This window comes from Micromonospora sp. NPDC049523 (assembly GCF_040676775.1).
Lineage (GTDB): Bacteria > Actinomycetota > Actinomycetes > Mycobacteriales > Micromonosporaceae > Micromonospora_G.
This window is the reverse complement of the sequence record NZ_JBFAPP010000010.1, coordinates 1-57,671: the sequence shown is the minus strand read 5'-3', so window position 1 is coordinate 57,671 and position 57,671 is coordinate 1. Positions and strand designations below refer to the sequence as shown.

Annotated in this window: 47 protein-coding genes and 1 tRNA gene; 32 read left to right on the top strand and 16 right to left on the bottom strand. The window is 72.1% G+C overall.

What is annotated here, in order from left to right; all coding sequences use genetic code 11:
- Positions 1-12 precede the first annotated feature (12 nt).
- The gene (locus AB0J90_RS17475) at positions 13-1,161 is read right to left on the bottom strand and encodes a hypothetical protein (RefSeq protein WP_363596946.1); all 1,149 of its coding nucleotides are present in this window, start codon (positions 1,159-1,161) and stop codon (positions 13-15) included.
- A 95-nt stretch (positions 1,162-1,256) separates the two neighbouring features.
- On the opposite strand from AB0J90_RS17475, the gene AB0J90_RS17470 reads away from it, so the two are divergent.
- Positions 1,257-1,913, top strand: a complete 657-nt coding sequence (locus AB0J90_RS17470; RefSeq protein WP_363596944.1) for a response regulator transcription factor — start codon at positions 1,257-1,259, stop codon at positions 1,911-1,913.
- A gap of 101 nt (positions 1,914-2,014) precedes the next feature.
- The gene (locus AB0J90_RS17465; RefSeq protein ID WP_363596942.1) at positions 2,015-3,394 is read left to right on the top strand and encodes an ATP-binding protein; all 1,380 of its coding nucleotides are present in this window, start codon (positions 2,015-2,017) and stop codon (positions 3,392-3,394) included.
- Between the two features lie 16 nt (positions 3,395-3,410).
- Here the strand turns inward: AB0J90_RS17465 and AB0J90_RS17460 are convergent, their stop codons facing one another.
- Both AB0J90_RS17460 and AB0J90_RS17455 read right to left on the bottom strand, forming a co-directional pair.
- The gene (locus AB0J90_RS17460; RefSeq protein WP_363596940.1) at positions 3,411-5,453 is read right to left on the bottom strand and encodes a tetratricopeptide repeat protein; all 2,043 of its coding nucleotides are present in this window, start codon (positions 5,451-5,453) and stop codon (positions 3,411-3,413) included.
- A gap of 58 nt (positions 5,454-5,511) precedes the next feature.
- Positions 5,512-5,976, bottom strand: a complete 465-nt coding sequence (locus AB0J90_RS17455) for a MarR family transcriptional regulator (protein ID WP_363596938.1) — start codon at positions 5,974-5,976, stop codon at positions 5,512-5,514.
- A gap of 58 nt (positions 5,977-6,034) precedes the next feature.
- On the opposite strand from AB0J90_RS17455, the gene AB0J90_RS17450 reads away from it, so the two are divergent.
- Complete coding sequence (locus AB0J90_RS17450) at positions 6,035-6,556, top strand: VOC family protein (protein WP_363596936.1); 522 nt, start codon at positions 6,035-6,037, stop codon at positions 6,554-6,556.
- A gap of 69 nt (positions 6,557-6,625) precedes the next feature.
- Positions 6,626-7,561 (top strand): hypothetical protein, encoded by a 936-nt coding sequence (locus AB0J90_RS17445; protein WP_363596934.1) that lies wholly within the window; start codon positions 6,626-6,628, stop codon positions 7,559-7,561.
- Between the two features lie 97 nt (positions 7,562-7,658).
- Here AB0J90_RS17445 and AB0J90_RS17440 read toward each other — a convergent pair whose 3' ends face one another.
- Entirely contained in the window at positions 7,659-7,832 is a 174-nt protein-coding gene (locus tag AB0J90_RS17440) for a DUF4236 domain-containing protein (RefSeq protein ID WP_326559866.1), read from the bottom strand.
- 535 nt (positions 7,833-8,367) lie between these two features.
- On the opposite strand from AB0J90_RS17440, the gene AB0J90_RS17435 reads away from it, so the two are divergent.
- Positions 8,368-8,889: an NAD(P)H-dependent oxidoreductase gene (locus AB0J90_RS17435; RefSeq protein WP_363596932.1), complete on the top strand. Its 522-nt coding sequence runs from the start codon at positions 8,368-8,370 to the stop codon at positions 8,887-8,889.
- A gap of 280 nt (positions 8,890-9,169) precedes the next feature.
- Here the strand turns inward: AB0J90_RS17435 and AB0J90_RS17430 are convergent, their stop codons facing one another.
- On the bottom strand, positions 9,170-10,723 hold the full coding sequence (locus tag AB0J90_RS17430) for a VCBS repeat-containing protein (protein ID WP_363596930.1): 1,554 nt from the start codon (positions 10,721-10,723) through the stop codon (positions 9,170-9,172).
- A 405-nt stretch (positions 10,724-11,128) separates the two neighbouring features.
- On the opposite strand from AB0J90_RS17430, the gene AB0J90_RS17425 reads away from it, so the two are divergent.
- Both AB0J90_RS17425 and AB0J90_RS17420 read left to right on the top strand, forming a co-directional pair.
- Positions 11,129-14,284 (top strand): BTAD domain-containing putative transcriptional regulator, encoded by a 3,156-nt coding sequence (locus AB0J90_RS17425; RefSeq protein WP_363596928.1) that lies wholly within the window; start codon positions 11,129-11,131, stop codon positions 14,282-14,284.
- A 119-nt stretch (positions 14,285-14,403) separates the two neighbouring features.
- Complete coding sequence (locus tag AB0J90_RS17420) at positions 14,404-15,015, top strand: hypothetical protein (protein WP_363596926.1); 612 nt, start codon at positions 14,404-14,406, stop codon at positions 15,013-15,015.
- A gap of 127 nt (positions 15,016-15,142) precedes the next feature.
- On the opposite strand, the gene AB0J90_RS17415 is transcribed toward AB0J90_RS17420, so the two are convergent.
- The 3 genes from AB0J90_RS17415 to AB0J90_RS17405 form a co-directional block, all read right to left on the bottom strand.
- The gene (locus tag AB0J90_RS17415; protein WP_363596924.1) at positions 15,143-15,598 is read right to left on the bottom strand and encodes an Rrf2 family transcriptional regulator; all 456 of its coding nucleotides are present in this window, start codon (positions 15,596-15,598) and stop codon (positions 15,143-15,145) included.
- A gap of 47 nt (positions 15,599-15,645) precedes the next feature.
- Positions 15,646-16,800 (bottom strand): AraC family transcriptional regulator, encoded by a 1,155-nt coding sequence (locus AB0J90_RS17410; protein WP_363596922.1) that lies wholly within the window; start codon positions 16,798-16,800, stop codon positions 15,646-15,648.
- Between the two features lie 155 nt (positions 16,801-16,955).
- The gene (locus AB0J90_RS17405) at positions 16,956-17,426 is read right to left on the bottom strand and encodes a hemerythrin domain-containing protein (RefSeq protein WP_363596920.1); all 471 of its coding nucleotides are present in this window, start codon (positions 17,424-17,426) and stop codon (positions 16,956-16,958) included.
- Positions 17,427-17,667: 241 nt separating this feature from the next.
- Here AB0J90_RS17405 and AB0J90_RS17400 point away from each other — a divergent pair, with 241 nt between their 5' ends.
- Positions 17,668-19,902: a glycoside hydrolase family 44 protein gene (locus AB0J90_RS17400; protein WP_363596918.1), complete on the top strand. Its 2,235-nt coding sequence runs from the start codon at positions 17,668-17,670 to the stop codon at positions 19,900-19,902.
- Positions 19,903-20,133: 231 nt separating this feature from the next.
- Positions 20,134-20,910 (top strand): SDR family oxidoreductase, encoded by a 777-nt coding sequence (locus tag AB0J90_RS17395; protein WP_363596916.1) that lies wholly within the window; start codon positions 20,134-20,136, stop codon positions 20,908-20,910.
- Positions 20,911-20,997: 87 nt separating this feature from the next.
- Here the strand turns inward: AB0J90_RS17395 and AB0J90_RS17390 are convergent, their stop codons facing one another.
- A complete protein-coding gene (locus tag AB0J90_RS17390; protein ID WP_121159322.1) occupies positions 20,998-21,429 on the bottom strand; it encodes an SsgA family sporulation/cell division regulator in 432 nt (143 codons plus the stop codon).
- Positions 21,430-21,756: 327 nt separating this feature from the next.
- On the opposite strand from AB0J90_RS17390, the gene AB0J90_RS17385 reads away from it, so the two are divergent.
- The 8 genes from AB0J90_RS17385 to AB0J90_RS17350 all read left to right on the top strand — a co-directional run bounded on the left by AB0J90_RS17385 (position 21,757) and on the right by AB0J90_RS17350 (position 27,400).
- Entirely contained in the window at positions 21,757-22,293 is a 537-nt protein-coding gene (locus AB0J90_RS17385) for a TIGR02611 family protein (protein WP_363596914.1), read from the top strand.
- A 50-nt stretch (positions 22,294-22,343) separates the two neighbouring features.
- Positions 22,344-22,418 (top strand) — tRNA-Val (locus AB0J90_RS17380).
- 703 nt (positions 22,419-23,121) lie between these two features.
- Complete coding sequence (locus tag AB0J90_RS17375; protein ID WP_363596912.1) at positions 23,122-23,784, top strand: GPP34 family phosphoprotein; 663 nt, start codon at positions 23,122-23,124, stop codon at positions 23,782-23,784.
- A gap of 91 nt (positions 23,785-23,875) precedes the next feature.
- Entirely contained in the window at positions 23,876-24,151 is a 276-nt protein-coding gene (locus AB0J90_RS17370; protein ID WP_363596910.1) for a hypothetical protein, read from the top strand.
- On the top strand, positions 24,148-24,471 hold the full coding sequence (locus tag AB0J90_RS17365; protein ID WP_363596908.1) for a hypothetical protein: 324 nt from the start codon (positions 24,148-24,150) through the stop codon (positions 24,469-24,471). Before AB0J90_RS17370 ends, AB0J90_RS17365 begins: the two co-directional genes overlap by 4 nt.
- 109 nt (positions 24,472-24,580) lie before the next feature.
- Entirely contained in the window at positions 24,581-25,048 is a 468-nt protein-coding gene (locus tag AB0J90_RS17360) for a DUF5709 domain-containing protein (protein ID WP_363596906.1), read from the top strand.
- A 133-nt stretch (positions 25,049-25,181) separates the two neighbouring features.
- Positions 25,182-25,373 carry a hypothetical protein gene (locus AB0J90_RS17355; protein ID WP_363596904.1) on the top strand — a complete coding sequence of 64 codons (192 nt, stop codon included), beginning with the start codon at positions 25,182-25,184 and terminating at the stop codon, positions 25,371-25,373.
- Positions 25,370-27,400 carry a cytochrome c oxidase assembly protein gene (locus AB0J90_RS17350; RefSeq protein WP_363596902.1) on the top strand — a complete coding sequence of 677 codons (2,031 nt, stop codon included), beginning with the start codon at positions 25,370-25,372 and terminating at the stop codon, positions 27,398-27,400. Before AB0J90_RS17355 ends, AB0J90_RS17350 begins: the two co-directional genes overlap by 4 nt.
- 43 nt (positions 27,401-27,443) lie before the next feature.
- On the opposite strand, the gene AB0J90_RS17345 is transcribed toward AB0J90_RS17350, so the two are convergent.
- Positions 27,444-28,208 carry a zf-HC2 domain-containing protein gene (locus AB0J90_RS17345; RefSeq protein WP_363596900.1) on the bottom strand — a complete coding sequence of 255 codons (765 nt, stop codon included), beginning with the start codon at positions 28,206-28,208 and terminating at the stop codon, positions 27,444-27,446.
- A 79-nt stretch (positions 28,209-28,287) separates the two neighbouring features.
- Between AB0J90_RS17345 and AB0J90_RS17340 the strand changes: the two genes are divergently transcribed.
- Positions 28,288-28,872, top strand: coding sequence for a sigma-70 family RNA polymerase sigma factor (locus AB0J90_RS17340; RefSeq protein ID WP_363596898.1), 585 nt, complete (start codon positions 28,288-28,290; stop codon positions 28,870-28,872).
- A 178-nt stretch (positions 28,873-29,050) separates the two neighbouring features.
- On the top strand, positions 29,051-30,652 hold the full coding sequence (locus AB0J90_RS17335; RefSeq protein WP_363596896.1) for an FAD-dependent oxidoreductase: 1,602 nt from the start codon (positions 29,051-29,053) through the stop codon (positions 30,650-30,652).
- Between the two features lie 100 nt (positions 30,653-30,752).
- Here the strand turns inward: AB0J90_RS17335 and AB0J90_RS17330 are convergent, their stop codons facing one another.
- Together AB0J90_RS17330 and AB0J90_RS17325 are read right to left on the bottom strand one after the other, a co-directional pair.
- Positions 30,753-31,448 (bottom strand): GntR family transcriptional regulator, encoded by a 696-nt coding sequence (locus tag AB0J90_RS17330; RefSeq protein WP_363596894.1) that lies wholly within the window; start codon positions 31,446-31,448, stop codon positions 30,753-30,755.
- 123 nt (positions 31,449-31,571) lie between these two features.
- A complete protein-coding gene (locus AB0J90_RS17325; RefSeq protein ID WP_363596892.1) occupies positions 31,572-32,249 on the bottom strand; it encodes a GntR family transcriptional regulator in 678 nt (225 codons plus the stop codon).
- A 155-nt stretch (positions 32,250-32,404) separates the two neighbouring features.
- On the opposite strand from AB0J90_RS17325, the gene AB0J90_RS17320 reads away from it, so the two are divergent.
- From AB0J90_RS17320 to AB0J90_RS17270, 11 genes are all read left to right on the top strand, one after another.
- Complete coding sequence (locus AB0J90_RS17320; RefSeq protein ID WP_363596890.1) at positions 32,405-33,460, top strand: sugar ABC transporter substrate-binding protein; 1,056 nt, start codon at positions 32,405-32,407, stop codon at positions 33,458-33,460.
- Positions 33,461-33,557: 97 nt separating this feature from the next.
- On the top strand, positions 33,558-34,643 hold the full coding sequence (locus AB0J90_RS17315) for a mandelate racemase/muconate lactonizing enzyme family protein (protein ID WP_363596888.1): 1,086 nt from the start codon (positions 33,558-33,560) through the stop codon (positions 34,641-34,643).
- Positions 34,640-35,716: an ABC transporter permease gene (locus AB0J90_RS17310; protein WP_363596886.1), complete on the top strand. Its 1,077-nt coding sequence runs from the start codon at positions 34,640-34,642 to the stop codon at positions 35,714-35,716. The genes AB0J90_RS17315 and AB0J90_RS17310 overlap by 4 nt, the downstream gene beginning before the upstream one ends.
- The gene (locus AB0J90_RS17305) at positions 35,713-36,696 is read left to right on the top strand and encodes an ABC transporter permease (protein ID WP_363596884.1); all 984 of its coding nucleotides are present in this window, start codon (positions 35,713-35,715) and stop codon (positions 36,694-36,696) included. The genes AB0J90_RS17310 and AB0J90_RS17305 overlap by 4 nt, the downstream gene beginning before the upstream one ends.
- Positions 36,696-38,252 carry a sugar ABC transporter ATP-binding protein gene (locus AB0J90_RS17300; RefSeq protein ID WP_363596882.1) on the top strand — a complete coding sequence of 519 codons (1,557 nt, stop codon included), beginning with the start codon at positions 36,696-36,698 and terminating at the stop codon, positions 38,250-38,252. Before AB0J90_RS17305 ends, AB0J90_RS17300 begins: the two co-directional genes overlap by 1 nt.
- The gene (locus AB0J90_RS17295) at positions 38,249-39,271 is read left to right on the top strand and encodes an aldo/keto reductase (protein ID WP_363596880.1); all 1,023 of its coding nucleotides are present in this window, start codon (positions 38,249-38,251) and stop codon (positions 39,269-39,271) included. The genes AB0J90_RS17300 and AB0J90_RS17295 overlap by 4 nt, the downstream gene beginning before the upstream one ends.
- Complete coding sequence (locus AB0J90_RS17290; protein ID WP_363596878.1) at positions 39,268-40,104, top strand: amidohydrolase family protein; 837 nt, start codon at positions 39,268-39,270, stop codon at positions 40,102-40,104. Before AB0J90_RS17295 ends, AB0J90_RS17290 begins: the two co-directional genes overlap by 4 nt.
- Complete coding sequence (locus AB0J90_RS17285) at positions 40,101-40,934, top strand: fumarylacetoacetate hydrolase family protein (protein ID WP_363596876.1); 834 nt, start codon at positions 40,101-40,103, stop codon at positions 40,932-40,934. The genes AB0J90_RS17290 and AB0J90_RS17285 overlap by 4 nt, the downstream gene beginning before the upstream one ends.
- Complete coding sequence (locus AB0J90_RS17280; protein ID WP_363596874.1) at positions 40,931-42,226, top strand: L-fuconate dehydratase; 1,296 nt, start codon at positions 40,931-40,933, stop codon at positions 42,224-42,226. Before AB0J90_RS17285 ends, AB0J90_RS17280 begins: the two co-directional genes overlap by 4 nt.
- Complete coding sequence (locus AB0J90_RS17275) at positions 42,217-43,848, top strand: aldehyde ferredoxin oxidoreductase N-terminal domain-containing protein (RefSeq protein WP_363596872.1); 1,632 nt, start codon at positions 42,217-42,219, stop codon at positions 43,846-43,848. The genes AB0J90_RS17280 and AB0J90_RS17275 overlap by 10 nt, the downstream gene beginning before the upstream one ends.
- 36 nt (positions 43,849-43,884) lie before the next feature.
- Complete coding sequence (locus AB0J90_RS17270; protein WP_363596870.1) at positions 43,885-44,637, top strand: SDR family oxidoreductase; 753 nt, start codon at positions 43,885-43,887, stop codon at positions 44,635-44,637.
- Positions 44,638-44,682: 45 nt separating this feature from the next.
- Here the strand turns inward: AB0J90_RS17270 and AB0J90_RS17265 are convergent, their stop codons facing one another.
- Entirely contained in the window at positions 44,683-47,691 is a 3,009-nt protein-coding gene (locus AB0J90_RS17265; RefSeq protein ID WP_363596868.1) for an AAA family ATPase, read from the bottom strand.
- A 233-nt stretch (positions 47,692-47,924) separates the two neighbouring features.
- Between AB0J90_RS17265 and AB0J90_RS17260 the strand changes: the two genes are divergently transcribed.
- Positions 47,925-52,310 (top strand): S8 family serine peptidase, encoded by a 4,386-nt coding sequence (locus AB0J90_RS17260; protein ID WP_363596866.1) that lies wholly within the window; start codon positions 47,925-47,927, stop codon positions 52,308-52,310.
- Positions 52,307-55,267, top strand: a complete 2,961-nt coding sequence (locus AB0J90_RS17255) for a carboxypeptidase regulatory-like domain-containing protein (RefSeq protein ID WP_363596864.1) — start codon at positions 52,307-52,309, stop codon at positions 55,265-55,267. The genes AB0J90_RS17260 and AB0J90_RS17255 overlap by 4 nt, the downstream gene beginning before the upstream one ends.
- 76 nt (positions 55,268-55,343) lie before the next feature.
- On the opposite strand, the gene AB0J90_RS17250 is transcribed toward AB0J90_RS17255, so the two are convergent.
- The 3 genes from AB0J90_RS17250 to AB0J90_RS17240 all read right to left on the bottom strand — a co-directional run.
- Positions 55,344-56,153: a GNAT family N-acetyltransferase gene (locus AB0J90_RS17250; RefSeq protein WP_363596862.1), complete on the bottom strand. Its 810-nt coding sequence runs from the start codon at positions 56,151-56,153 to the stop codon at positions 55,344-55,346.
- A gap of 63 nt (positions 56,154-56,216) precedes the next feature.
- The gene (locus AB0J90_RS17245) at positions 56,217-57,320 is read right to left on the bottom strand and encodes an L-dopachrome tautomerase-related protein (RefSeq protein WP_363596860.1); all 1,104 of its coding nucleotides are present in this window, start codon (positions 57,318-57,320) and stop codon (positions 56,217-56,219) included.
- 144 nt (positions 57,321-57,464) lie between these two features.
- Positions 57,465-57,671, bottom strand: a 207-nt coding sequence (locus AB0J90_RS17240) for a CsbD family protein (RefSeq protein WP_363596858.1), incomplete at its 5' end; no start/stop codon positions are given.

Below are 57,671 nucleotides of genomic sequence, written 5' to 3'. Positions count from 1 at the left end.
CCACGGCTCCGGTCAGCGCAGGCCCCCGGCCACCTCGTACAGCCGTTGCGGGGTGACCGCGCCGGCCAGCACCCGGCCGTCGTCCAGCAGCAGTACGTTGACCAGCTTGGTGCTGAACAGCCGGCCGCTGCCCCAGTCGCCGCTCTGCTTCGGGAACGCGTCGAGCAGGTTGCCCAGCAGGTCCGCCGAATCGAACGACTGCGCACCACCGGCCGGCGTGCCGGCCGGCAGCTTCCCCGCGGCCAGTTCGGCCGGCACCTTGCCGACCACGACCGTGGTCCAGCCCTTGCCGACCGTGGTCGGCGCGTTCGCCGCGTCGGCGTCGGTGCCGGTGGCGGCTCCGTGCGGCTTCTGCGCGGTGTGCTTGTCGCCGCTGCTCTCGGTCACCTTGGCGCCCGGCGGCGGGTTGAAGCTGAACTGGCTGTCGCTCGGCCGATTGAAGTCGACCTGGGTGAACGCCAGCTCGAACGCGGCTTCCTCGCTGCCCTCCGCGAACAGCTCGAACCGCAGCGGCACGTGCTCCTTGGCGTCGATGGCGATCCGCACCTGGTCGACCAGGGACGTCTCGTCCCGCGGCTGCAGGACCAACTCGTACGCGTCCCGACCGGCGATGGTCGCGGAACGCCCCACCGTCACCCGGGTGCTCGGGTCGATCGCCGCCAACGCCTGGTCGGCCGCCTCCTGCGGAGTCGACGGCAGCCCGGTCGGCGCGGCCTCGTCGGTCGTCGCCGAAGCCGGCAGCCGGTAGTGGGTGGCCTCGTTGCCCTGACTGCGCCAGTTCCACACGTCGGCGCCGTTGCGGATGAGGTCGCTCTCACCGAGGGTGCCGAGCAACGCCACCCTGGTCTTGTCGGGACCGGCGTACCAGACCCGCAGGGTGTGCGTACCCGAGGCGAGCGCGGTCAGGTCGGAGCTGCCGGATCCGCCGATGCCCGGCAGCGCGGGCAGGCCCAGGTCGGCCCGCTGCACCACCGTGCCGGAGAACCCGTCCACCTGGGCGGTCTGCAGGTCGACCAGAAGCTGGGCGGCGCTGCGTGGCGGCAGCGCCGGCTCGGCGTTCGCACTGAGCGTGCCGATCGCGGCACCGCCGCCGACGACCACCGCCGCGGCGGCGACCGGTACCACCCAGCGCAGCGCCGGGCGGTTCGTGAAAACTGACATCTGTAGCACCTCCTGCTCCCATGGTGCCCTGTCGGTGCTGTGGTCCAGCTGAGAAGTGGTGTGGTCCGCCCCGGTCACGGTGGCACCCTTGGCGGGTGCGGTTGCTGGTGGTGGAGGACGAGGCGCGGCTCGCCGCCGCCTTGCAGCGCGGTTTGCAGGCCGAGGGGTTCGCGGTCGACGTGGCCGGCGACGGCCGTACCGGTCTCGACCTCGCCCGGCACGGCGGCTACGACGCCATGATCCTCGACGTGATGCTGCCCGGACTCTCCGGCTACCGGGTGGTACGCCAACTGCGGGCCGAGGAGCAGTGGCTGCCGGTGCTGATGCTCTCCGCCAAGGACGGCGAGTACGACCAAGCAGACGGGCTGGACTGCGGGGCGGACGACTACCTGACGAAACCCTTCTCGTACGTGGTGCTGCTGGCCCGGCTGCGGGCGCTGCTGCGCCGGGGTGCGCCGCAGCGCCCGGCGGTGCTGACCGCCGGAGACCTCAGCCTCGATCCGGCCCGGCGGCGGGTGACCCGCGACGGCGTGGAGGTCGACCTGACCGCCCGGGAGTACGGGCTGCTGGAGTACCTGCTGCGTCGGGTCGGGCAGGTGGTCTCCAAGACCGAACTGCTGGACCACGTCTGGGACGCCAGCCTGGAGACCGCGCCGAACGCGGTCGAGGTCTACGTCGGTTACCTGCGCCGCAAGATCGGCCGTGACCGCCTGCAGACCATCCGCGGCGCCGGCTACCGGCTGAACGCATGAGTCTCCGCGTCACCCCGCGCCCCCGATCGGCAAGAGCCCCCTCCGCTACGGAAAGCGACCGGAAGGGGATCTTCCTTCGGCTGAGTCTGCGTACGCGGCTGATGGTGATCGGGGTGGCCGGGCTGGCCGCTGGCCTGTTCGTGGGCGGGGTGCTGCTGGTCGGGGCGCTCGGCTGGGCGCTGCAACGCACCGTCGACACCGAGGCGTTCAAGACCGCCGACGCGGTCGCCATGCTGGCCGCCGAGAACGCCCTGCCCGATCCGCTTCCGGTCGCCGGGGCGGAGGTACGCGTACAGGTGATCGACCAGTGGGCCCGGATCCGGGCGGCCAGCATCGACGCCGATCGCCTGGTGCCGATGCTCAACCGGGAGCAGCTCAGCCGTACCCACGACCGGTCCGGGGTCTACATCCCCGGCCGGCAGATCGGCCTGACCGGGCCGGTACGCGTGGTCGCGGTGCCCGCGGGGCCGCCCGAGGACCCGCAGACCGTGCTCGTGGCGAAGTCGATGACCGACGTCGCGCACAGCGTGAAGATGGTGCGCACCATCCTCATGGTCGGGTTCCCGCTGCTGCTGGTCCTGCTCGCGGTGGTCGCCTGGCGGGTGATCAGCGCCACCCTCCGGCCGGTGGAGGCGCTGCGGGCCGGGGCGGAGGAGATCACCGGCGGTGCCCGTCCGGGGCAGTTGCCCGTACCGGCGTCACGCGACGAGATCCACCGGTTGGCGGTCACCCTCAACGGCATGCTCGACCGGATGGAGTCGGCCCGGGTACGCCAGCGGGCCTTCGTCGCCGACGCCGCCCACGAGCTGCGCAGTCCGCTGACGAACATGCGTACGCAGTTGGAGGTCGCCCAGCACCTCGGCGATCGTACGGACTGGCCGGCGGTCGCCGACGACCTGCTCGCCGACACCAAGCGGCTCAGCCGGCTCGTCGACGACCTGCTGCTGCTGGCCCGGGCCGACGACGGCATACCCCGACCGCGCCGGTCGAGTGGGCCGATCGAGCTGGTGGAACTGGTCGGCGGCGTGGCCCAGCGGTATCCCTCGCCGCCGGTACGCGTGGTGCCGGTGGCTGGGGACGTGTGGTCGGAGGGGGAGCCGGACGCGTTGGACCGGGTTCTGGCCAACCTGCTCGACAACGCCGTACGGCACGCGGCGAGCGAGGTGGTGGTGGCCGTGGTGCCGCAGCAGGACGACGATCCGGGCTGGCATCTGGTGACCGTCAGCGACGACGGTCCGGGCATCCCGGCGGCGGACCGGGACCGGGTTTTCGACCGGTTCACCCGGCTGGACGACGCCCGCGCCCGCGACGGCGGCGGTGCCGGCCTGGGTCTGGCCATCGTCCGTGAGCTGGTACGCCGCCAGGGCGGCACGGTGCGGCTGGCCGACGCGGAGCCGGACGTCGCCGGAACCCGTCCCGGCTCCGGCCCCGGTCTGCGGGTCGAGGTACGGCTGCCGGCAGCGGCCCGGTTGCCGGACTGACAACACCGGGGCCGAGTCAGCTTGACCGGTTGGTGCAGACCGGCTTGGTCCGGCCGACCAGGTCGACCGAGTAGACGACGGCGACGGTGAAGCAGTAGTCCGTGTTCCGGTTGAGCGAGTAGACGATGAAACTGGTGGTGCCCGGCGCCAACTCGTAGATCGCCCGCGGATCCTGGCCGGTCCGTCCGGCCGACACCACCACCGGGCCCTCGGCACCCGGTGGATAGATCCAGCTCAGGTTGACGCTGTCCCGGCTGTCGCGGATCGCCAGGGCGGTGGGCGGGGCACCGGGGGAGGCCTGTGGTGCCGCGACCGGGCCGGGCGCGGGGGCCTCGGCTGTGCTGCTCGCGGCCGGGCCGCTCGGCGTCGGCCCGGTGGGGCCGGTCGGTTCCGGGTCGGAGTCGCCGGTCAACGCGAACCCGGCGACCACCGCCACCGTGCCGAGCAGCACCACCACCAGACCGGCGAGGATGACCGGCAGGGTCCGCCGCAGCGGCCGGCGCGGTGGCTGGTAGATCCGGACCGGCAGTTTGGCCTGCGGCCGGCGTTCCGGCAGGTGTCTGGTCCCGGTGCCCCCACCGGGCTCGCGGAACGGATCCCGGCTCCCACCGGGGTCGGCCGTCATGCCGGGGACGGCCGGCGGCAGCGGGGACGATCCGCCACCGGGCGTGCCGTGGTTCCAGGCGGCGTCGGTCGGTGCGTGGTCCCAACCGGAGCCGGCCGGTGCGTGGTCCCAGTCGGTGCCGGTCGGTTCCCGGGCCCAGGAGTCGTTGTCCTGGTCGGCCGGGTGTTCGGCCCGCCAGCCGGTCCGACCGGTGGACGTCCAACCCGCCCGCGGGTCGTCCGGGTCGCCGACGGGCTCGTCCGCCGGGTCGGACTCGGCCCGGTCCGGCGGCCACCACTGGTTGTCCCGGTCTGCCGTACGGTCGTCGGCGGCGGGGTAGACGGTGTCGGCCGAGGACGCGCCGGGGCCGAACGGACCATGGTCGACCGGCAGCCGGGGCGGCGGTACGCGCGGTGGCGGCATCCGGGGCGGGGGGAGCGTGGGCGGCGGCTCGGCGTGCACCGAGTGGCTGTCGCCCGCTGCCTGGTACGCGTCCGCGGACGAGGGGGCCGCCAGGTACGTGTCCGAGGGAGAGGAGGTCGCCGGGTACGTGTCCGAGCGGGAGGGATACGTGTCAGCGGATGAGACGTCCACCCGGGCCGGATAGGTGTCGGCGCCCGTCGGATAGTCGTCGGCGGGGGGCGGGTAGGTGTCGGCGGCCGGGGCATATCCGCTGGTCGGCGTCGGGTAGCCGTCGTTTGGTCCGGCCGCCCGGTCGACCGGCTCGTCCGGGTCGGCGGACTCGGTCGTCCGGCCGTCGTGGCAGCTGTGGTCGGGATTCGCGGCGGCTCGGGCGAGTGCCGACACTTGGGCGGCGAGCGGATGGTCGGCGGGCAGGTGCTCGCGACACAGCTCACGGGCCAGGGCCAGGTGCTCGTGTGCCTCGGTGAAGTGCCCGCAGTCGCGCTGCATCGAGCCGAGCCGGGCGAGCATCCTGATCCCGCTGAGGTGGCCGTCGCCGTACACCTCGCGGTGCAGCTCCCAGGCGTCCTCCAGCCGGTTGCGCGCGAGCTGGCACTCCCCCTGGGCGTACTCCACTGTGGCCAGGTCGGCGTGGGCGGCGAGCACCCGCAGGGATTCCGGGCCGTCGTTGGCGGTCAGCTCGATGATCACGTCGCGGTAGAGCCGGGCCGCCCGCTCGTGGCTGCCGACCCGGTGCAGCACCGCCGCCAGGGTCGCCCCGCTGGCGACCGTACGCTGGTCGGAGGGGCCGTAGAGCCGGTTGGCGGCGGCGTACGCGAACGAGGCCCAGCCTCGTGCCGAGTGCGGTTCGCCGAGGGCGACCAGCACTCTTGCCTGGAGCCCGGCTGCCTCGGCCAGTTCCGGCGAGGCGTTCGCCGGGCTGGGATCGGCGCTGTTGAGGGCGGCACCGAGCAGTTCCTGCGCGCCGGCCAGATCGCCGGAGGCGACGAGCTGTTGCGCCTGGGGGGTGAGATCGCCGAAGCCGGGAGACACGTCCCATCGTGCTGGTCCAGCAACGTTCAGTACAAGGGGCCGATGGGGGGCAGTTTGGTCATGATGCCGGACGTTTCGGGTCGAGATGGTCGACCAATGCTTCGCTGATCCGCCGCAGTTGGTCGATCTGTGCTGGGCTGAGCGGGTCGAACAGGTGCCGGCGTACGCCCTCGACGTGGCCGGGTGCGGCCGCGGCCAGTGCCGCGAAACCCTGGTCGGTGAGGACGGCGAGCTGGCCGCGCCGATCGGTGGGGCAGTCCTCGCGGCGTACCCAGCCGAACTGTTCGAGCCGCCCGACGGCGTGCGACAGCCGGCTGCGCGACGAGCCGGCCGCCTCGGCGAGTTCGCTCATCCGCAGCCGCCGATCGGGTGCCTCGGACAGGTGCACCAGGATGACGTAGTAGGCGTGCGGCATGTCGGCGTCGCGCTGCAGTTCCCGGTCGAGCGTCTCCATCAGCGCCTGGGTGGCGGCGAGGAAGGTCCGCCAGGTGCGCTGTTCTTCGGGATCGAGCCACCGGGTCATGGTGCGAGCATAACCCCGGTGGTTGAACGCTCAACTATCTCGCGCTACCGTTGGCCGCATGGGTATCCACCGGCTCAACCACGCCGTACTCTTCGTCAGCGATCTTGCCCGGAGCGTCGCCTTCTACCGCGACGTGCTCGGCTTCCGGCAGGTCGCGATGACCCCGGACAACTTCGCCGGAGCCGCGTTCCTCCAGGCACCGGGCTCCACCAACGACCACGACCTCGGTCTGTTCGAGCTGGGCGCCGCTGCCGGCCCGTCCGCCGCCGGTCGGAGCACGGTCGGGCTGTACCACCTCGCCTGGGAGGTCGACACCCTGGACGAACTCTCGGCCACCGCGCTGCGGCTGAGCGAGGCGGGCGCGCTCTCCGGCAGTTCCGACCACGGCACCACCAAGAGCCTCTACGCCCACGATCCCGACGGGCTGGAGTTCGAGGTGGTCTGGCTGGTCCCGGCCGACCAGCTCGACGACGCGGCGATCGCCGCGCGCAAGCGCATCGGGCGGCTCGACCTCGACCGAGAGAAGCAGCGGTACGGCGGGCAGACGCGTGGCGGCGTCGGGATCTCCGTACCGGCCTGACGGATCCGGCGGCTCGCCCGGGGCGGGGCGGATGTGACACCGCCGCGGGCGGCACGGTAGAACCGCAGCATGGTTCCCGATCCGATCGCCGACGTCATCCGTGAGCTGCTCGTTCGTCAGGTCGCCGAGTGGGCGCCGGTCGCCCTGCAACGGGGCCGCCGGGCGACCCTGGTGTACGCCTACACCGGCGCGGACACCGGCTCGGTCGAGTCGGTCCTGCGGGTCTTCACCGGCCTGCCCGACGCGCTGCGCGGACGTCGACTCGCGGCGGTGGTGCTCGCCGCGTCACCGGGCGACCTGGGGCTCGGTGTCGACCAGAGCGGGCTGCCCGCCGAGGTGAGCGTGTACGCCGTACCCGGTGGGCTGGACCGGCTGGCGGTGGTGCTCAAGGCGGCCGGCGCGGCCGGTGCCCCGGTGCTGGCGGTGCTGGACGCGAGTCACGGCCCGGCGCCGTCTCCGGCCACCCTCGCGGCGCTGGCAGCCGGGCGTCCGGCCGAGCTGTTGCTGGTGCTCGGTGCCGACGCCCGCGCCGGGTCCGAACACCGCGCGACGGTGCCGGAGGCCGGGTTCGACCTGGTCACCGAGGTGGAGCTGGTCGGTGGGCCGGAGCACGAGCCACGGCTGGTGGTGTTCGCGACCTCGTCCGGCAAGCGGCTGGAGGCGTTCAAGGACGGCATCTGGACGGTGGGTCACGGCATCGGGGTGCGCTACGACGATCCGTACGATCCGGGCCCGCCGGTGGCGGTCACACCGGACCCGTCCGTGGATCCGCTCGGGTCGCGGCTGCTGACCCGGCTCACCACGTCCGGCCCCGGTACGGTCGGCGAGCTGCGCCTGTTCACGATGACGCGGAGCATCTACCGGGCGGAGGACGCCAACCGGGCGCTGCTGGGACTGCTCGCCGCCGGTCTGGTCAGCCGTGCGCCCTCGTCCGGGCGGCTCGGCGGTGACGTGCTGGTCGAGGCGGTCGTGCCCGTACCGGACCAACCGTCCGTGGATGGTTGACCGCGCCTACTCGCAGCGGTGATCGACGGCTGGGAACCTGTGCTCCGATACAGATGCGGGGCCGGCTGGTCGGCCGGCCCCCCATCCGGGTCCTCGGTCAGCGCTTGTCCTGCTTCCAGGACAGTGGCCCGGGCAGGTCGACGCGGTGTGCGCGGGCCTTGGAGTTCCACGACCAGCGGCCGATCTTGATGCTCCAGGAGGAAAAGCCGTTCTCGGTGAAGTTCAGGATCAGGGGGCCGAACTTCTTGCGCTTACGGAACATCAGACCCATGGCCGTGCTCCCTTCGTAGAAACAGTCGGTGTCGGGGGGACGGATCGAAGGTTCCCCCGGCGTCGGTCCGGCAAACCTCCGTCGGTCCTCATCGGACCGAGCGGAGGCAGCCCCGGGACCCGCTTCACCATGAAGGATATCGATGAATAATCCTATCTATCACATGGGAATTGAGGAGTTGTTCCCGCCATGATGCCGCAGGTCGATCAGGTAGCCGGGCAAAAGTCCCGAATGGTGGATGGGGGTTGACCGGCTCCTACCGCAGCGGCAGCATGGGGGTAGGCAAGGGTGGGCCGAGCCTGTCAATCCCATTCCCACGGTCATGTCCGCTTGCCGGATCACACAATTCGTCCGGCAGTCACCGCCCGTTGTCGAGCCGCTTCGAAGCATGCGCCGCACAGCCACCGGTGACGGTCGCTCCCGCCCCGGGTCGCCGGCCACCGATGTCCGACCGACCCACTCCATGATCTGTTGTGGATTTCCAGCCGCCACCCGTCGCCGGGTGAGCCGCCCAGCTGCGCCGAGGAGTGACACCATGATCGTCACCGTGTCCGGCGATCCGCGTCCCCACTCATCCACCCTGGACCTGGCCGAACGGGTCAGCGCCGCGATCGCGGCCCATCTCGCCGCACCGGCACCCGTCACCGTCGACCTCGCCTGGCTGGCCCCGCACCTGCTCGACCCGGAAAGTGCCGAGGTCACCCGGGCCGTCGACCTCGTCAGCCGGGCCAGCCTGCTGGTCGTGGCGACCCCCACCCGACAGGGTGGCTATGCCGGCGTACTCAAGCTGCTCGGGGAGGCCCTGCCCGCGGACGGCCTGCTCGGCATCGGCGCGGTGCCGGTGGTGACCGCGCCCGAGCCGCGGGGCACCCACGAGACCCACCGGCAACTCGCCGAGTGGCTGACCGCCCTGGGTGCTTCCGTGGTGGATCCGCCGCTGCTGGTGCCGGACACGCTCGTCGCCCGCCCGAAGGCGGTCGCGCTGGCCTACGCCGCCCGGCTGTTCGGCAGCCGGCCCGCCGTACCGGTCCGGCGCGCGGTGCGACTGCCCGCCTGATCTCGACGGATCCGGCGCGCGGTGCGGCTGCCCGCCTGATCTCAGCGGATCCGTGTCGGCCCGCCGCCGCCCGGACCGGTGTTTCGCTTGTTTCCGCGGCCCGCGTACCAGCCGGCGTCTGCACCTGTCACCGCGAACGTGACCCGCCCCGGGGACCGATGGACGGTCACCCGGGGCGGGTTCGAGTCGTGCTGCCGTGGCTACGTTCTGCCGTGGCTGCGTCCTGCTGTGGTTACGTCCTGCCGTGGTTACGTCCTGCCGTGGCTACGTCCTGCCGTGGTTACCAGTTTCCGAGAACCAGGCGCCCGTCGACCGGACCGAGGTTGTACTGCCCGGAGGTGTACCACCGGCCGAGCGAGCTGATCCCGCTCCGGAACACGTAGTGACCGAAGGTGCCGTCGGCGAGCTGGTACGCCATCACGATGTCGTCGATCCCGTCGCCGGTCACGTCACCCGAGGCGACCCGGTTGCCCACCTGGCTGACGGTGAACGAAGGCGCGGTGAGGTCGGTGGTACGGCTGAACGACGAGCCGTTCGAGGTCCAGCGGTGGATGGTCATGGCCCCGCCGCCGTCGTCGTGTACGAGGGCCGGTTCGGCCTTGCGGTCGCCGGTGAAGTCACCCACCACCAGCCGGGCGTCGACCGGGCCGAGGTTGTACTGGCCGGAGTTGTACCAGGCGCCGAGCGAGCTGACCCCGCTCTTGTACACGTAGTAGCCGAAGGTGCCGTCGGCGAGCTGGTACGCCATCACGATGTCGTCGATCCCGTCGCCGGTCACGTCACCCGAGGCGACCCGGTCGCCCACGTTCGCCAGGTTGAACGAGCCGGTGGAGGAGTAGTCGGTGGTGCGGCTGAACGACGTTCCGGTCGAGACCCAGCGGTAGATGGTCATGGTTCCGTCGCCGTCGTCGCGTACCAGGGCCGGTTCGGCCTTGCCGTCACCGGTGAAGTCACCCACGACCAGCCGACCACCGACCGGGCCGAGGTTGAACGGCCCGGAGGTGTACCAGCGGCCGAGCGAGGTCACGCCGCTCTTGTACACGTAGAAGCCGAAGGTGCCGTCACCGATCTGGTACGCCATCACGATGTCGTCGACCCCGTCACCGGTCACGTCACCCGAGGCGACCCGGTCACCCACACTCGCCAGGTTGTACGAGCCCGACGAGGTGTAGTCGCTGGTCCGGGCGAAGGACGACCCGGTCGAGGTCCACCGGTGGATGGTCATCGTGCTGCTGCCGTCGTCATGAACCAGCGCCGGCCCCTTGGCTCCGGCCGAGCTGTCGAGGCCGGTACGGCGGATCGGCTTGTACGACAGCAGGTCGCTCCACCCGTTGAATCCGCGTGCCCCGGTGTTGTTGTCGGCGTACGGGTTCTGCACGGTCTGGCCGTCGCTGTTGAAGGAGTAGACGTAGGCGCCCTCGGTGTGGTCGTTGCGGTTCTTCCAGTGCGAGAACAGCTCGATGTGTCCGCTGCGGACCATGGCGTCACCGGGTTGGAAGTCGTGCAGGCTGCCGAGGGTGTCCCACATCGCGTTGTCGCCCCGGAAGTCGTCGGTGACGTAGCTGCGGGACAGGTGCCAGGCCATCGAGACCAGGCCGGAGCAGTCGCGGCGGTAGGTGTGCGAACCCTCGGGGTCGCTGGCCCACGTTCCGGTCTGGGTGTACGTGATGTCCCGGTCGACCCAGTTCTGGGCCCGGTCGATGATCTCGTCGCGACCGATCGGCCCGTTGAGGGTCGACGCCTGTGCCGGGGCGGTGGCGACCAGCGTCCCCGCGCCGATGGTGAGCACGCCGAGCGCGGCACCGGCGACCACCCTGGCCACGCTCCGGATCACGGCAATTCTTGCGAAAGGCTTCACAGCTACGTCCTCCACTTTGAATGGTGTTTGAAGGTCAGATCGGACTTTTCAAGCGGTGCCGGCATCACGACAGCCGCATTGGCTGCTGTCGACGCGCCGGGCTACAGTCATCGCGGACGCACACCACCGGGAGAGCCGCCGTTCGGGTCGCGGCTCCCGTGTGGTCGTCCGATGAAGTTGTGGCTTGCGGCTCCCTTCCGATGGAGGTCAGGTGAGGTCTCCGACGGCGGGTGGCGGCTTGCGCCGGACCACCACCGGAGCGGTGCGTGGCAAAACGTTCGCAGCCCGGCCGGTAACGAAACTGAACGAATCCTTGAGACCCTCGACCAGCGGAGTTCAGAGCCGGTGGCGCGGTGGTCCTACGGGCGCGGGGGCGATGCCGTGGAACTGCGGATACTCGGCGAACTACAGATCATCGGCGCGGGCGGGCCACTCGAACTCGGCCCGCTGAAACAGCGACTGGTCCTGGCCGCCCTGGCCGTGGACGCCGGCCGGTCCGTACCGCCCGAGGTGCTGATCGACCGGGTGTGGGACGGTTCCGCGTCGATGGACGCGCGGGGCGTGCTCTACACGTACATCACCCGGATCCGGCGGTTGCTGTCCACCGCGGACACCGGTGAGGGCACCCCGATCACGCTGGCTCGACGCCCGTCCGGTTACCTCCTCGGCGCGGCAAGCGGCCGGTTCGACCTGCACCGGCTGCGTACGCTCGCCGAGCAGGCGAACGAACTGGGACCGGAGGACCCGCGGCGGGTACGACTACTGCGCGAGGCCGTCGACCTGTGGCGCGGCGACCCGCTGGACGGGTTGCCGGGTGACTGGGCCGCCCGGGTACGGGAAGGTCTGCGGCAGCAACTGCTGGGGGTGCTGCTCGACTGGGCAGACAGCGAACTCCGGCAGGGCCGCCCCGGACCGGTCGCCGACCGGCTCGCCCGGGCGCTGGAGCGCGATCCGCTCGCCGAGCCGGTCGTCCTGCACCTGATGCGGGCGCTGCACCTCGGCGGTCGCCGCGCCGAGGCACTCGACCAGTACGCCCGTACGCGTGCCCTGCTCGCCGAGGAACTGGGCGTGGATCCCGGCGCCGACCTGCGGAAACTGCATCAGGAAATCCTGCACGACGAGCTTCCCACCCGCTTCTCGGCGACAACCGTCGAACCGGTGACACCAGCGGTCACAGTGCCGCCGGCCGCCGAGCCGAACCCGTGGCAGAACGACGAGGTAGCCGATCCGGCGGGACCGGGCTGCCAGCTTCCGGCCGCGCTGCCGGACCACACCGGATGCGAGACGGAGATCGCCGAGGCGCTCACCCTGCTGGCCGGGCCGGAGCGGGCCGCGACCCCACGGCCGCCGCTGATCCTGGCCGGACCCGGCGGTGTCGGCAAGACGTCGTTGAGCATCCGGTTGGCCCACCTGCTGCGGGACAGCTATCCGGACGGTCAGATCTTCGTCGGGCTCGAAGGCCGGCGTGGTGACCCCGCTGGCGCCCTCAACCAGGTGCTGCGTGCCCTGGGCGTGTCCAACGTCCAGCAGTTGCGCACCCTGGAGGAGAAACTCGGGCAGTACCGGGCCGCGCTCAGCGGTCGCCGCATCCTGATCGTGCTCGACTCGGCGGTGAGTGGCGAGGAGGTGCTGCCGTTGGTCCCCGGTGCGGTGGGCAGCGCCCTGATCGCGTCGAGCCGGGCCCGGCTGACCACCATCCCGGGTGCGCACCACCTTGAGCTGCAGATGTTCCGCGACGACCAGTCCCTGGCGCTGCTCGGGCGGATCATCGGGGCGGAGCGACTCGCGGCCGAACCGGAGGCCGCCCGTACGGTGGTCGAGATGTGCGCCGGCTTGCCGCTCGCCCTGCGTATCGCCGGTGCGCGGCTGGCGGCCCGACCGCACCGACGGATCTCCCGGCTCGCCGACCGGCTACGTGACGAACGCGGGCGACTTGACGAGCTGACCGCCGACGGCCTGGCGGTACGGGCAAGCGTCGCGGTCGGCTACCGTGGCCTCAGCCCCGCGGCGCAACGGGTGTTCCGGCTGCTCGGGTTCATGGACTCGCCCAGCTTCGCCGACTGGCTCGCCGCGGCGCTGACCGGCGAGACGGTGGACGCGGCCGAGGAACTGCTCGAACAGCTCGTCGACGCCCGGCTGGTGGAGGTGGCCCAGGACCCGGTGTACGGCATCGTCCGCTACCACATGCACGACCTGGTACGGCTCTACGCCCAGGAATGCGCGGTCCACGAGGACACCGACGAGGCCCTGCACCTGGCGGTCGCCCGGGTGCTGCGGGCGGCCACGGAACTGTGCGAACGGCTTGGGGAACGGCTGCCCCACGCCGTACCGCCGCTGTACCGGCAGCCACCGATACCGGTCAGTCTGGAGTCGTACGTGCTCGCCGCGGACCACCTGCGGCCCGGCTGGCTCGACGCGGAGGGCCCCGGCCTGGTCGCGGCGGTGGAGCGGGCCGCCGAGCTGGGCATGGACGGCGCCTCGTGCGCGCTGGCCGACGCGCTGGTCTTCGCGTCGTTCGCGGTACGCAACGACTTCGTCGGCTGGGACCGTACCCACGCGGCGGCGCTCGGTGCCGCCCGCAAGGCCGGTAACCGGGTGGCGCAGGCCGTCATCGAGTGCGGCATCGCGCTGTTGCGGTACAAGGAGGACCGGTTCGCCGAGGCTGAGCGGTACTTCTCCTCCGCGATCACGCTCTTCGACGGGGCCGGACACCAGCCGGGTGCCGCCGCCGCACGCAACGGACTGGGCTCGGTGTTGCGCGAGGTGGGTCGGCACCCTGAGGCGATTCCCCTGCTGGAGGCGGCCGCCGTCGCCCTCACCCGGCACGGTGACGAGGACGGCGCCGCACACGCCCTCTACGGTCTCGGGCACTGTCACCGGGAGCGGGGCGACGACGCCCGGTCGATCGAACGGCTGGAGCAGGCGATCGACCGGTATCGCGCGCTGGACCACTGGCGGGGCGAGGCGATCGCGCTCCGGGGCATCGGCCTGGTGCACCGCGCACACGGCGACCTGGAGGCGGCCGAACTCTGGTGCTCCAGGGCACACGACATGGTCAGCAGCAGGGCTGACACGCATCTGGCCTGCTACACCGAGCAGGCGCTGGCCAAGATCTGGCTACGACGTGGTGAGACGGACCGGGCCAGGGAACCGCTGGAACGCTCCCTGACGGCGAGTCATCGGCTGCACGATCGGCTGGGGGCGGCACTGGTACGGCGGACGATCGGCGAGATGCACCTCGCCGCCGGCCGACTCGACACCGCCCACGACACGCTTCGGTTGGCGTACGGCGCCTGGCGCGAACTGGACCACGACCTCGGCCAGGCGCGGACGCTCCGGGACCTCGGCGCGGTGCACGCGCTACGCGGTGACCGGGACGCCGCCCACGCCGCCTGGGACGAGGCCCGGTCGACGTTCGAGCGTCTGGGTACCCGGGAGTCCGGCGAAGTGGACGGCTGGCACCTGCGTTGGAACTGCCCGTGCGACCTGACGCGGCCCGGTCCGGGGCACCGTTCGGGCCTGGCCGGGGTCGTCTGAACGCCACCCGACCGGCCGTTCAAGGTTTGGTTCAGCTTCGCGAAAGGCGCTCTTCCTACCGTCGTGACCGGACCCGGGCAGTGCCCCGGAGGGACTTGACGACGAGATGCGAGGCGACCATGAGGACCCGAGGCGCTACCGCCGTACTGGCAACCACGTTGGCCCTGACCGCTGTGATGTCGGGGTGTTCCCGTTCCGACGAGCGGCGCACCGCGCAACCGGTGCCGCCGGTCGTCAGCGGGAGCCCGACCGCCACCGCCTCGACACCGCCGCGGGTGCTGGTCGAAGACAGCGGTGCGCCCGTGGCCCCCGACGGCGCCGCCCCGGCCGACGTCGGCGGAGTGGGCGGGGCAGGCGGTCCCGGCGGACCGTCCGAGCAGCGCGGTGGCGATCACACGACACCTACCGCGCCACCGGCACCGACCGCACCGGTGGCCGACGACCCGTCCTGCGCTCTCGCGGTACTGCTGCCGGCGACCCGGGCGGTGGTCGACGACCGGGCGGCCGGGGTGGCCGTCGACTCCGTCGAGGTGTTCGGCTGCCGGAACGCGTACGCACGGCTGATCGCACTGCCCGCGCAGGACACCGACGTGATCCCCACCGACCAGGTCTTCCTGCATCTGGTGGGCGGAACCTGGCGCCTGGTCGGCCGGGTGGCGGCGGGCGTGGACTGCGGCGACGACGGTCTACCCACGCAGATCGCCACTGCGTGCGCGGCCCTGTCCCGCTAGGCCGTCGGGCCGGCGGTGACGGGGCGGACCGGTAGGCCGTCGGGCCGGCGGTGACGGGGGCGGACCGCTTCGGGCGCCGGTGACCATTGTCGCCGGCTGCCCGACCACCCAGCTCACGGGCCACGCTCTAGCGCGGCTGCCAGGCGTCCGGCCGAGTGGTCAGCTTCCGTACGTGGGCGGGCATCCGTCCGCTGACCAGTTCGGCCAGGCTCACCTCGTCGACCACGTCGCGTACCGCCGCCCGTACCGCCACCCAGAGGCGGGGCAGGTTCTCGGCGGCACCGTCGTACTGGGTTTCCTCGGGGCGCAGCCCGCGTACGCCGGCAAGGGGACCGTCGACGGCGCGCAGGATCATCCCGACGCTGACCTCGCGGGGCGGGCTGGCCAGGGTGTAACCGCCCTCCGCGCCGCGCTGCGCCCGTACGATGCCGGCCCGGCGCAGGTCGGCCAGCACCGCCTCGAGGAACTTGCGCGGCATGTCCTGCTGCTGGGCGATGGCCTGGGCCGACATCAGCGACGGGTACGCCGAGGCGAGACTCAGTGCCGCCCGGACCGCGTAGTCGCCGCGCGCTGAGATTTGCACGACACCATCATGCCTGCGGACGCTGTTGAACAGGCAACAGGCTCGCGCTAAGTGCGCACGTGCGCGTGCGGCGGCATGGCGACCAGGGGTGCGGATGCCACCGGACGCTGCCCCGGGACCCGCTGCTGGCCCGGCTGCCCGGTGCCGATCCCGGCGCCACCACTACCGTCGGCGCCGGTTCCGGGGCCGGTTCCGCCGCCCGTGCCGCTGCCGGCGGCCGGTGGCCGCGCACCGATCGAGCTGCCGCCGATCGGAGCGCCGTCGCTCGGACCGCCGCCGATGGGGGTGCCGTGGGCCGGGCCGGTGCCGGTCGGGCTGCCGTCGATCGGGATGGCGCGGTCGAGGCCGGCTCGGAACGTACCCGGGCTCTGGCCCACCTCGCGCTGGAAGAACCGGCCGAAGTTGGTCGGCTCGGGAAAGCCGAGCGTCCGCCCGACGTCGGCGATCGGTTCCTCGGTCGCCGCCAGCAGCCGCCGGGCCTGCAACGCCACCCGGTCGTCGACGAGCTGCTTGGCGCTGCGCCCGGTCGCCGCCAGGCAGGCGCGGGTCAGCGTACGCACCGAGCAGCCCAACCGGGCCGCGTAGTCCTCCACCCGCCGGCTGGTCCGGTAGTGCTCCTCGATCTCCCGGCGCAGCCGCCGGTACGTGGTGGTCGTCTCCGAGTTCGCGGCCGGTGCTTCGGCCCCCGCCTCCAGGTCGGGCAGCAGGGCGAGCCGGAGCAGCAGTACGGCGAGCTGGTGGCGGAGCAACTCGGCGGCGAGCGGACCGCCGCCGTGGCGCTGACAGTCGACCACGAGCTGGCTCACCTCGTTGATCACCGCGTCCTGGTCCTCCCCGGCAAGCTGCCAGTGGGTGGCGCCGAACGGGTGGCCGCTGGCGCCGTCGGAGGAGACCCGGGCCAACGCGTCACCGGCCCAGCAGATCACCACCGCGTCCAGTCCGGTCGAGCCGTCGGCGCGGACCAGTTGTCCCGGCCGGACCAGGATCAGCGTCCCGGGCCGGCACTGGTACGTACGGAAGTCGACCTCGTACGTTCCGTGCCCGACGGTCACCAGGATCAGCACGTGGTGGTCGAGCAGAACCGGCCGTCTCCGCCCGGGATCGACCGACAACTCGCGCAGCGTCGTGGTGCCGATGCCCGCCCATCCCGGTACGGGAGCGGACCCGGCCGTGTCGGGGGAAGTCTGACCGAAACGGACCATCCGCCTGACGGTAGCCGCAGCTCAACCGCCGCGCATCTGCGCACGCCGAGGCGTGACTGATCGATTTGGGCGGGCTGACCGGATGGGACCAGCACGGAGCCGGCCGGCGCGACTCGTCCTACGGCGGGTCGGGGCCGGCTCGCCGGCGGCGGCGATTACTGACCGGGCGTCGGGTCGTCGATGCCGTACACCTTCAGTTCGCGGACCCGGCGGGCCTCGAAGGCGGCACCCGCGCGCTCCAGCAGGTCGGGGTCGTCGTCGACCGCGAACTGCGGCAACACGTCGGTCTCCTCCACCTGGACGTGGTGGGTGACGGCATCGGCGAACTCCCGCGACGTCTCCTCGAACTGCCGGCTGTCCGGGTCGCAGGACCGCAGCGCGTCCAGTCGCTCCTGGGCCGGGCCGAGGTCCGGGATCTCGGGCGCCGGTCCCGCCGCCGCGTCGGCCGGTTTGGTCGCCCCGGCCAGCAGGGGATAGACCTCCTCGGTGGCGCTCCGGTGGGCGGCCAGCCGGGCGGCGACCTCGTCCACCACCGCCACCCGGTCGACGTCGGGGTCCCGCAGTTGATGGAGCAGTTTCTCCAGCACCCGGTGGTCGGACTGGATCAGGCTTACCGCGTCGGTCATGGTTCTCATCCTCCTGGAGCCCGGGCAGTCGCGGGGTACCCGCGCCCAGCCGAGGTCAAACGGCCGACGACAGCGGACATCGACGTCGATCGTTGACCGTTGCGGCGGCGGATCGGTAACGTGACCGCAGTCCGGGCTGGACGAGCGCAGCGGGAGCGCGCCCTTCGGGCGATGGCTGTCCGCACCTCGCTTTCACCGTCCGCCGCGCCCGTACGGGTGCCGGAGTCTCGGGAGTCCGCCCATGCGCCACCGACCCATCCCGCTCACCGTCCCCGGTCGGCTCACCGCGCCCAGCGTGCGCGGTGCCGGCCTGCTTGTCGTCGCCCTGCTCACCACCACCGCCGGTCTGCTACCCGCCGGGCCCGTGACGGCCGACCCCCGGCCCGGCACCCCGTCGGCCGGGGCGAATGCCGTCGGGCCGGCACTGGAGATCGACCTCGGCGCCGACCGGCAGCCGATCAGCCCACACATTTACGGCATGAACTTCGCCGACGAGGCCCTCGCCGACGAACTGGACCTGCCGGTACGCCGGTGGGGCGGGAACGCGACCACCCGTTACCACTACCGCTACGACACCAGCAACCGGGCGTCGGACTGGTTCTTCGAGAACATCGCCGAGGCGAACGAGAACCCCGACGCGCTGCCCGACGGGTCCACCACCGACCGGTTCGTCGAGCAGGACCGGCGCACCGGCAGCGACACCGTACTGACCGTGCCGCTGATCGGCTGGGCACCGAAGGCCCGCGACGGCTCCTGTGGCTTCTCGGTGGCGAAGTACGGGGCGCAGCAGCGTACCGACGAGTGGCGGCCGGACTGCGGCAACGGACTGCAACCGGACGGCACCCCGGTCACCGGCAACGATCCGCTCGACACCAGCGTGCCGGTCGGCGCCGACTACGTACGCGACTGGATCGGGCATCTGACCAGCAAATACGGCACCGCGGCCGAGGGCGGGGTCAAGTTCTACAACCTGGACAACGAGCCGGACATCTGGCACTCCACCCACCGTGACGTCCACCCGCTCGGCGCCGGCTCGGTCGAGCTGCGGGACCGGGCGTACGAGATCGGCGCCGCGGTGAAGGCGGCCGATCCCGGTGCGGCCACCCTCGGTCCGGTCGGCTGGGGCTGGAGTTCCTGGGACTACTCGGGCCTGGACCAGGAGACCTGTGGGCGTACCGGGTGCTGGGCCGACCCGCCGGACCGGGCGGCGCGCGACGGCCTGCCGTTCACCACCTGGTACCTGCAACAGATGAAACGGTACGAGGACACCCACGACCTACGGGTGCTGGACTACTTCGACATGCACTTCTACCCGCAGGCGTCGGGGGTGGCGTTCGGCAACGGCTCCGACCCGGCCACCAACGCGCTGCGGCTGCGTTCCACCCGCGCGCTCTGGGATCCGTCCTACCTGGATGAGAGCTGGATCAACACCCAGGTACGGCTGGTGCCCCGGATGCGCGAGCTGGTGGCGGCGAACTACCCGGGCACGAAGACGGCGATCACCGAGTACAACTGGGGCGCCCTGGACCACATCAACGGCGCCCTGACCCAGGCCGACATCCTCGGCATCTTCGGCCGGGAGGGGCTCGACCTGGCCACCCTCTGGGCGCCGCCGTCCGCCGACCAGCCCGGTGCGTACGCGTTCCGGATGTACCGCAACTACGACGGTGCCGGCGGCCGGTTCGGCGACATCGCCGTACGGGCCGGCAGCGCCGACCGGGACCGTCTCTCGGTGTACGCGGCCGAGCGCTCCACCGACGGGGCGCTGACCGTGATGGTGGTCAACAAGAGCGGGGTCGAACAGGCGAGCACGGTTTCGCTGCGCGGACGGACGGCCAGTCACGCCCAGGTCCACCGGTACGCCTCCACCGACCCGACCTCGATCGTGCGGCTGCCGGACCAGCCGATCCTGATCCCGCCCCCGTACGCGGGCGCACCGTCGGGGGTCCTCAACCACACGTTCCCGGCCGACTCGGTGACCCTGTTCGTGGTGGAGAAGCCACCGCCGGCCGTCCTGCCCGCCCTGGCCGTACGGCACCAGAACGTCGACTGGGCGCCGACCGACAACCAGCTCAAGCCGGTGCTGTTGCTCGACAACGTGGGCGGGGTGCCGGTGGAGCTGTCCCGGCTGACGTTGCGCTACTGGTTCACCCGTGAGGGCGGCACCGCACCGATCAACGTGTGGTGCGACTGGGCCGAGGTCGGCTGCGCGAAGGTCAGCCGACGGGTGGTCCCGCTGGCGGTGGCCCGTGCCGGCGCGGACGGTTATCTGGAGGTGGGCTTCACGCCGGGGGCCGGGACGCTGGCCGTCGGCGCGGGCACCGGTCCGGTCAAGCTCCGGCTGAGCCGGGCAGACTGGGCCGCGTTCACCGAGGCGAACGACCACAGTTGGTTGCCGGCGGCACCCGGTTACGCCGCGAATCCGCGGGTCACGGTCCATCTCGACGGGGTACGGATCGCCGGCACGGAGCCCTGACGGGTGGGTGCCGGGCCCTGAAGGGGCCGGTACGAAGCCCTGCCGGGGCCGTGCTCGGATCCTCGGCTGGCAGGGGCGCGGTGGCACCACCGGGGCACGGTCGGACCCGAGGGACGGGCGGGTCCGGAGGGGTTGCCCCGGTGGCGGCACCGCGACTAAGTTACCGAACAGTATCGGATGAGTTAGGGATGTCACAAGAGTGACAAACGGCGATTCCTGGAAGAGGTGCGCATGCCGGGGTTGTTCGCGGTCGAGGGGAAGGCGGTGCTGGTCACCGGCGGCTCCCGGGGGATCGGGCTGATGATCGCCCAGGGCTTCGTCGAGGCCGGGGCGCGCGTGATCGTCTCCTCCCGTCGGGCCGACGTCTGCGACGAGGTGGCGCGGCGGCTCTCCGACTTCGGCACCTGCGAGTCGATCCCGGCCGACCTCTCCAGCGCGGACGGGGCGCTGCGGCTGGCCGAGGCGGTGGCGGCGCGGGTGCCGGCGCTCGACGTACTGGTGAACAACGCCGGGGCGACCTGGGGTGCACCGCTCGAGGCGTACCCGGAGAGCGCGTTCGACAAGCTCTGGGCGGTCAACGTCAAGGCGGTGTTCACGCTCACCACCGCGCTGCTGCCGGCACTACGCGGGGCGGCGACGGTCGAGGACCCGGCCCGGGTCATCAACATCGGCTCGATCGACGGCATCCGGGTGCCCTCGATGGAGGTGTACGCGTACTCGGCGACCAAGGCGGCGGTGCACATGTTGACCCGGAGCCTGGCGCACCAGCTGGCGCCCGAGCACATCACGGTCAACGCCATCGCCCCCGGCCCGTTCGAGAGCAAGATGATGGCTTTCGCACTGGATGACCCGAATACCCGGGCCGCGATCGAGCACCAGGTGCCGCTGGGTCGGATCGGTCGGCCGGACGACATGGCCGGGGCGGCGATCTACCTGGCGTCGCGAGCGGGTGCGTACCTGACCGGGGCGGTCATCCCGGTCGACGGTGGGATCACCACCCACGGTTGAGTCGCCGCGCAGCAGGCGTACCGGAACGGTTCGACGCCGCGCGGACTCGGCAGGTCCGCGCGGCGCCGCTGTTGTCCGGGCCGTTGCTCAGCGACCGGCGAGAAGCCGGTTGACCGCGGCGTCGACGTCGAGGTGCTCGCTCTCGCGGCCCCGAGGCACGACCACGTAGGTCCGCCGGAGGAACCTGACCAGAACGCTGCGAGGCACCTCAAACAGGGCATTCCCATCTGGTGAAGAAAGGGCAAGCGCGACGAAGTCCCCCCGCGGTGTGGCCCAGGGCCAGACCCGGACATCGCCAATTCCGGCGGGCTCGTCGAGCCCGGTGACGAGTAGCTCTCGGGCGAAGGACCAACTGACCGCTTCGCCGCCGGCAGATTCGGCATGAAACAGGACATGAACCGCGTACGGGTCGGCTGGGTCGTAGCGCAGACTGGCACGCACCGGCAGCGCGGTGGCATCAGGTGCGACGAGCCTTAACGACGTCTCGACCTCGACTGTCGTCGGTCGGATGACACTCATGGACGTTCTCCCCCCGGCACCGCTGCGGGGCGTACGTGCCCCGCTTTTCCCATCCTCAGGTGATGAACCTGGTTACGCTCCGCCATACGCTGATCTCACCCAGTAGTGGGAAGAGGGTCCCCAAACGCCGTTCGAAATCGAAAATTTAGGTAGGATGTCCAGTTCTACCCAGGTTTCTGATCCCACCCGGCGTCGGGTGGTTCACACGTCGACTCACTCCGGTAACGTCCAGTCGTCCTGTTGAGTGACGGGCCGGGCCGACACTGGCGGTCGAAATGGTCATGAAATGCTCCTCATTGGAGCAATAAACCAGTGATGGTGACCACGATGCTCCCGGTCGAGCGCGGGGGGACACTGGTGGTCGAGGAGCGGAGGAACCACGTGCCCGACGACGAGCGCGTCGCCTACGAGAGTCAGCCCCGGCCGGCCGACGGCGACTCTCTGCTGGCGGAGCGGGAGCAACCGCCGACGGGGCTCCGGCAGCGGGTGCAGACCGCGTTGGAGATCATCCGGGCCAACCCGACCGGCCGGATCGCGCTCAAGATCGTCGTGGCGGTGGTCGGCGCGGTGGTGGTGCTCGTCGGCCTGGCGCTGATCCCGCTGCCCGGACCCGGCTGGCTACTGGTGATCGCCGGCCTGGGCGTCTGGGCAGTCGAATACCACTGGGCCCGCCGCCTGCTCACCTTCACCCGGCGCAACGTCCAGGCCTGGACCCGCTGGGCAACCCGACAGTCCTGGCCCGTACGGCTCCTGCTCGGCGCGTTCGGCCTGGTCTTCGTCAGCGTCGTGGTCTGGCTGTCGCTGAAGTTCAGCCTCGGTATCGATCTCGTCGCCGAGGCGCTCCACTACCTCGCGACGCACTGACCCCGAAGATGCGCGGTGCCGACCGGATCAGGTACAGTCATGCGCGCTGAGGGCGATTAGCTCAGTGGGAGAGCGCTTCGTTCACACCGAAGAGGTCGCTGGTTCGATACCAGCATCGCCCACCAGGTAAGAGGGTATGTCCATTGACGGACATACCCTCTTTTCTTTGCCGGCCGCCGTACCCTCACCTCGGTCCGCCCGTACGCCGGACCCTCCCGACCCCCCCACGGCACGCGTACGCGCATCGGTCGAGCGTCCACCGAGGCGTCAGCGGGCGGTGGGCGTGAGCGCGGTCACCTCGATCGGAGCGGCCATGGCGCGACCGCACGGAACCGCGCGAATACGCAATGCCACGCCTCCGTCGATTCACCCCCGACCCGAGCCGAATCTGCATCCGCTCGACGATTGTCGGATCCCATCCGGGAAGGCGCTCCCTCGACTCGCGCCCGTTCTCCGGGACACTGCTCGCAATGCCGTCCATTCGCGTATTCACGCGGTGGTGGCCGAACGGTCAGCCGCAACCGTCCTGTCGGCGTTCGCATCGGGATCGCCGTAACCCGGGTTGCGGTCCGTCGTTGATCGCCTGAGAAGCGGTGGTACGACGCGCGACCGGGCAGCACCGGCACCCGGGTCGGCAACCGCCGCCACATTCCTCGGCCGTCAGCCGACACTCGTCCGTGACCTGTCCGTCTGGACGATGTGCGAGGTGGGCGACCGGGCAGGTCGAGTGTGTGTCCGTCATCCACACCGGACGCGGCGTGGATGCCAGGTGCCGGCCAACTCGTCGCTGGTGGGTGTCCCGTGCGGGCTGTTCCTACCATCGGAGCAATGGACATCAACCTGGCCGAGGAGTTGCTCCTGCTGGCGTACCAGGACGACGGGTCGCCCGCCCCGGATTCGTCCTGGCTGGACTACGGGCTGGCCGGTGCGGTCCTGGTCGAGTTGGCGGTCGCCGGCCGGGTCGCCCCGGTGCAGGGTCGGTTGCGGGTGGTCGATCCGACGCCAACCGGTGACCAGGTCGTCGACCGGGGGCTGGCCCAGATCGTCTCGGCCCGTACGGAGGTCTCCGCGCAGGACTTGGTCGCCCGGCTACGGGAGGGTCTGCGCGATGCGGTGCTGGACCAACTGGTCGGGCGCGGTCTGCTCCGGCGTACGGAGGAACGGGTGCTGTGGATCTTCCCGACCTCCCGGTACCCGTCGACCTCGGCCGACCAAGCCGTACCCGAGCTCGACGCCCGTCGCCGGCTCGGACTGGCCCTGGACGGCACCGCCCCGCCCGACCCTCGGACCCACGCGCTCTGGTCGCTGGTCTGTGGCACCGGGCTGATCGCGTCGGCCTTCCCCGGCCATCCGCCGGAGGAGGTCAAGCGGCGGCTCGCCGCGTTCGGTGAGCCCCGATGGGGCGACCGGGCGGTACGCGAGGCGCTCGCCGAACTGGAGATCGCGCTGGCCGCGACCACCACCGTGATGATGATGGGCGGCAGCGACTGAGGCGCCGATCAGCCCAGGGGCCGCGACCGCGATCACCGATAACGCGTACGAGGGCGATGCTTTTTGGTATGCGGCTGAGTATGCTGCCTCGATGGCAACCGATCGAGTCACCATCACCCTCGATGCCCTGACCCGCGAGGCGGCGCAGCGCAGCGCCGAAGCCGCCGGGGTCTCCTTCTCCGCCTACGTCAACCGGGCGGTCCGCCGGCAGACCCTGGCCGACTCGATGCGCGCCGAGGCCGCGTACCTGGCGGCGCATCCGGCGGTGCGGGCGGAACTCGTCCGGCACGCCGAGCAGGACGAGGTCGAACGGGGCGTCGCGTACGCGGCGGAGCAGGACAGGGTCAGCCGGACGCGCGCGTCGTGAGGCAGGGCGAGATCCGCCCGTACCGTCCGATCGGACCGCGCCGCGAGCTGTACGTGCTGGTCGTCTCCGCGGACGAGTTCAACACCGACCCGATGTCCCGACCGATCTGCGTCGACGTGGTGCCCGGCTGGCCGGCCTCGGGCATCAGCATCCCGCTGACCTCGATGGACCCGGTCGAGGGGGTGGTACGGGTGGCCACGATCGGCAGCCGGTCGCGGGATGCGTTGGGCGAACCGGTCGGGATGATCACCGGACAGACCCTGGCCCGGGTCTGGGAGGCGTTCCATGTGATCCTCGACCTACCGGGCGGCACCCGCTGACCGTACCGGCGGTTGCTCGCCGGGCGCCCGGCTGCGGTCCGTACGGCCGGTGGCTAGGCTCGCCCACGGCGGGCATGTGTGCCGGCCACGGGCAGCGAGGAGATTCGACATGACCACCCCTGACGGATCGGCCGAGACGGACGTCTGGTTCCCCCACGACGAGGGCCAACTGTCGGCGGACGACACGCTGGAGGACCGCGGGCTCGACGACGCCCTCGACGAGGGCTACTCCCCGCCGGAGAACTACCGGGGCTCGACCGCCTTCGGTGTGACCGCCGAGGAGGCGAGCATCGGCGAGTCGCTCGACCAGCGGATCGCCCAGGAGGTTCCGGAGCAGGCGACCCCGTGGGAGCGCCCCGCCCTCCTCACCGACGTCGACGAGGAGGCGCTGTCCCGCGAGGCAGACGAGTTCCTCGACGCCAACGAGGTCGGCGACCTGCGCGCGGGCCGGCTGGTCGCGCCCGACCAGGGACTCGGGCCGGATCTCGAGGGTGAATCGGTCGGCAGCGACGTCGGCATCGACGGCGGTGGCGCGTCGGCCGAGGAAGCCGCGATGCACATCGTCGAGTTCCCCTGACCCACCCTCGGGCGTACCGCCCGGTGTGACGCGGCCCGCACCGTGGTCCGGGAACTCCCGGTGCCGCCGGCACGACCACCTACCCAGGTCAGCGGGGCCGGTGGAAGCGGGGTCGGTGGTGGTGGGTGGTCGGATGACGGTGGCGTGGTCCGGGTTGTCGGTGGGCCGACGGGTCGTGATCCGGGTGGCGTTGCTGGCACCGGTCGCGACGGCCGGCGGTTCGACACCGCTGTGGTGGTGGGTGGCCGGCGCGGTCACCCTGGCCGCCGTCGCCGCCGGCTTGATCCGGGTACGCCGCCGCCGACTGACCGGTACCACCCGATGAGCGGCAACGGCGTACCCGTGACGTCCGCGCCGGCACGCGGTGCCCGGCTGTGGTGGTTGCCCGTGTCGGCCGGTGCGGCGGCGCTGGCGGTACTGGTGCTGGCACTGCGGTACGGCGGCGGGCTGGACGGAACCGTCATCACCGGCCTGCCCGACGCCGGACCGGTCACCCGGTGGGCCCTGCCGATCGTCCGGGTCGCCCTGGACGGGCTGGCCACCGTCACCGTCGGCCTGCTGGTCACCGCGTCGTTCCTGCTCCCCGGCGACGGCCCCAGCGTCTCGCCACGCGGCTACCTGCTGCTGCGCCGGGCCACCGGGTGGGCCGTCGGCTGGGCGGTGGCGGCGACGACCATGCTGGTGCTGACCGTCTCCGACCTGCTCGGCCAACCGGTCGACCGGCTCCGCTCCGCCACCGTGTTCAGCTTCGCCACCTCGATCAGCCAGGGTCGGGCACTCGCCTTGCAGGCCGGGCTGGCGCTGCTGCTGGCCGTACTGTCCCGGATCGGGGTGTCCCGGACGCTGGCCGCGACCACGGCCGTACTGGCGCTGGTCGCGGTGCTGCCGCCGGCGTTCACCGGGCACGCCGCCGGGGCCGGCAACCATCAGCTCGCGGTGACCAGCCTCGCCCTGCACGTACTCGCCGCCTCGGTCTGGGTCGGTGGCCTGGTCGGGCTGCTCATGCTGCGCCGCAGCCGGCTGCTGGCCGATGCGGCGGCCCGCTACAGCCGGCTCGCGCTGGCCTGCTTCGTGGTGGTGGCCGCCAGTGGGCTGACCAACGCCTGGGTGCGGCTGGGCGACTGGGGGCAGCTCTGGCACTCCAGCTACGGCGGGCTGGTGCTCGCGAAGATCGCCGCGCTACTGCTGCTGGGCGGGATCGGCGCCGTGCACCGGGCCCGTACGCTGCCGGCCCTGCGGGCCGGGGCGGGGTGGGCGTTCGGCCGACTGGCCGCCGGGGAGGTGGTCGTCTTCGCGGCCACCTTCGGCCTGGCGGTGGCGCTGTCGCGCAGCCCCACCCCGCAACCGGTGAACCCGCTCGGCCCGGACCCGCTGGTCGAACTGCTCGGTTTCGGTATGCCGCCGGCACCCACCGCCGCCCGGATGCTCGGCGAGGTACTGCCGGACATGTTCTTCCTCGCGGTGACCGCGTTCGGCATCGCCGCCTACCTGGCCGGCGTACGGCGGCTGCGCCGCGGCGGGCACCACTGGCCCTGGTCGCGTACCTGGAGTTGGCTGGCCGGGATGCTGCTGCTCGCCGCGGTCACGAACCTCGGCGTCGCGCGGTACGCGTACCTGCTGTTCAGCGTGCACATGGTCCAGCACATGGTGCTCTCCATGGCGGTGCCGATCCTGCTGGTCGGCGGGGCTCCGCTCACGCTGGCCCTGCGGGCGCTGCGCCGCCCGGCCGACCCTCAGGTGCGCGGGGCCAGGGAGTGGCTGCTGATCCTGATCCACAGCCGGGTGCTGCGGGTGCTGACCCATCCGCTGGTCGCCCTCGGCCTCTACGTCGCCAGCCTGTACGGCCTGTACTTCAGCGGTCTGCTCGGCACCCTGATGCGTTACCACCTCGGGCACCTGGCGATGCTCACCCACTTCGTGCTGGTCGGCTACCTGCTGTTCTGGGTGCTGATCGGGATCGACCCCGGGCGTCGGCGGCTGCCGCAACCACTGCTCGTGATCATCCATTTCGCGGCGATGATCTTCCACGCCTTCCTGGGCGTGATCCTGATGCAGTCGACCACGGTCATCGCCCCCGACTGGTACGGCGTCGTCCATCCGGACTGGGCCGGTTCACTCCTGTCCGACCAGCATCTCGGTGCCGGCATCGCCTGGTCGTTCGGGGAGGTGCCCGCTGCGATCGTGATGATCCTGCTGGTCCGGCAGTGGATCCGGGCGGACGAGCGGGAGCAGGCGCGACTGGACCGGGCCGCCGACCGGGCGCAGGCCAGCGGCGAGGAGGACGAGCTAGCTCGCTACAACAACTTCCTGGCCGAGGCCGCCCGCCGGGAGGGCCGCGGACCGGGGAGTTGACCCGAGTCGGCGATGAAACGGGCGCGGTGCGGCGGGTAGCTGCTCAGGCGGCGCGGTGGTCGTGGTGACGAGCGTGGGCGGGGCCGGGGTGGTTGCGTACCAGGCGCAGCGGTGGCACGGGGGCGTTGGGCTCGTCGGGGTCGAAGCTGGCCCGCCAGCGGGAGGGGCCGGGCTCGCGCCGTCGCGGTGGCTCGCCGGGATCGAGCGCCGGCCGGGTCAGCACGAGGATGATCACGTAGCCGGCCAGGATGAAGCCGTGGCTGAGGATCCGGCTGACGTCCACCCGCCCGACGATCATGTCGTTCGCGGAGAGCAGGGTGAGCACCGCGACGAAGGCGGTCAGCGTGGGCAGGATGCCCACCGGCCGGGTACGGCGCAGCGCGATCCAGCCGAAGCCGGCACCGATCGCCACGTTCCAGGCCGCGGACTCGTGCCACAGATGGTTCGGCGGCACGGTGGTGCCGGCGAGGTTGTGCAGGTGCTGGGTGCCCGCGATGCCGGCGATCTGTGCCGCGCCGAGCACGAACTGCACCCCGCCGAGTACGCCGAGCAGGATCCGCAGCGTGATGGCGAGCCGGAGCCGGCCCGGACCGGGTGCCGCCGCGAGCAGACGCTCGTCGAGTACGGGCACCGTGCCGACCAGACTGGTACGGGCCAGCCGGGTCACCGAAGCGGCAGAATCAACCCAAGACTGGCATTCCTGGCATTCTCCGAGGTGCGCCTCCAGGACGTGCCGCTCGGCGGGATCATCCTCGCCGTCCAGCCACGCCGAGAGCGCCTCCCGGTACTGTTCACACCCCACACCCATATTGTCGGTCCCCGGATCCGTCGAGTTCCCATGGAGCTGCCGCAACCCTAACCGCGGTGGCACAGGTTAACCTTCCAACATGCCTGCGACCGGGTCCGACGACGACGAGATCACGCGCTGGGCGTTGGCCGCGAAGGCCGGCGACCGGACCGCGGCGGGTGCCTTCATCCGGGCCACCCAGCATGACGTGCATCGTTTCGTCACCCACCTGATCGGGCACGGCGACGCCGAGGACCTGACCCAGGAGACGTACCTGCGGGCGATGCGGGCGCTGCCCCGGTTCGCGGCCCGGTCGTCCGCGCGTACCTGGCTGCTGGCGATCGCGCGCCGGGTGGCGGCCGACCACATCCGGGCACTGGTCCGCCGCCCGCGCACCGCCGAGCTGGCCGACTGGCAGGGGGCGGCCGACGCCGCCAGGGCCGGTCAGGGAGGCGGCTTCGAAGAGGAAGTCGTGCTCGACCAGCTGCTCCGTACGCTGCCGCGCGATCGGCGGGAGGCGTTCGTCGCCACCCAGGTCGCCGGGCTGAGCTACGCCGAGGCGGCCGAGGTCTGCGACTGCCCGGTCGGCACCATCCGGTCCCGGGTGGCGCGAGCGCGGGCCGATCTGGTCGCCGCGATGCGGGCCCAGGGCGGCCCGGACGACCACGTACGCGTCACCGGCTGAGACTTCGCCGGCTCACCTCCGTCACCAGCGCGGCGTTCCGCGATGGCCCGCGTCCATCGAAACCCGATGACCGCATACATCGAAGATCAACGAAATGCGGTGGCAACATCATTTCGCTTCGCCGGTAACAGTCGGCGCAGAGACTCGGCGTCCCACGGATCTTGAAAAAGGGGGACGTATGAGCCACCACACGCAACCCGCCCTGAACCGGCGCGGCTTCCTGCGGGCGGTCGGTGCCAGCGGCGGAGCGGGCGCGATGCTCGCGACCATGGGCGCGCTGGGACTCGCGCCGACCGCCGCGTCGGCCGCGCCCGCGTTCCGCGCACCTGAGCGATCCGACTTCCACCTGACCGGCCGCGGTGCCGCGCGCGTGGTCATCCTCGGCGGCGGCATCGCCGGCCTGGCCACCGCGTACGAGCTGGGCAAGGCCGGGTACGACTGCACGATCCTGGAAGCGCGCGCGGTAGCCGGCGGACGTAACCGCACCATCCGCGGCGGCGACACCGAGACCGACCTGGACGGGCACACCCAGAAGGCGAAGTTCTCCTCCGGCACCTACCTCAACGCCGGGCCCGGCCGGCTGGCGCAGTGGATGGTCACCCTGGACTACTGCCGCGAGCTCGGGGTGCCGATCGAGGTGTTCACCAACGCCAACGCCGACGCCCGGATCTACAACGAGGCGACCGGGATGACCTCGGCCCAGCGCTACCGCACCGCCAAGGCCGACGTGTACGGCTACGTCTCCGAACTGCTGGCCAAGGCGACCGACCAGGGAGCACTGGACGCCCAGCTCACCGCCGAGGACAAGACCCGCCTGCTGTCGTTCCTACAGAGCTTCGGTGCGATCGGTGGGCGTACCAGCGGGTTCGCGTACACCGGCACCAGCCGGCGCGGCTACGCGGCCTATCCGGGCGCCGGCAACGACGCCGGCACCCTGCTCGGCGCCCCGCCGCCGCTGTCGGACGTGTTCGCCAGCAACGTCGGGCGATACTTCTCCTTCGAACTCGGCTACGACCAGGCGATGCTGATGTTCCAGCCGGTCGACGGCATGGACGCGATCCCTCGGGCGCTCAGCCGCGCGGTCGGCAACCACCGGATCCGGCTCGGCGCCGAGGTCACCGGCGTGACCAACCGGGGCCACGAGGTGGAGGTGACCTACCGTCAGGGCCGGCACGAGAAGTCGATCCGGGCCGACTACTGCGTGGGGACGCTGCCGCCGAACCTGATGGCGCGGGTGCCGCACAACCTGGGCGCCAACGTGACCGCCGCGCTGGCCAGCTTCCCGGTCACCGCCTCCGGCAAGATCGGTCTGGAGTACCGCAGCCGCTGGTGGGAGACGGACGAGCGGATCTACGGCGGCATCACCGAGACCGACCTGGACCTGTCGCACATCTGGTACCCGTCGTACGGCTTCCACGGCAAGCGGGGCCTGATCGTCGGTTACTACAACACGGGCGCGAACGCGCGGACGTACAGCGCGCTGACGCCGCCGCAGCGCGAGGCACGGGCGGTGGCCCAGGGCGTGAAGATCCACGGGGAGAAGTACCGCAGCGAGCTGGCCACCTCCTTCTCGCACGCCTGGGACCGTACCCGCTACCTGGAGGGCGCCTGGACCTCACCGCCGCACGGCACCGCCGGCTACAACCTGCTGCTCCAGCCGGCCGGGCGGGTCTACTTCGCCGGTGACTGGCTGAGCCACGAGACGGCGTGGCAGCACGGCGCGTTCGTCTCCGCCCGGTCGGTGGTGACCGCGCTGCACCAGCGGGTGATGTCGAGCTGACCCGACACCGTCCCTCCCGGACGTGGGACCGGGAGGGACGGGTTCGTGGCCGCCGGGCCGGCCGAGGCAGGAATTGCCTCCCGGCCCGGCGCCCGCGCGTTCAGGTCAGCCGCTGCCGGGCCCGTTCCAGGTGCGCTTCCATCGCCGCGTACGCACCATCCGGATCACCCTCGGCGACGGCCGCCGCGATGTCCCGGTGTTCGGCGACCGTCGCGCTGCCCAGCGGGGCAGTGTAGCGGCGCCGGAACAGGTGCAGGTGGCAGTGCGTACGGGCAAACGCGCGCAGGAGCTGGTGGTTGCCGGCCAACTCGGCGATCTGGCGGTGGAACCGGTCGTCGTGACCGGCGAGGTCCTGGTAGTCGGCGTAGCTCTCGCCGGCCGGCAGCGTGCTGACCGAGTCCACTTCGGCGCGTAGCCGGTCCAGGCCGGCCTCGTCGCGTCGCTGTGCCGCGCGGGCGGCGGCCCAGGGCTCGATCAGGCCGCGGAACTCGAACAGGTCGTCGACCTGGGCCGGGGTGAGGATCGGGGTGACCGAGTAGCCCCGCAGCGGTTCCTTCCGGGCGAGCCCCTCGGATTCCAGCCGGACCAGCGCCTCCCGGATCGGGGTCGAGGAGACCCGCAGGTCACGGGCGAGCTGGTCGATGCTGAGGCGGCCCTGGGGCGGGATCACGTGGTCCATGATGAGCCGCTTGATCGCCTGGTAGACGTCCTCGGTCAGGGTCTGCCGGGCGGGCAGGGGGACCAGTACGGCGGGCCCGGCCGGCTTTCCCGCATGGTGCACCGGAGCATTGACCATCGATGTCTCCCGCCCGGGCGATGAAACTCGTAGATGACGAGGATAGCCCAGCGACGATGGCCTTATCGTGCGTGATCGATCGGGTCGCGTTCGGACACCTGCCGGAAGTCCAATAGGGACCGGCTATTCGAAGGCGGGCAGGTGGCGTTCCCGGGCCCGGTCGAGGTGGTCTCGCATGGCGGCCTCGGCGGCGTCCGGGTCACCGACCCGGATCGCGTCGGCGATCCGCTGGTGCTCCGCGCCGGTGGTGCCGGTCTCCGCGTAGGGGAAGTAGCGGCGGTGCAGGTGCAGGTGGGCGTGCAACCGGGCGATGCCGTCGGCCAGCAACGGGTTGCCGGCGGCGGTGGCGACCAGCTCGTGGAACCGGGCGTCGAGCGTGGTGAACGCGGCGTGCCAGTGCCAGCCCTCCGGGTCGCCGTCGTCGGTGCCGACGGTGGTGGCGGCCTCGGTGCAGATCGCGGCGCGGAGCTGGTCGCTCGCGCGTTCGGCGGCGTACCGGGCGGCGGCGGTTTCCAGCAGCGAACGCATCTCGAACATGTGGGTGAACTCGGCCCGGGTCAGCAGCGGGCTCACCGTGTAACCGACCAGCGGACGCTTGCGGACCAGCCCGTCGGCTTCCAGTCGGGCCAGCGCCTCGCGGATCGGGGTGGGGGAGACGGCCAGGTCACGGGCGAGCGCATCGATGTTGATCCGGTCGCCGGGGGACAGCGTGTGCTCCAGGACCAGGACCTTGAGCGTCTCGTACACGTCCTCGCCGAGGGTGGACCGGCGTAGCGGACGGACCGGCTGCGGGTTGACCATCCGTCTCCTCCTGCGGTGCCCCCGCGCTCGGCCCGACACGCCTTGGTAACGACGGCATGTTTCTTCGAGGTTAAGCCTTGACGCGAGCGAGTGTGATCGACTAAACATCCATGATACATCCTATAGGATCCACGATATGCGCGAAAGGTGCGGTCATGAATCGGAGCCCGTTGACTCGGCTCGGCGCCGCGGCTGCCATCCTGGTGCTCGGCACCCTGGCCACCGCCGGATGCACCAAGAAAAGTGAGAACGAGGCGGCCGGCGCGACCACGCGGGCGGCCGACCAGGTGAAGATCGCCCTCGTGTCGGGCGGTGCCCACCCCTACTTCCAGCCGTGGAAGGACACGGCCGCGAAGGTCAAGACCGACCTGGGCGTGGCCGACGTCGCGTTCAACGAGACCTCGGGCTGGGACCAGACCAAGCAGAACGACGTGCTCAAGGCACTGGCGGCCCAGGGCTACAACGCCTTCGGCATCTTCGGGGTCGCCCCGGAGAACATCAACGCCACCTTCGAGGACCTCAAGGGCCAGGGCTTCGCGGTCGCCTCGCTCGCCTCCTGCCCGGCCGGTGACGTCAACAAGGCCGACTTCTGCCTCTCCACCGACGTCGAACTCGCCGCGTACAAGGCGGGACAGGCGGCGATCGAGGCGATCGGCGGGCAGGGCAACCTGGTCCACCTGACCGGTAACAAGGTCGACTCGAACACCCAGCGCCGGATGGCCGGCGTGCAGAAGGCGGTCGACGAGACCGGCGGCAAGGTCAAGCTGGTGCAGACCGTGACCGACGTGGACAAGGACCTGCAGAGCGCGCAGAAGGCCGTCGCCGACCTGCTCGCCGCCAAGGGCACCCAGATCCAGGGCATCGTCAACACCGCGTACAACCCCGCCGTCGCCTCCGCCGAGGGCGTCAAGCAGGCCAAGCTGCCGATCAAGGTGATCGCGATCGACGACGACCAGACCATCCTCGCCGGCATCCGGGACGGCTCGGTCGCCGGCACCGTGCTCCAGAACCCGGTGGGGCAGGCGTCCGTCGGGTCGTACGCGCTGACCAAGCTCTCCGGCGGCTGCACGGTCAGCAAGCCCGGCGTGGTCATCGACTCCGGGTCCTTCGTGGTCACCAAGGCCAACGTGGACAACTACGAGACCGACCGGCAGGCCAAGACGGACGAGCTGAAGAAGGCATTCGACAGCCAGTACCTGACCTGCCAGTAGTCGACCCGGCCGGCCAGCGCGACCGCTGGCCGGCCCGGTAGTCGAACGCGCTCCACCCCGGAAACCGGCGCGTTCGCCCCCCCTCGAAGGAGCCTCGTTGCCCGCGATCACCCACGCCGAGGCGTACCTCGTCGACCTCGAGGTCGAGACCGTACGCACCGACGCCGTCCAGTCGTTCCTCAAACAGGAGACCATCTTCGTCGAGATCCGTACCGACGACGGTGGGACCGGCACCGGTTACGCGTACACGATCGGCACCGGTGGCACCGCGGTCCTCGCGCTGCTGCGCGACTACCTGGTGCCCCGACTGGTCGGCGCGGACCCCCGGCGGGTCGAAGCGGTGTGGCGGGACCTCTTCGCCGCCACCCGCGCCACCACGGTCGGCGCGATCACGTCGCTCGCCCTCGCCGCCGTCGACACCGCGCTCTGGGACTGGCGGTGCCGCGACGCCCGCCAACCGCTCTGGGTGCTGGCCGGCGGCGCCAAGGACCGCATCCCGCTCTACGACACCGAGGGCGGCTGGCTGCACCTGAGCACCGACGAACTGATCGCCGGGGCGCGAGCCAGCCAGGCCGCCGGCTGGCCCGGTGCGAAACTCAAGATCGGCCGGTCCCCGGTACAGGACGCCGAGCGGCTAGCCGCGGTCCGCGCCGAGGTCGGCCCCGAATTCGACCTCATGCTCGACGCCAACCAGTCGCTCACCGCCGCCGAGGCGATCCGACGGGCCCGGCTGCTGGAGCCCTCCGACCCGTACTGGTTCGAGGAACCCATGCCCGCCGACGACGTCTCCGGCCACCGGGCGCTCGCCGAGGCCACCTCGATCCCGGTCGCGGTCGGCGAGTCGATGTACTCGATCGGCCAGTTCCGCGACTACCTGCACCGGGGAGCCGCCGGCATCGTCCAGGTAGACGTCGCCCGGATCGGCGGCATCACCCCCTGGCTGAAGGTCGCGCACCTGGCCGAGACGTACAACGTCACGGTCTGCCCGCACTTCCTGATGGAACTGCACGTCAGCCTCTGCTGCGCGGTGCCCAACAGCGGCTACCTGGAACACATCCCGCAACTGCGCGCGATCACCGGGCGCGAGATCGACGTCGTCGACGGGCACGCGCTGCCGCCGACCACCGCCGGACTCGGCATCGACTGGGACCGCGACGCGATCGACAACCGGAGAGTCCAGTGAGTGATCAGACCACCACGGTCGCACCGGAGGCGCCGTCGGCGGCCGAGCCTCCGGCGCCTCGCAAGCCGCCGGGCCTCCCGCTCTGGGCCAACCCGCGCCTCGGCCTGGTCGTCCTGCTGATCGCGCTGGTCGTGCTGTTCAGCGTGCTGCGGCCGGCGTTCCTCAACACCGCGCTCACCCTGGTGCCGCTACAGGCCGACATCAGCGTGTACGCCGTCGTCGGGCTGGCCCAGCTGATGGTGCTCTCGCTCGGGCACATGAACATGGCGGTCGGCCGGATGGCCGCGATGAGCGCTTTCGCGATGGGGCTGGCGTACGACCGGCTCGGCGTACCGCTGCTGGTCGGGCTGGTGATCGGACTGGCCGTCGGCACCCTGCTCGGCGCGCTCGCCGGGCTGATCATCTCGCGTACCGGGGTGAACTCGTTCGTGGTCACGCTGGCGCTCGACTTCGCCATGATCGGTCTGATCACGATCCTCTACACCCGGTTCACCGACGGCGTCGCCTTCAGCGGCCAACCGGCGGCGATGACCGCGCTGCGCAACGACACCTTCGCCGACTACTGCATGGGCAACGTGTGCGGGCCGAACGTGCCGCTGGTCGTACCGTTCGCGCTGGTCGCGGCGCTCGCGGTCGGGCTGCTGTTCCGGTACGCCCGGCTCGGCCGGGAGATCTTGATGACCGGCGCCAACGCCAAGGCGGCCGAGTTGTCCGGCATCCCGACCAAGAACCGGGTGGTGCAGGCGCACGCGCTGTCCGGCCTGCTCGCCGGCCTGGCCGGCTTCCTGCTCGCGGCGAACAACGGCGCCTTCTCCGCGAGCATCGGTGAGCAGTTCCTGCTCCCGTCGTTCCTCGGACCGGTGCTCGGCGGCACGCTGCTCGCCGGTGGTGCGGTCAGCATCCTGGGTACGGTCCTCGGCGCCACCCTCACCCAGGTCATCTACAAGGGACTGAACCTGCTGCAGTTCCAGCTCGACCAGCTCAAGCTCTACATCGGGCTGGTGCTGCTGGTCGCGCTCTCGCTGGACCGGGTACGCCACGTGCTCGCCGAACGTAGGGGGGTGCGGGCATGAGCTTGCTTTACGAGGAGAAGACCTCACGGTGGGGCTCGCTCGCCCGGCGGCCCGAGTTCACCCTGGCGGTGATCGCCCTGGTCGGGTTCGTCGCCCTGGCCGTCGCCACCGGCGGCAACCTGCTCTCGGCCGGCACGCTCGGCGCGTTCTTCCGGTTCCTGGCCGTGCCGATCGTCATCGGGCTCTCCCAGATGGTGGTGCTGGCGATCGGCCAGATGAACCTGTCCGTCGGCGCGCTCACCGGCTTCTGCGCCATGGTCGCCGCCTGGGCGATGGTCGAGGCGGGGCTGCCCGCGCCGCTCGCGGTGCTGGTCGCGCTCGCGGTCGGCCTGATCGCCGGCATGGTCAACGGCGCGCTGGTGGTCTTCACCCGGATCAACGGCTTCATCGTCACGCTGGCCACCATGACCATCATCGAGGGACTCCGGTACGGGGTGAACGGCCCCGACACCTACCAGGGCTACTCGCCGGGGCTGCGCGAGTTCGGTCGCGCCTCGGTGCTCGGGCTGCCGGTGGTGTTCCTGGTCGCGCTCGCGGTCGCCGCCCTGGTCGCCTTCTTCTTCGCCCGTACGGTCACCGGGCGGCAGTTGCTCGCCAGCGGCGGGAGCCCGTTCGCCGCCCGGCTGTCCGGGATCTCCAACGACCGGTCGATCGTGATCGCGCACGCCCTGTCCGGGCTGCTCGCCGGGGTCGCCGCGGTCATCACGGTCGCCTCGTCCGGCTCGGTCAACTCGAGCATCGGCGACGACCTGCTGCTGCCCAGCTTCGCCGCGCCGATCATCGGCGGGGTGGCGCTCACCGGCGGGGCGGTCAGCGTCGCCGGCACCTGCCTGGCCGCGTTCCTGGTCCGGCTGGTGGACGTGTTGCAGGCCCAGTTCGACATCAACCGGCGCTGGATCGACCTGATCGTCGGCGCGGTCGTCCTCGGAGCGGTGCTGCTCGGCACCGTCCGGCAGAAGCTGTTGCGGAGGTCGTCGTGATGCTCACGGCCGAGGGCCTGGTCAAGACGTTCCCGGGGGTACGCGCGCTGGACGGCGCGACCCTGCGGCTGGCGGCGGGCAGCGTACACGCGCTGCTGGGTGAGAACGGCGCGGGCAAGAGCACCATGGTCAAGCTGCTGACCGGGGTGTACCGCCCCGACGGCGGCACGATCGTGCTCGACGGGAAGGAACTCCAGCTCACCGGACCGCTGGACGCCCAGCGGGCCGGCATCGGGGTGGTGCACCAGGAACGGAACCTGATCCCGGCGTTCTCCATCGCGGAGAACATCGTGCTGCACCACCTGCCGCGCCGCTTCGGTGTGGTGGACAAGGCCAGGATGCGGGCCGAGGCGCGACGCTGCCTCGACCTGCTCGACCTGGACCTCGACCCGGACACCCCGGTCGCCGACCTCTCGGTGGCGCACGGGCAACTGGTCGAGATCGCCAAGGCGCTCAGCCTGGACAGCAAGGTGCTGCTGCTCGACGAGCCGACCGCCTCGCTGACCGGCGACGAAGCCGACCGCCTGTACACCATCGTCCGCAAACTGCGCGACAGCGGGCAGGCGGTGGTGCTGGTCAGCCACAAACTCGAAGAGGTGTTCGCGGTCGCGGACACGGTCACCGTGCTGCGCGACGGCCGCAGCGTGGCCGAGGCCGAGCCGCTGTCGTCGTACAGCCAGGACCAGGTGGTGGACCTGATGGTGGGGCGGGCGTACGCGTCGGTCACGCTGGCCGAGCGCAACGTCGACCCGCAGACCCCGCCAGCCCTGCGGCTGACCGGGGTCAGCACCGCGGGCGGGCACCGCGACATCTCGCTCGCCGTCCGCCCCGGCGAGATCCTCGGACTGTACGGACTGGTCGGTGCCGGCCGCAGTGAACTGGCCAAGGCCCTGCTCGGCCTGGACCGGATCACCGCCGGCACGGTCGAGGTGCACGGCAAGCCGGTACGCATCCGTACGGTCGGCGAGGCGCTGCACCGCTACAAGATCGGGTACGTCACGGAGAACCGCAAGGAAGAGGGTGTCTTCCTCGACCAGCCGATCACCCGCAACATCGGGGTCACGATCTGGCGACGGATCGCCCGCGCCGGGCTGGTCACCGAGCCGGCCGAACGGCAGGTGGTGGCCGAGTACACCGAACGCCTCGGGATCAGGGCCGCCTCCCCGCGCCAGCTCGCCGGCCAGCTCTCCGGCGGCAACCAGCAGAAGGTCAGCCTGGCCAAGTGGCTCGCCGCCCAGTGCGAGATCCTGGTCGTGGACGAGCCCACCGTCGGCATCGACGTACGCACCAAGGCCGCCTTCCACGAGCTGATCGCCGAACTGGCCGGCGCCGGCATGGCGCTGCTGCTGATCTCCTCCGACCTGCCGGAGATCGTGACGCTGGCGGACCGGGTCGCGGTGATGAACGATTTCACCGTTCGTGGTGAACTCGCCAACGACCACGACTACAGCCGGATGAGTCAGGCGATCATCCGGATGATCCACGCTGGACCGGCCCGGGAGCAGACGGGAACCGGCCCGGACCGGCCCGATGCAGCAGGGGAGTCAGCCGCGTGAATCCATTCGAACGGACCCGACTGGGCAGCACCGGGGTCGAAGTGACCCGCCTCGGCCTGGGTCTCGCCCCACTCGGCGGCCTGTACCGGGCGGTCGGCGCGCAGCAGGCGTCCGCCACCCTGGAACGGGCCTGGGAGCTGGGCTTCCGCTACTTCGACACGGCACCGCTCTACGGCGCCGGCCTCTCCGAGCAGCGGGCCGGCGCGGTGCTGTCCGGCAAGCCCCGGGCCGAGTTCGCGCTCTCCACCAAGGTCGGCCGGATCCTGGTGCCGGGGCCGGAGCAGCCGCGCGGTGGTGGCCGGCACCGCAGCGAGCCGGCCGTCGACCACAACGACGAGATCTGGGCCGAGCCGGTCGGCCTGACGCCGACCTGGGACTTCAGCGCCGACGGCACGCGCCGGTCGTACGCCGAGAGCCTGGACCGGCTCGGCCTGGACCGGGCCGACGTGCTGCACGTCCACGACCCCGACGACCACTACGCCGACGCGCTCGCCGGTGCCCTGCCGGCGCTGGTGGCGCTGCGCGAGGAGGGTCGGATCGGTGCGGTGTCGGTCGGCATGAACCAGGCCGACATGCTCGCCGACTTCGTCCGCACCGGTCACCTCGACACCGTCCTGCTCGCCGGCCGCTACACCCTGCTCGACCAGTCCGGCCTGGCCGAACTGCTGCCGCTCTGCGTCGAGCGAGGCGTCTCGGTGATCGCCGGAGGCGTCTACAACTCGGGCCTGCTCGCCGACCCGAAACCGGGCGCCACCTACGACTACCTGCCCGCGCCGACCGAACTGCTGGACCGGGCACTGGCAATCCAGGACGTCTGCGCCAAGCACGGGGTGCCGCTGCGGGCCGCCGCGGTCCAGTTCCCGCTCGGCCACCCGGCGATCGCCAGCGTCGTGCTCGGCGCCCGCTCGGCGGACGAGGTGACCGACGCCGCGGAGATGTTCGCCCACCCGATCCCGGCAGCGCTCTGGCGTGACCTGAAGGACTCCGGGCTGCTGCCGGAGGAGGTGCCGACGCCGTGATCGTCGACTCGCACCAGCACCTCTGGACCGCCGACTACGCGTGGCTGGCCGACCCGGCGCTGACCCGGATCCGGCGTGACTACGGGGTGGAGGACCTGCGGGGCAACCTGCGGGCGGCGGGCGTGGACCGGACCGTACTCGTCGAGGCGGGCCGCGGTGACGCCGCCGAGACCACCGAGTTCCTGTCGACCGCCGCCGCCACCGAGGAGATCGCCGGGGTGGTCGGCTGGGCGTCGCTGACCGACCCGGACCTCACCGGCACCCTCGCCGGACACCGGGCCGGCACCGGCGGGCATCTGCTCGTCGGCATCCGCGACCAGGTGCAGGGCCAGCCCGACGACGACTACCTGGACCGACCCGAGGTACGTGCCGGACTCCGTACGATCGCCGACGCCGGCCTGGTCAACGAGCTGGTGGTGCGGGTCGAGCAGTTGCCGGCGGTGGCGCGGGCCGCCGCCGCGCTGCCGGACTCCCGTTTTGTGCTCGACCACCTCGGCAAGCCCCGGATCGCGGCCGGCGCCGTCGGTCTGGACCAGTGGCGCACCCTGGCGGCGCCCGTCGCCGCCTGCCCCAACGTGGTGGCGAAGCTCTCCGGCCTCGTCACCGAGGCCGACCAGGCAGGTTGGACGGTCGAGGACCTGCGCCCGTTCGTGGCGAGCGCGGTCGAGCTGTTCGGGCCGGACCGGCTCATGTTCGGCTCGGACTGGCCGGTCTGCGAACTGGTCGCCACCTACACCCAGGTACGCGACGCGCTGGAGCAGATTCTCGGCGGCACTCCGGACGGCATCTTCGCCACCACGGCGATCAGCACCTACAAGTTGGAGATCGAATGAAGTACATGCGGGTGGGTCCGTTCGGCGCGGAGCGCCCGGTGGCCCACACGGACGGTCGCTACTTCGACCTGTCCGGCATCACGGGGGACATCGACGGCGCGTTCCTGGCCACGGGCGGGGTGACCGACGTGGCCGGACTGCCGGAGATCGACATCACCGGGTTGCGGATCGGCGCACCGATCGCCCGACCGGGCGTGGTGCTCTGCGTCGGGCTGAACTACGCGGCGCACGCGGCCGAGTCCGGGGCGGCGAGCCCGGAGTACCCGGTGGTCTTCTACAAGGCACCGAACACGCTCGTCGGACCGTACGACGACGTGCTCGTACCGCGCGGCTCGACCAAGACCGACTGGGAGGTGGAGCTGGCCGTGGTGATCGGCAAGACCGCCCGCTACCTGTCCTCGCCGCAGGAGGCGCTGGGCCACATCGCCGGGTACACCCTCGCCAACGACGTCTCCGAGCGCGACTTCCAGTTCGCCGTCTCCGGTGGACAGTGGTCCAAGGGCAAGTCCTGCGAGACGTTCAACCCGCTCGGGCCGTACCTGGTCACGCCGGACGAGGTGGGCGACCCGGGCAAGCTCCGGCTGCGCTCCTGGGTCAACGGCGAGGCCCGGCAGGACTCCGTCACCGCCGACATGATCTTCGACGTGGCGTACCTGGTCTGGCACCTGTCCCAGTACACCGTGCTCGACCCGGGTGACCTGATCAGCACCGGCACGCCCGAGGGCGTCGCGTTCTCCGGGCGGTTCCCGTACCTGGGCGACGGCGACGTGGTCGAGGTCGAGATCGACGGGCTCGGGCGGCAGCGCTCGGCCGTGAAGGACGCCGCGTGATCATCACCGGGGTCGACACGTACGACATCCGCTTCCCGACCTCCCGTGAACTCGACGGGTCGGACGCGATGAACCCCGACCCCGACTACTCCGCCGCGTACGTCGTACTGCACACCGACGCGGGTGTGGACGGCCACGGCTTCACCTTCACCATCGGGCGCGGCAACGAGGTGTGCCGGGCGGCGATCGACGCGCTGGTCCCGTTCATCGTCGGCCAGTCCGTGGACGACCTGGGCGAGTTCGCCAAGCGGCTCACCCACGACTCGCAACTGCGCTGGCTCGGCCCGGAGAAGGGTGTCATCCACCTGGCCACCGCCGCCGTGGTCAACGCCGCCTGGGACCTGGCCGGCAAGGTCGCCGGCAAGCCGGTCTGGCGGCTGCTCGCCGAGTTGAGCCCGGAGCAGATCGTCGACCTGGTCGACTGGCGCTACCTGACCGACGCGCTCACCCCGGACGAGGCGCTGGAGATCCTCCGGGCGGCCCTGCCCGGCCGGGCCGAGCGGACCGCCGAACTGGAACGGCGCGGCTATCCGGCGTACACCACCTCGCCGGGCTGGCTCGGCTACGACGACGCGAAGCTCACCCGGCTGGCCAAGCAGGCGGTCGCCGACGGCTACCGGCAGATCAAGCTGAAGGTCGGCGGCAACCGGGAAGACGACGTACGCCGGCTCGCCCTGGCCCGGCAGGTCGTCGGGCCGGACATCCGGATCGCGGTCGACGCGAACCAGCGCTGGGACGTCGCCGAGGCGATCGACTGGATGGCCGCGCTGGCCCCGTACGACCCGTGGTGGATCGAGGAGCCGACCAGCCCGGACGACGTGCTCGGGCACGCGGCGATCCGGCGCGGGTTGGCCCACGCCACCCCCGACGGTGGACCGGTCCGGGTGGCGACCGGTGAGCACGTGCAGAACCGGATCATGTTCAAGCAGCTGCTCCAGGCCGACGCGGTCGACTTCGTACAGATCGACTCGTGCCGGGTCGCCGGGGTGAACGAGAACATCGCGATCCTGCTGCTGGCCGCGAAGTTCGGTCGACCGGTCTGCCCGCACGCCGGTGGGGTGGGGCTGTGCGAGATGGTCCAGCACCTGTCCATGTTCGACTACGTCGCCGTCTCCGGCTCGCTCACCGACCGGGTGATCGAGTACGTCGACCACCTGCACGAGCACTTCGTCGATCCGGTGGTGATCGTCGACGGCGCGTACCGGGCACCGAGCCTGCCGGGCTTCTCGGCGCAGATGCGACCGGAGACGCTGGCCGAGTACCGCTACCCGGACGGGCCCGCGTGGTCCTGATCCACGTCGAGCTCGACACCGGCGACAGCTTCCCGGTCCGCGAGGCCGGGGGCTTCGGCGGACCGGTCGCCGTGCTGGAGCTGTTCCGGCGCCTGGTCACCGGCCCGACCGAGCCGGCACACGCGCCGCTGGCCCTGGTCGCCGGCACCGTGGCCGGGGTGTCCGGGCCAGGGTTGGCGCGGTGCGCCGCGATCGGGCTCTCCCCGCTCTCCGGCGGGATCGCCGAGACCCGGGCCGAGGGCCCGTACGCCGCCGGGCTGCGGGCCGCCGGGGTCACCGGGGTGATGCTGTACGGGCGGGCACCCGAGCCGGTCTGCGTGGTGGTCGAAGGGGGCCGGGCCAGGCTGGAACCGGCCGATCAGTGGTGGGGCCTGGAAACCGGTCCCGCCACGGACGCCCTGCTCGCCAGGTACGGCGACAGCGCCGCGGTGGCGGTGGTCGGACCGGCCGGCGAGAACGGCGTACGGTACGCCTCGATCGTCACCTGCCGGGACCATCCGCTGCCCCGGCTGGGCCTGGGTGCCGTACTCGGGGCGAAGAACGTCAAGGCGGTGGTCTGCGTACCCGGTCCGGCTCCCGTGCCGGTCGCGGACCCGCAGGCGCTGCGCCGCCTCTCCGAGTGGTACGCCGCCGCGCAACCCGGTAACTCGCTGACCGCCTGGCAGCACGGACTGCCCGGTTTCGGGGTCTGGGACGCCGAGCCGGGTTACGCCCCGGTGGCCAACTTCGCCGACACCGTCAGCCGGGGCGGGGTGGGCACCGCGCCCGCACCCGACCGGGTGGCGACCTGTCCGGGCTGCCCCACCGACTGCATCAAGGTGTACGCCGGAGCCGGGCTGCACCAGGAGGCGCTGGCGATGCTCGGGCCGAACCTCGGCGCCACCGACCCGTGGGCCCTGCACACCCGCTGCCTGCAACTCGGGCTCGACCCGGTGTCACTCGGCGGCACCCTCGCGGCGGCCGGTATACCGGCGGCGGAGGTGCCGGCGGTGGTCGAACGGATCGCGGCCGGCGGTCATCCGCTGGGCGAGGGGTCGGCGCGGGCCAACCCGGCGACGGCGATGACCAGCAAGGGCGTGGAGTTGCCGCCGTTCGACCCGAGGGTGCAACCGAACCTCGGCCTCGGTTACGCGGTCGCCCCGATCGGACCGCGCTACGACATCGTCGAACACGACCTCGACTTCGACCCGGAGGAGGGGCTGCCGCACAGCTATCCGGAGCTGCGCCGGCTCGGTGCGACCGTGCCGCGTCCCCGGGGCGAACTGGACGTGGGTCGTACCGCCGCGCTGTTGCGGCTCTGGAGCGGGCTGGACGCCCTCGGCGTCTGCGCGTTCGCCGCGACGCCCACCCGACCGCTCACCCTGGACCTGGTCGAGGACCTGGTGGAGGCGGTCACCGGGGAACGGCCGGACGTGCTGGCGCTCGGCGCGCGGCGGCTGCTCCTGCAACGCGAGATCAACCAACGGCTCGGCATCGGGTTGGACGCGGACACCCTGCCGGACCGGTTCTTCACCGAGCCGGTCGCCGCCGGCCGGTACCTCGGCGCGGTCCTCGACCGGGCCGCCTTCAGCCGGGCGGTGGCGCAACTGCACCGCGAACTGGGATTCACCGGGCTCGCCTGAGCGGCCCGGGTCGACGTACGAGAGAAGGTAGTTGAAGTGGGCGAGTTCGACGGGCTGGTCGCGGTGGTCACCGGCGGCGGGTCGGGTATCGGCAAGGCGTGCGTCGAGGCGTTCGTGGCCGGCGGTGGGCGGGTCGGCGTACTCGACCTGAACCCGGGGGAGCAGGGCGGCGCGACTCTCGGTCAAGTCGCCGACGTTGCCGACTCCGACTCGTTGGACCGGGCGATGGCCGGGGTCGCCGAGGCGTTCGGCGGGATCGACATCCTGATCAACAACGCGGGGATCAGCGCGGTCGGCACCGTCGAGGCGAACGACGACGCGGAGTGGCAGCGGGTGCTCGACGTCAACGTGATCGGCATCGTACGGACCACCCGGGCGGCCCTGCCGTACCTGCGCCGCAGTTCGCACGGGGCGATCGTGAACACCTCCTCGATCGCGGCCACCGCCGGCCTGGTCCAGCGGGCGCTCTACTCCGCGTCGAAGGGCGCGGTGCACGCGCTCACCCTGGCGATGGCCGCCGACCTGGTGACCGAGGGCATCCGGGTCAACTGCGTCGCGCCCGGCACCGTGGACACCCCGTGGGTCGGCCGGCTGCTGGCCAAGGCCGACGATCCGGCGGGGGAGAAGGAACGGCTCGCCGCCCGTCAGCCCACCGGCCGGCTGGTACGCGCGGAAGAGGTGGCCGGCGCGGTCGCGTACCTGGCCAGCCCGTTGTCCGGCGCCACCACCGGCACCTCGCTGGCCGTCGACGGCGGCATGTCCGGCCTGCGCCTGCCCCGCTCGAAGTAGCAGGTGCGGCACCGCGCCGACCCGGGTATGCGCCGCCTCCAGTGGTCAGTGTTCCACTCCCGGTATGTCCACCACCGGGTCGGTGCGGTCGATCAACGCGGCCAGTTCCCGCCGCGACTGCCCGCCGAGCTTGCGCAGCGCGTTCGCCACATGGCTCTCGACCGTACGGCGGGACAGGCACAGCCGTACGGCGATCTCCTGGTTGGTCCGCCCCCGCGCGGCGAGCGTCGCCACCTCCCGCTCCCGCGGCGACAGCGCGTCGCCGTAGGACTGCCGGCCACCCCGCCACGGGTACGGGATGGCGACCCGGTGCGTACGCATGGTCCGGCAGACCCGGGCGATGTCGGCGCCGGCACCGAGCGTGCCGTACACCGTCAGCGCGTCCCGCAGCGACTGCGCGCCCCGGACCTGCCCGGACGGGTCGGGCCCGGCGCACCACCAGTCACCCCGGATCTCGTCCAGCCGCGCCACCTCGGCCACCAGGCCCAGCCTCGCCAACTCGGCGCGGGTCGGGTCGAGCAGCGCCACGGCGGCGAGCGGGTCGTCGGCCCGCAGCAGCACCGCGCGGCACTGGGCCAACCGGGCCTGCGCGGTCGGCACCTCGGCGGTCGCCAGCCCGTCGGCGAGTTCGTCGGTGAGCCGGGCTGCCTCGCCCAGCCGGTCCAGGGCCGCCAGCGCGTCGACCGCGACCTGCACGGTGTCGGCGCCCCAGTTCCATATGCCCTTGTGCCGTACCAGTTCCAGCCCCCGGTGTGCCTCCGCGAGCGCGCCGGCCGGGTCCCCGTTGCCGAGCAGCAGCCGGGCCAGCGCCGCCCGCCCGGCGATCAGCGGCCACACCGCCCCGGCCCGCCGGGCCAGGTCGACCATCTCGCGCAGCCAGCCCTCGGCCTCGTCCACCCGGCCGTACGCGGTCAGCAGCGTGCCGAGGTTCAGCCGTACGTCCAGGTCGGCGGCCGGGAACTCGGAACCGCGCCGCAGCAGCCGGTGCAGCCTCTCCTCCAGCCCGGTCCAACGTCCGGCGGCCCGGTCCACCAGCACCCCGACCAGCTCCACCACCGCCGCCAGCCGGGGATAGTCGGCCTGGTCGACCACCTGCTGACCCCGCAGCAGCAGCGCCTCGGCCCGGTCCAGGTACCCGGCCTGAAGCGCGGCCTGGGCGAGGTTGACGCAGGCACGGGCCTGTTCCCGAGGGTTGGCGACCAGGGTCGGGTCACCGAGCAGTTCGTCGACCAGCGACCAGGCACCGGGAGCACCCCGCTCCAACTCCAACGAGGTGTACGCGCTGCGTACCGCCAGCACCGCCTGCGGGTCGCCGCTCGCCGCAGCCGCCGACCGGGCCTCCCGGGCGCGGGCGAGGTGCTCGTCCAGCCGCCGACCGACGGCGGTGTTCGGGGCGGCGAGGATGGCCAGCGCGCGGGCCCGCAAACCGGGGTTGACCAGGTCGGTCAGCGATCGTTCGATCTCTGCGTAGCCGCGTTCGGCCTGCCCCTGCTGGCGCAGCAGCCGGCCCAGGGTCAGCCGTAGCTCGCCTCGGGCCCGGGCCGGCAACCGGTCGTCGACGAGCAGCCGCTCCAGCACCGGCACCGCCTCGGCGTGCGCGAGACCCTCGATCGCGGCCCGGCCGAGCTTGACCGCCAGCCGTACCCGCAGCGGTCGGGGCAGCTCCGGCACCGCGACCGCCTCCAGCAGGTAACCGGCGGCGGTGGCGTCGTCGCCCTGCCCGATCGCGAGATCGGCGGCCGCCTCGGCGTGCCGTACGAACTCCGCCGGCAGGTCAGCGTGCCGGTAGTGGTGGGCCAACTGGGCCACCGGTCGGGCCGCCCGGTCCTGGTCTCCCTCCAACGCCTGGGCCGCCCGCAGGTGCAGCCACCGGCGGTTCGGCGACGGCAGGGCCTCGTAGACGACCTGTCGGGCGAGCGCGTGCCGGAACCGGCACCGGCCGTCCCGCTCGTACAGCAGACCGGCAGCGAGCGCCCCGGCGAGTGCGCGGGCGATCTCGCCCCGGTCGGCGCCGACCATGGTGGCCAGCGTCCGTTCGTCCGGCACCAGTCCCAGTACGGCCGCGGCCCCGAGCACCTCCCGGGCCCGCTCGTCCAACCCGTCCAGCCGATGGGTCAGTACGTCCCGCAACACGTTCGGCACGGCGAGCCCGGCCAGCGTGTGCGCGGTCAGGTCGGTGATCTGCGGCCATCCGGCCGCGGGGTCCGGGGACGGCACCCCGTCCGGGTCGCCCGGATCTTGCCCCGGTGCCGCCGGAAGGCGCTCGGCCAGATCGCGGAGCACCTCCTCGATGACGAACGGGATGCCACCGGTCCGCTCGTAGAGTTCGGCGACGAAGGCCTCCGGCGGGGGTTCGGTACCGAGCAGGGTCGAGGCGAGGCGCCCGGTCTCGGCGCGGGTCAGCGGCGGCACGCTCACCCGTACCGGCGGTCGGGTCCGCAACCGGGAGAGGCTCTCGGCGAGCGGGGAGCCGAGCGGTGAACCGGGACGTCGGCTGAGGACGATCGAGAGCCCGGCCGGCGGGTGCGCACCGAGGAAGGCCAGGAACTCCCAGGTCCCCTGGTCGCTCCAGTGCAGGTCCTCCAGGACCAGCGCGACCGGGCCGAGCGTGTCCAGGAACGCGGCGGCTGCGCGGAACAGGCGGTGCCGTTCGGCCCGCTGGTCCGGCAGCGGGTCCAGTGCCGGCGGCAGCCGGTCGGCGATCTCCGGCAGCAGCGGCACCAGCGCACCGAGCAGCGGGCTCAGCCGTCGGGCCGGCGGCAGGTGTACGGCGGCGTCCCGCAACGCGTCCAGCACCGGACCGAGCGGGAACGGTTCCCGTAGCGCGTCGCACTGCCCGAGCAGCCGGTGGCCGGCGAAACCGTGCAGCGCCTCCTCGACCAGCCGGCTCTTGCCGACCCCGGCCTCGCCCTCGACCAGCACGATCGACGGCGGCGCGGAGATTGCCGTACGCAGGGTTGTCAGCTCGTCGGTCCGGCCGACCAGGATCCGCGAGACCTGGGCCGACAGCCTGGCTCGGGGGGCCGGATCGGCGACAGCGGAGGAGTGCGACACCGGGGTACGCCTTCAAAGTTCCGTAGCGGGTACGGATCACTCTACCCATCGCCGCATGATCCATTGCCTTCAACCTGTTGCGGCATCTGTTCAACAGATGTTCGGACGGTTGTCGACGCACCGGTCAAGGCGCCGGTCGAGTTACCGGTGCCGCCACCGGTCGAGCGTGAGGGAGCGCAACTGTGCGGTCTGCCAGTCGGACGAGACCTTTCCCGCATCCGCTCGGAGCCGGGTTGTTATGCGCCCTGGTGCTGGTCGTGTCGGCGATGTTCGGGGCCGCCGGCTCGGTGCCCGGCGCCGGCCCGGACGCCGCCCGGGCGAAGATCGACGTGGCGCTGAGCCGGAGCCTCGACACGGGTGCCAGCGCCGACTTCCTGGTGACTTTCGGTGACCGGAACGCTGGCGAGCGGGCCGAGTTGGACGCCGCCGCCGCGACCGGTGACTGGGCCGGGCGCGGAGCGGCCGTACTGGAGACCCTGCGCCGGCAGGCCGACCGGAGCCAGCGGGCGGTACGCGACCAACTCGCCGCCGCCAAGGTGCGCTACCGGGGCTTCTACGTCGCCAACGCGGTCTACGTCTTCGGCGGTGACCGTGACCTCGCCGACCGGCTGTCCCGCCGCACCGAGGTGCACGGCCTGTACGCGGCACAGACGCACGCCCTGCCCGAACCCCGACCGGCCGACGGTGCCGCGCTGGCGCGGGCCGCCGCCGCGTCCGAAGTGGAATGGGGCGTCGCGGACATCGGCGCCGACCGGGTGTGGCGTGACTACGGCGACCGGGGCGAGGGAATCGTCGTCGCCAACATCGACTCCGGGGTCCAGTACGACCACCCCGCCCTGGTCGGCTCCTACCGGGGCAACCACGGCGACGGCAGCTTCGACCACGACTACAACTGGTACGACCCGGCCTCGATCTGCTCGGCCGGCGCGGTCGAGCCGTGCGACAACTCGGGCCACGGCACCCACACCATGGGCACGATGGTCGGCGACGGCGGTCCGGGCAACCGGATCGGTGTGGCGCCCGGCGCAAGGTGGATCGCCGCCAAGGGCTGCGAGGCCAGTAGCTGCTCGGACTTCGCCCTGCTCTCCTCCGCCGAGTGGATGCTCGCGCCGACCGACAGCACCGGCGCGAACGCGCTGCCGTCGAAACGCCCGAACATCGTGAACAACTCCTGGGGCGAGGACAACGGCGGCGAAGAGAACCCGTGGTTCGACCAGGTGCTCGGCGCCTGGCTGGCGTCGGGCATCTTCCCGATGTACTCCAACGGCAACTCCGGCCCGGCCTGCGACACCGCCGGCACACCCGGCGACAGCCTGCTGACGTACGCGGCGGGCATGTACGACGTCAACGGGCTGATCGACCCGTGGTCCAGCCGAGGGCCGGGCGCCGACGGGGACGTGAAGCCGAATATCTCCGCGCCCGGCGTCGACGTCCGCTCCGCCGTACCGGGATCCGGTTACGGCGCCAAGACCGGCACCTCGATGGCCTCCCCGCACGTGGCCGGCGCGATCGCCCTGCTCTGGTCGGCCGCCCCGGCCCTGGTCGGTGACATCCCGGCGACCAGGGCGTTGCTGGACCGGACCGCGGTCGACGTCGACGACACCAGTTGCGGCGGCACCGCGGCCGACAACAACGTGTACGGCGAGGGCCGGCTCGACGTGTACGCGGCCGTCACCGCCGCACCCCGCGCGACCGCCGGCCCGATCCGGGGCACCGTCGTCGACGCGGCCGGAGGCGCACCGCTCGCCGGTGCCGAACTCACCCTGACCGGGGCGGCGAACCGCACCCTCGGCACCGACACGCAGGGCGCCTTCGACGCGCTCGTCCCGGTCGGCGACTACACGGTGACGGCGACCAAGTTCGGGTACGCCCCGCAGACCGCCACGCTGACCGTCACCACCGCAGGCGAGGCCCGGCACGACTTCCGGCTGACCAAGGTGGACACGGTCACGATCAGCGGCCGGGTGACCGAGGGGGCCGACCACGGCTGGCCGCTCTACGCGACCGTCGCGGTGGCCGGCGTACCGAACGGGACCTTCTACACCAAGCCGTCGGACGGCAGCTACAAGCTCACCCTGCCGGCCGGTCAGCGCTACCAGCTCACCGTCACCGCCCGCTACCCCGGCCACCAGCCGGTCAGCGCACCCGTCGAGGTCGCCGGCCGGAACCTGGTCCGGGACTTCACCCTGCCGGTCGACCGGTACGCCTGCACCGCCCCCGGTTACCGGGAGCAGGAGCCGGAGCAGCGGTACGCGCAGGACTTCGACGACGTACCCCCGGCGGACTGGACGGTGACCGACGAGGCCGGCACCGGGCAGGTCTGGCGGTACGACTCGACCGAGCAGAACCGTACCGGCGGATCCGGTGGCTTCGCCGCCGTCGACAGCGGCGAGTACGGCGCCGACAGCCGGCAGGACACGTCACTGGTCTCGCCGCCGCTGGACCTGACCGGCGTCGGCACCCCGGCGGTGTGGTTCGACACCCACTACGAGACCGGGCACCAGTCGAGCGCGTCGGTGGAGGTCTCGACCGACGGCGGTCAGACCTGGGCGACCGCGTGGCGGCGTACCACCGAGGCGCTGCGCGGCCCGGCCACCGTGCAGGTGCCGATCCCGCAGGCGGCGAACCGCTCGGGCGTACGGGTCCGGTTCCACTACGACGCCGTGCTCGACCTGCGCTGGCAGGTGGACAACGTACGCGTCGGCGACCGGCGCTGCGTCGAGGTGCCCGGTGGCCTGCTCAGCGGCTCGGTCACCGACCGCAACAGCGGCAAGCCCCTGCCCGGCGCGACGGTACGGCCGGTGGGCCACCCCGAACTGACCGCCACGACCGTCGCGACCCCCGAGGACGCCGGCCTGGACGACGGCTTCTACTGGCTGTTCGCGCCGCTCGACGGGGTGACCCAGGTACGCAGCACGCTGGACCGCTACCACGCGCAGACCAAACCGGTGACGGTGGCGGCGGACGTGGTGACCCGGCTGAACTTCACCCTCGGCGCGGGGCAGGTCAGCGTGGCGCAGTCGACGCTGGAGTCCTCGGTGCGGCTGGGCGAGTCGGGGCGGGCGACGCTGACCGTACGCAACTCGGGCACCGCGGCCGCCGAACTGGACCTGGTCGAGGAGGCCACCGGCGCTACGTCCGTGACCGGTACGGGCGCCGTCCGGCAGCGGATCCCGGGCGACTACCCGCTCGGCCGGGTCCGGCCCGCAGGGGCTGCCGTGGCCGCCGACCCGGCCGCACCGCAGGCGACCGTGGCGGCTGCGCCGTGGGCGCCCGTCGCCGACTACCCGATCCCGGTGATGGACAACGCGGTCGCCACGCTCGACGGCCGGATCTACTCGGTCGGTGGCGACGGACCGGCTGGCCCGGTCACCGACGTCTTCGCCTACGACCCGTTCGCCGGCAGGTGGCAGCCGCTCGCGCCGCTGCCCCGGGCCCGGCAGAAGCCGGCCGTCGGTTTCCTCGGCGGCAAGCTCTACGTGGTCGGCGGCTGGGGCGCCACCGGGGATCCCCGCTTCGACGTCGACGTCTACGACCCGCGTACCGACACGTGGTCGTCCGGCCCGGCGGCTCCGGAGGCACGCGCCGGTGCGGCCAACGCCGTACTCGACGGCAAGCTCTACCTGGTCGGAGGGTGCGTCTCCGGGTTCTGCGGCAGCAACACCGTGCTCCGCTTCGACCCGGTCGCGCAGACCTGGTCCCGGCTCGCCGACTACCCGAAGAACACCGCCTGGGCGGCCTGCGGCGGCATCGGCGGGCAGCTCTACTGTGCAGGTGGGGCCACCGAGACGGTCACCAGCGCGTCGACCTTCCGGTACGACCCGGCGACCGACACCTGGACCACGCTGGCCCGGCTCCCGATCGACCTCTGGGGCATGGGGTACGCGGTCGCCGACGGGCGGTTGCTGGTCTCCGGCGGGGTGACCAGCCGGGGCGAGGAGCTGACCAACGAGGGCTTCGCCTACGACCCGGTTGCCAACGCCTGGTCGGCGCTGCCCAACTCCACCTACGCCCTCTACCGGGGTGGCAGCGGCTGCGGCCTGTACAAGATCGGTGGTGCGGCGAACGCCGGGCTCGGCACCCGGTTGGCCGAGACGCTGCCGGGCTACGCCAACTGCGACGGCACCGACGCGGTGTCGTGGCTGCGCAGCGACCCGGCGCGGATCACCGTACCGGCCGGGGGTGAGGTCGAGGTCGAGGTGTCGTTCGACTCGGCCCGGCTGAGTCAGCCGGGGACGTACGCGGCGCGGCTGGTGCTGCGCGACGGCACCCCGTACGACACGGTCACGGTGCCGGTGCGGCTGACGGTCACGCCGCCGGCCGGGTGGGGTCGGATCACCGGCACCGTGACCGGCTCCGACTGCACCGGCACCCGTACCCCGCTGCCCGGCGCCACCGTACGGGTGACCTCGGGCGCGGCGGCGTACACCGTCAGCACCGACGCCTCCGGTGGTTACGGACTCTGGCTCGACCCCGGCGAAGGCCGGCCCGAACTGCTGGTCGTCGCCGAGGGGTGGTTCCCCTACCGGGGCACCGTCGAACTCGGTGCCGGCGCAAACGTGGTCCACGACATCACGCTCGACTCCACCGGCTGTGCCACCCCTGGGAGGACCTCATGAACCCGCGCCGATCCGGCCCCGGCCGGCGACTCGGTACGGCGGGCCTGCTCGCCGCGCTGCTCACCGCCGCCGTACCGGCACCGGCCGCGTACGCCGCCGACACCGTCCTGGTCAGCGGTGCGGTACGGGACGCCTCCGGACACGGCTGGCCGCTCTGGGCCACGGTCAGCGTCGACGGACGACCGGCGGCCACCGCGACCAGTGCCCCCTTCACCGGCGCGTACCAGCTGCGGTTGCCGGTCGGCCAGCCGTACACGGTGCGGGTGCAGTCCCGGTACCCGGGCTATCCCGAACTCACCCGGCAGATCGAGGTCGGCAGCACCGACACGGTGGTCGACCTGGCGCTGCCGGTCGACGCGGACGCGTGCGTCGCACCCGGTTACACGCACCGGGCGAACGGCCTGGTCGAACTGTTCGACACCGGCGGGAACGCCGCACCGGACGGCTGGTCGGTGCTGGACAACCTCGGCAACGAGCAGGTGTGGAGCTTCGACGACCCGGGCGAGCGGGGCAACCTGACCGGGGCCACCGGGGGCTTCGCGATCGCCGAGAGCGACCTGTACGGCGGACCGGCCCGGCAGGACACCACGCTCGTCTCGCCGGTGGTCGACCTGACCGGGGTCGCCGCCCCGACGATCGGCTTCGCCAGCGACTTCAACACCCCCGACTATCCGGAGGACGCCGGGATCGCCGAGGTCGACCTCTCCGTCGACGGCGGTGAGAGCTGGGCGAACGTGTGGCACGCAGACGACGCGGTACGCGGACCGGTGCAGGTGACGCTGCCGATCCCGCAGGCCGCCGGCCAGCCCGACGCGCGAATCCGGTTCCACTACTTCGAGGGGGAGCTGACCGCGGGCGACTGGTGGCAGGTGGACCGGGTCTGGGTCGGCGAGCACTCCTGCGTACCGGTCGCCGGTGGGCTGGTGGCCGGTTACGTACGCGACGCCAACACCGCCGCCCCGCTGGTCGGCGCGACGGTGGCCGCCGCGACGCCGGAGGCGACCGTGCGTTCGGCGGCGACCGGGGACGATCCCCGGCTCGACGACGGCTTCTACTGGATGTTCAGCCCGACCACCGGCGCCACCCAGCTGACCGCGTCGATGCGCAGCTACCAGCCGTTGCGCAAGCGCCCGTCGGTGCCGGCCGACCAGACCACGAGGGTCAACTTCGACCTGCCCACCGGGGCGCTGACGCTCGGCGCGGCAGCGCTCACCGGCGCCGCCCCGCTCGGTGGCCGGGCCACCGTGTCGCTGGACGTGACCAACACCGGCACCGCCCCGGTCGAGCTGAGCATCGCCGAGCGCCCGGGTACGGGTCCGGCCGATGCGTCCGTACCGCCGGCCGGCGCAACCGGTGCGAACGCCGCGACCAGGGGGACCAGCCTGAACGCCGCGAACGCCGCGATCAGTGGGACCAGCATGAACGCCGCGAACGCCGCGATCAGTGGGACCAGCATGAACGCCGCAACCGCCGCGACCGGCGGTACCGGGGCTCCGCTGCGCCGGATCAGCGGACGCTTCTCGCCGGACGCCGACGGGGTCGCCCGGCCGGCCGGGCAACCGACCGAGGCAGCGCCGTCCGCGAGAGTGACGGCGGCCGGATCCGGCTGGCGCAGCATCGCGGACTACCCGCTCGACCTGGCCGACAACGCGGCGGCCGAGTACCGGGGCAGGATCTACTCGGTCGGCGGCAACGTCGACACGGGCCGGGTCCGCAACGCGTACGTCTACGACGCGGACACCGACCGGTGGACGCCGTTCGCCCCGCTCCCGATGGCCCGGCAACGGCCGGTGGCAGCGTTCCTCGGTGACCGGCTCTACGTGACCGGCGGCTGGGCCGGCACCAACATCCCGGCCGAGGTGGAGCCGAGCCTGGACGTCTACGACCCGGCCACCGACACCTGGTCAACCGGGGCGCCGATCCCGCAGGGGACCGCCGCGGCCGGGTCGGCGGTGCTGGACGAGCGGCTCTACGTGGTCGGCGGATGCCACCCGGAGGGCTACAGCTGCGGCTCCTCGTCCGACGTCTTCCGGTACGACCCGGTCGCCGACCGGTGGGAGTCGCTGGCCGGCTACCCCGAACCGGTCGCGTGGGCGTCCTGCGGGGCGATCGAGGCGGCGGTCTACTGTGCCGGGGGCGTGGCCGAGGAGAGCAGCCGGTCGACGTACCGTTACGACCCGGCGGCCGACACCTGGACCCGCCTCGCGGACCTGCCGATCGACCTCTGGGCGGCGGGCTCCACCGTGGCCGACGGCCGGCTCGACCTCTCCGGTGGGGTCACCGACGACGGCAGCACGATCACCAACCAGGGCTTCGCCTACGACCCGGTGACCGATGCCTGGTCGGCGTTGCCGAACGCGGTCAACGCGCTCTACCGGGGCGCCAGCGCGTGCGGCTTCTACCGGATCGGCGGCAGCTTCGCCCGCTACGGTCGGGCGCCGTTCGCCGAGGTGCTGCCCGGTCGGACCGACTGCGGCAGTGACCGGGACAGCGCCTGGCTGGCCGCCACCGCCGCCGGTACGGTGCTCGCCCCCGGCCGTACGGTCCGGCTGTCGGTCACCCTGGACGCGGGTGTGCTCGACCAGCCGGGCACGTACTCGGCCGCGCTGCTGCTGCGCGGGAACACGCCGTACCCGACCACCGTCGTGCCGGTGACGTTCACCGTGGCCGCGCCGGCTGGCTGGGGTGCGGTCAGCGGCACCGTGACCGGGGCGGACTGCTCGGGAGCGGACCGACCGCTGGCCGGGGTGCCGGTCTGGCTGGACGCGGGCGGTGTCCGGTACGCACTCACCACCGACGAGCAGGGGCGCTTCACCCGCTGGCTGGACGCGAGTACGGGCAGCGTCGGCCTGGTTGCCGGCGGCGGTGACTGGTCGCCGGTCAGCCGTACGGTGCCGGTTGCCGCGGGTACGACCAGCGTTGCCGACCTCCGGCTCGTACCGGCCGGCTGTCCCTGATCACCGGCCTCCGGGGTGAGTGGGGTGTGGGGGACCCCGCCACCCCGGAGGCCGGTCCACCGCCGTACGGCGGAGGTCAGTTCGGCGTGGCCCGTGCGGTGAAGGTCAGTTCGGTGTAGTCCGCGACCGGGGTGAACCCGAGCCGGTTGTAGAGCGCGATCGCGGCGTTGTTGTCCGCCTTGACGTTCAGGGCGATCCGGTCGACCGTCGCCAGCAGCCGGTGGCAGAGCGCGGCCACCGCCACCGAGGCGAGCCCCTGGCCACGGGCCTGCGGGTGGGTGGCCACGTTGCCGATCGCGGCCACCCGGTACCGGGGCGAGTAGACGTGCACCCCGGCCACCGCGACCAGCTCACCGCCGCGCCGGACCCCGACGTACGGGCCCTGCTCGATCATCCGGGGCACGAAGGAGTGCGCCGGGTAGGCAAGCTCGTAGAACGCGGCCACCTCGGTCAGGTCCGCCGCGCTCAGCTCGACCACCTCCGCCGAACCGGTCGAGGCGACCTGCGTCGCGGACCAGCGGTCCAGCCGGACCGGGTCGGTCAGCGCCATCTTCAGGTGCGGTCCGTTCGAGTCGGCCGCGAACTCCGGCTCCAGCGCGGCCGTGACGCCGGGGGAGAGATGCGCGTAGAACCGGCGCGGCAGCAGCGGGCGCAGGTCCGCGACCAGTTCGGCCAGTGGGCCTGACCGGTCCGGGGTGTCCAGGGCGAGCAGGATGGGCAGGCCGGCGCCGTGGAAGAGCAGCGCCAACGCCTCGCCCCGCCGGTACCAGGTCGTGTACGGCCAGAAGCGGTCGTCGAGGTCACCCAGCTCGTACGCGCGCAGGTCCGGCGTACGGAGCAACAGGTCGGCCAGTTCGACCCGGTCGTGCACACTCTCCACCAGCATCCGAAAATGATCACACAGCCGCTGCCGCCGCAGCACCGGGTGCTGGCGGCCCGAATCGGCTCGCTAGCGCAGCAGCACCGGGCCGGCGTCGATCCGGGTCCGGAACAGCACGTACGGCCGCTGCCGGCGATCCACCCCGCCCTGGTAGTCCGGCTGCCGGTGGAGCTGGTTCGCGGTGACGTACAGGTGCCCGTCGGTGGCGATCGACATGGTGTCCGGCCAGAGCAGGCGGGGATCGTGGGCTACCGTCTCCAGGTGCCCGTCCGAGTACCGGCGCAGGACCGCGTTCTGCTCGTACGCGGTCAGGTAGATCCGGCCGGCGTCGTCGCTTTCCAGCCCGTCGGAGGCGGAGCCCTTGTCACCCTCGTCGGTGACGGTCGCCGCCACCTCGGCGTCGTCGAGTCCCCGGTCGACCAGGGCGTCCACCGAGACGCTGTACAGCCGGCGGGACGTGAGCGGGCAGTAGTAGAGCCGGCTGCCGTCGGCCGAGATGGCGATCCCGTCCGATCCCATGGTCAGCGGGGCGGGTGGGCCGTCGGCCGGTCGTTTCAGGAACTCCCGTCCTTCCACCAGCGGGTGGAACCCGGTCAGCGGTTCGGTCTTGGTGGACGGGTGGTCGTGCAGGCGTCGCCACGAGTCGCCGCTGGCCAGGTCGACCACGATGATCCCGTTCGGCCCGTTGCCGGACGAGTCGGTGACGAACGCGGTGCCGGCGGCACCCCGCCGCAGGTCGAACCGGACGTCGTTGATGTAGGAGGTCGGCAGCGCCACGTCCGCCGGGAAGACGATCTTCCTGGTGACGGAGTTGGTGGTGAGGTCGACGCAGACCAGTTTCGGGCCGCCGGGTCGGGTCGGCGCGAGCATCGGGCTGCCGGTGTCGACCACCCAGAGCCGGTCGGCGGGGTCGACCACGACGCACTGGACCGAGACGAACGCGTCCGAATCGTCGTCACCCGTCGGGCTGTTCCAGGCCGTGTCCGGATAGGGCCGGCTCTCCCCGTCCACGACCTCGACGACGCTGGCGGTGACCTCGTCACCCCATTTGGGGAAGTTGACGAAGATCCGGCCGGTGTGCGACACGCTCACCCCGGTCGGCATCGGCCCGGTGAAGGTGGCGACCACCTCAAGGTCACCGCAGGGCTCGTCGGTCATCAAGCTGTCGCTCATGGGTCGTACCCCCTCGGCGTGACCACGGTGTCCGGCGGGTACTTTCCCCATCTGTCCGCTGGTAACCGCTTCGCGGGCGAACGCCGCGATTCGGCTACCGGTCCGCCGACCCGGGACGGGCCAGCACGACCGCGTTGACCACGGTCAGGCGGGCCGGTCGGGCGAGCCGGTCGCCGGCGGCCAGCAGCAGGCCCGTTGAGCCGGAAGACGTCTATGACCGGCTCGGAGAATTCCGCCCCGGGCGGGGTGAGTGGTGCCACCGAACGAGTCCGGCGTCGCGTCGCCGTACTTCTCCTTGGCGGCGCCCGTCATCTGTTCGGCCTTCTGCTTGGCCTTATCGGTGAGGCTCAT

Bases quoted from the DNA above. Each gene is read 5' to 3' on its own strand.
- AB0J90_RS17475 (WP_363596946.1), bottom strand. From the start codon at position 1,161: ATGTCAGTTTTCACGAACCGCCCGGCGCTGCGCTGGGTGGTACCGGTC.
- AB0J90_RS17465 (WP_363596942.1), top strand. From the start codon at position 2,015: ATGGTGATCGGGGTGGCCGGGCTGGCCGCTGGCCTGTTCGTGGGCGGG.
- AB0J90_RS17455 (WP_363596938.1), bottom strand. From the start codon at position 5,976: ATGACCCGGTGGCTCGATCCCGAAGAACAGCGCACCTGGCGGACCTTC.
- AB0J90_RS17450 (WP_363596936.1), top strand. From the start codon at position 6,035: ATGGGTATCCACCGGCTCAACCACGCCGTACTCTTCGTCAGCGATCTT.
- AB0J90_RS17445 (WP_363596934.1), top strand. From the start codon at position 6,626: ATGGTTCCCGATCCGATCGCCGACGTCATCCGTGAGCTGCTCGTTCGT.
- AB0J90_RS17440 (WP_326559866.1), bottom strand. From the start codon at position 7,832: ATGGGTCTGATGTTCCGTAAGCGCAAGAAGTTCGGCCCCCTGATCCTG.
- AB0J90_RS17435 (WP_363596932.1), top strand. From the start codon at position 8,368: ATGATCGTCACCGTGTCCGGCGATCCGCGTCCCCACTCATCCACCCTG.
- AB0J90_RS17420 (WP_363596926.1), top strand. From the start codon at position 14,404: ATGAGGACCCGAGGCGCTACCGCCGTACTGGCAACCACGTTGGCCCTG.
- AB0J90_RS17410 (WP_363596922.1), bottom strand. From the start codon at position 16,800: ATGGTCCGTTTCGGTCAGACTTCCCCCGACACGGCCGGGTCCGCTCCC.
- AB0J90_RS17405 (WP_363596920.1), bottom strand. From the start codon at position 17,426: ATGACCGACGCGGTAAGCCTGATCCAGTCCGACCACCGGGTGCTGGAG.
- AB0J90_RS17400 (WP_363596918.1), top strand. From the start codon at position 17,668: ATGCGCCACCGACCCATCCCGCTCACCGTCCCCGGTCGGCTCACCGCG.
- AB0J90_RS17395 (WP_363596916.1), top strand. From the start codon at position 20,134: ATGCCGGGGTTGTTCGCGGTCGAGGGGAAGGCGGTGCTGGTCACCGGC.
- AB0J90_RS17390 (WP_121159322.1), bottom strand. From the start codon at position 21,429: ATGAGTGTCATCCGACCGACGACAGTCGAGGTCGAGACGTCGTTAAGG.
- AB0J90_RS17385 (WP_363596914.1), top strand. From the start codon at position 21,757: ATGCTCCCGGTCGAGCGCGGGGGGACACTGGTGGTCGAGGAGCGGAGG.
- AB0J90_RS17375 (WP_363596912.1), top strand. From the start codon at position 23,122: ATGGACATCAACCTGGCCGAGGAGTTGCTCCTGCTGGCGTACCAGGAC.
- AB0J90_RS17370 (WP_363596910.1), top strand. From the start codon at position 23,876: ATGGCAACCGATCGAGTCACCATCACCCTCGATGCCCTGACCCGCGAG.
- AB0J90_RS17360 (WP_363596906.1), top strand. From the start codon at position 24,581: ATGACCACCCCTGACGGATCGGCCGAGACGGACGTCTGGTTCCCCCAC.
- AB0J90_RS17355 (WP_363596904.1), top strand. From the start codon at position 25,182: ATGACGGTGGCGTGGTCCGGGTTGTCGGTGGGCCGACGGGTCGTGATC.
- AB0J90_RS17350 (WP_363596902.1), top strand. From the start codon at position 25,370: ATGAGCGGCAACGGCGTACCCGTGACGTCCGCGCCGGCACGCGGTGCC.
- AB0J90_RS17345 (WP_363596900.1), bottom strand. From the start codon at position 28,208: ATGGGTGTGGGGTGTGAACAGTACCGGGAGGCGCTCTCGGCGTGGCTG.
- AB0J90_RS17340 (WP_363596898.1), top strand. From the start codon at position 28,288: ATGCCTGCGACCGGGTCCGACGACGACGAGATCACGCGCTGGGCGTTG.
- AB0J90_RS17335 (WP_363596896.1), top strand. From the start codon at position 29,051: ATGAGCCACCACACGCAACCCGCCCTGAACCGGCGCGGCTTCCTGCGG.
- AB0J90_RS17330 (WP_363596894.1), bottom strand. From the start codon at position 31,448: ATGGTCAATGCTCCGGTGCACCATGCGGGAAAGCCGGCCGGGCCCGCC.
- AB0J90_RS17325 (WP_363596892.1), bottom strand. From the start codon at position 32,249: ATGGTCAACCCGCAGCCGGTCCGTCCGCTACGCCGGTCCACCCTCGGC.
- AB0J90_RS17320 (WP_363596890.1), top strand. From the start codon at position 32,405: ATGAATCGGAGCCCGTTGACTCGGCTCGGCGCCGCGGCTGCCATCCTG.
- AB0J90_RS17305 (WP_363596884.1), top strand. From the start codon at position 35,713: ATGAGCTTGCTTTACGAGGAGAAGACCTCACGGTGGGGCTCGCTCGCC.
- AB0J90_RS17300 (WP_363596882.1), top strand. From the start codon at position 36,696: ATGCTCACGGCCGAGGGCCTGGTCAAGACGTTCCCGGGGGTACGCGCG.
- AB0J90_RS17285 (WP_363596876.1), top strand. From the start codon at position 40,101: ATGAAGTACATGCGGGTGGGTCCGTTCGGCGCGGAGCGCCCGGTGGCC.
- AB0J90_RS17255 (WP_363596864.1), top strand. From the start codon at position 52,307: ATGAACCCGCGCCGATCCGGCCCCGGCCGGCGACTCGGTACGGCGGGC.
- AB0J90_RS17250 (WP_363596862.1), bottom strand. From the start codon at position 56,153: ATGCTGGTGGAGAGTGTGCACGACCGGGTCGAACTGGCCGACCTGTTG.
- AB0J90_RS17245 (WP_363596860.1), bottom strand. From the start codon at position 57,320: ATGAGCGACAGCTTGATGACCGACGAGCCCTGCGGTGACCTTGAGGTG.